Consider the following 55,369-nt stretch of genomic DNA (forward strand, 5'->3'; position numbering starts at 1 on the left):
GAAACTGCCAAAGCCAACGGGCAAGAGCCTTACGCCTGGTTGCGCCACATCCTTGAACGCCTGTCAGCGGCGAGCCGCGTCGAGGATTACGAAGCGCTGCTGCCGTGGAACTGCTCGCCAGCTTCTGCCTCTGCTTCCTGAAAAAACCGTCCGCCAGGACGGGGTTTATGGAGCGGTTACGTCGTACCTAGGTTCAGAGGCAGATTATTTCACTGGCAAAACGGGAGGAGTCCATATACGGATGCAATCCGGGGCAGTGAAGGTTCCCGGATTGCATCCGGGCTGCGCATCGTCATATTCGCGGTCTCCATGAAAGACGCCGGGCGAGCCCGGCGTCATTGCAGCTAGCGTAAGCGAGCCGGCCTGGCTCAGCCTTCGAGCTTCTTCTTCAGCAGTTCGTTCACTTGCCCCGGATTGGCCTTGCCCTTGGAGGCTTTCATGGCCTGGCCGACGAAGAAACCGAACATCTTGCCGCGCTTGGCTTCGTCGCTGGCGCGGTACTGCTCGACCTGCTCGGCGTTGGCCGCCAGCACTTCATCGAGCATGGCCTCGATGGCGCCGCTGTCGGTGACCTGCTTGAGACCTTTCTTCTCGATGATCTCGTCGGCGCTGGCGCCTTCGCCGGCAGCCAGGGCCTCGAACACCATCTTGGCGATCTTGCCGCTGATGGTGTTGTCCTTGATGCGCAGGATCATGCCGCCCAGTTGTTCGGCAGACACTGGCGACTGCTCGATCTCCAGGCCTTCCTTGTTGAGCAGGCTGGACAGCTCGCCCATCACCCAGTTGGCCGACAGCTTGGCATCGCCGCAGGTCTTTTCGACCACTTCGAAGTAGTCGGCCAGCTCACGACTGGCGCTGAGCACACTGGCGTCGTAGCTGGACAGGCCGAACTGGCTTTCGAAGCGCTCGCGCTTCTGCGGCGGCAGCTCGGGCAGGGCCGCGCGCAATTCGTCGAGGAAGCTGCGCTCGATCACCACCGGCAGCAGGTCCGGGCAGGGGAAGTAACGGTAGTCGTTGGCTTCTTCCTTGCTGCGCATGGAGCGGGTCTGATCCTTGTTGGGATCGTACAGGCGGGTTTCCTGCACCACCTTGCCGCCGTCCTCGATCAGCTCGATCTGGCGCTGCACCTCAAAGTTGATGGCCTTCTCGATAAAGCGGAAGGAGTTGACGTTCTTGATCTCGGCGCGGGTGCCGAACTCGGCCTGGCCCTTCGGCCGTACTGACACGTTGCAGTCACAGCGCAGCGAACCTTCGGCCATGTTGCCGTCGCAGATGCCCAGATAACGGACGAGTGCGTGAATGGCCTTCACGTAGGCCACGGCTTCCTTGGCCGAGCGAATGTCCGGCTCGGAAACGATCTCCAGCAGCGGCGTGCCGGCGCGGTTCAGGTCGATACCACTCATGCCGTGGAAGTCTTCGTGCAGGCTCTTGCCGGCGTCCTCTTCCAGGTGCGCACGGGTGATGCCGATGCGCTTGACGGTGCCGTCTTCCAGGGTGATGTCGAGGAAGCCCTTGCCGACGATGGGGTGATCCATCTGGCTGGTCTGATAGCCCTTGGGCAGGTCCGGGTAGAAGTAGTTCTTGCGCGCGAAGACGTTACGTTCGGGGATCTCGGCGTCGATCGCCAGGCCGAACTGGCAGGCCATGCGCACGGCTTCGGCGTTCAGTACCGGCAGGGTGCCGGGCATGCCGAGGTCGACCAGGCTGGCCTGGGTGTTGGGCTCGGCGCCAAAGGTGGTGGCGCTGGCCGAGAAGATCTTCGACTGGGTGCTGAGCTGAGCGTGAATCTCGAGCCCGATCACGGTTTCCCATTGCATCTTTAGTGTTCCTCAATCCTGTATGGCGTGCGGTCTGTGCGGTGCGGCCCTCACCCGGCGCTTCGCGCCACCCTCTCCCGGCGGGAGAGGGGAATGGGGCGCATGGCTACGCCATGGCTCAGAAGTCTTTGGGTGCGTGTTTATGCCAGTCGCTGACCTGCTGGTACTGGTGCGCGACGTTGAGCAGACGACCTTCCTCGAAGTAGTTGCCGAGTAACTGCACACCCACCGGCAGGCCATCGACGAAGCCAGCCGGCATCGACAGGCCGGGGATGCCGGCCAGGTTGGCGGTGATGGTGTAGATGTCTTCCAGGTAGGCGGACACCGGGTCGGCGTTCTTCTCGCCGAGTTTCCAGGCCAGGTTCGGCGTGGTCGGGCCGAGGATCACATCGACCTCCTTGAAGGCGGCGACGAAGTCGTTCTTGATCAGCCGGCGAATCTGCTGGGCCTTGATGTAGTAGGCGTCGTAGTAGCCGGCGGACAGCGCGTAGGTGCCGACCATGATGCGCCGTTTGACCTCGGCACCGAAGCCTTCGCCGCGCGAGCGCTTGTAAAGGTCTTGCAGGTCTTTCGGGTTCTCGCAACGATAGCCGAAACGCACGCCGTCGAAACGTGACAGGTTGGAGCTGGCCTCGGCCGGAGCGATCACGTAGTAGGCGGGGATCGCGTGCTGCATGTTTGGCAGCGAGATGTCTTTGACGGTGGCGCCGAGCTTTTTCAGCTCTTCGACTACGGCCATGACTTTCTCACCGATGCGTGCATCGAGGCCGGCGCCGAAGTATTCCTTCGGCAGGCCGATGCGCAGGCCGGCCAGCGGCTGGGCCAGCGCCGCGAGGTAGTCATCGACCGGCTGGTCGACGCTGGTCGAATCCTTGGCATCGAAACCGGCCATGGCGCCGAGCAGCAGGGCGCAATCCTCGGCGGTACGGGCCAGCGGACCGCCCTGATCGAGGCTGGAGGCGTAGGCGATCATGCCCCAGCGCGAGACGCGGCCGTAGGTCGGCTTGATCCCGGTGAGGTTGGTCAGCGCAGCCGGCTGACGGATCGAGCCGCCGGTGTCGGTGCCGGTGGCGGCCGGCAGCAGGCGGGCGGCAACGGCGGCTGCCGAGCCGCCCGAGGAGCCGCCCGGTACGCGGGTCAGATCCCAGGGATTTTTCACCGGGCCGTAGTGGCTGGATTCGTTGGCCGAGCCCATGGCGAATTCGTCCATGTTCAGCTTGCCCAGAGTGACGGTGCCGGCGGCCTTGAGTTTTTCCACCACGGTGGCGTCGTAGGGCGCCTTGAAGCCGGTGAGGATCTTCGAGCCGCAGGACGTCAGCACGCCGTTGGTGCAGAACAGATCCTTGTGGGCGATCGGTGCGCCGAGCAGCGGGCTGTTTTCGCCGGCAGCGCGACGGGCGTCAGCGGCCCTGGCCTGTTCGATGGCCAGATCCTCGGTGACGGTGATGAAGCTGTTGAGCTGCGGGTCGAGCTGCGCGATGCGCGCCAGCAGGCTGCGGCTCAGTTCTTCGGCGGAGAATTGTTTGTCGGCGAGGCCACGGACGATCTCGGCCAGGGTCAGTTGGTGCATGTCGAGCCCTTTCCTTTATTCGATGACTTTCGGCACGAGGTACAGGCCGCTTTCCACGGCCGGGGCGATGGCCTGGTAGGCGTCGCGCTGGTTGCGCTCGGTGACCACGTCGGCACGCAGGCGCTGGGTGGCTTCCAGCGGGTGGGCCAGGGGTTCGATGCCCTGGGTATCGACCGCCTGCATCTGATCGATCAGGCCGAGGATGTTGTTCAGGGTCTCGGTGGTTTGCGGAATATCGCCGTCATTCAGACCCAGGCGGGCCAGGTGGGCGATTTTTTCCACCTCGGAGCGTTCAAGCGCCATCGGGGGTTCTCCAGTGGAAGTGTGACAGAAAGGCTGCAGGGAACGGATGTCGCGAGCCAGCGGTCAAAGGCCGCGATGTGCAGCTACAAGGCCCGGAAAAACAGGCAATCTACCATATTGCCGCCTTGCTCAAAATCCCTGCCGTTGTTAGAGTTTGCCGCACTTTTTACCTGCGCGTTTTGCGCGCCTGGCCTTCACCCACGCGTTGCCTAGGGTCCCTTCCTAATGTTCAAGAAACTGCGTGGCATGTTTTCCAGCGATCTGTCGATCGACTTGGGCACTGCCAATACCCTTATTTATGTGCGCGAGCGCGGTATCGTCCTGAATGAGCCGTCGGTGGTCGCGATCCGTACCCACGGCAACCAGAAGAGCGTCGTGGCCGTCGGCACCGAGGCCAAACGCATGCTCGGCCGTACGCCTGGCAACATCTCCGCGATCCGCCCGATGAAGGACGGCGTGATCGCCGACTTCAGCGTCTGCGAGAAGATGCTGCAGTACTTCATCAACAAGGTTCACGAGAACAGCTTCCTGCAGCCGTCGCCGCGCGTGCTGATCTGCGTGCCGTGCAAATCGACCCAGGTGGAGCGCCGCGCCATTCGTGAATCGGCCCTCGGCGCCGGTGCCCGTGAAGTGTTCCTGATCGAAGAGCCGATGGCCGCTGCTATCGGTGCCGGCCTGCCGGTCGAAGAGGCGCGCGGTTCGATGGTCGTCGACATCGGCGGTGGTACCACCGAGATTGCCCTGATTTCCCTGAATGGTGTGGTTTACGCCGAATCCGTCCGTGTCGGCGGCGACCGTTTCGACGAGGCCATCATCACCTACGTGCGCCGCAACTACGGTTCGCTGATCGGTGAAGGCACCGCTGAACGTATCAAGCAGGAAATCGGCACCGCCTATCCGGGCGGCGAGATCCGTGAAGTCGACGTACGCGGCCGCAACCTGGCTGAAGGCGTACCGCGCAGCTTCACCCTCAACTCCAACGAAGTGCTCGAAGCGCTGCAGGAGTCCTTGGCGACCATCGTCCAGGCGGTCAAGAGCGCGCTGGAGCAATCGCCGCCCGAGCTGGCCTCGGACATCGCCGAGCGCGGCCTGGTGCTGACCGGTGGTGGCGCGCTGCTGCGTGACCTGGACAAGCTGCTCTCCCAGGAAACCGGCCTGCCGGTGATCGTTGCCGAAGACCCGCTGACCTGCGTCGCCCGTGGCGGCGGCAAGGCCCTGGAAATGATGGATCGCCACGCCATGGACCTGCTCTCCACCGAGTAAGGGGTTCGCTAGTGGCTCGCCGTCGTGCCGCCTTCGGGCGGCACGCGCATATTCGAGCATTGCAGTACACTCGGCCCAACCTTCGCCTGACCGGTTTGCCTTTCGCATGAATTCGCGCGCTTTTCGCCCCTGTGGCGCACGAGGAGCAGGTCATTAAGCCGCTCTTCGCCAAAGGTCCCTCGCTGGGCATTCGTCTGCTGGTATTTGCCGTACTGTCGGCGGTGCTGATGGTGGTCGATGCCCGCTTCGAGACGCTCAAGCCGCTGCGCAGTCAGATGGGCCTGGTGCTCACGCCTTTCTATTGGCTGGCCGATGTGCCCGTACGCGTCTGGGATGGGGCAACTCAGCAGATTTCCTCGCGCAGCGAACTGATGGCCGAGAACGAGAAGCTCAAGGCCGAGGCTCTGCTGCTGCAGCGTCGCCTGCAGAAGCTGGCAGCGCTGACCGAGCAGAACGTGCGTCTGCGCGAACTGCTCAACTCCGCGGCGCTGGTGGATGAAGAAGTGCTGGTTGCTGAGCTGATCGGCGTCGATCCCAATCCCTATACCCACCGCATCCTGATCGACAAGGGCGAGAAGGATGGCGTGTTCCTCGGGCAGCCGGTGCTCGATGCGCGCGGGCTGATGGGCCAGGTGGTCGAGATCATGCCCTACACCTCGCGCGTGCTGTTGCTCACCGATAACACCCACAGCATCCCGGTACAGGTCAACCGCAACGGTCTGCGTGCCATCGCCGTCGGCACCGGCAACCCGGAGCGCCTGGAGCTGCGTCACGTCGCCGATACCGCCGATATCAAGGAGGGCGATCTGCTGGTCAGTTCCGGCATGGGCCAGCGCTTCCCGGCCGGCTACCCGGTGGCCACGGTCAAGGAAGTGATTCATGACTCCGGCCAGCCTTTCGCTATCGTTCGTGCCGTACCGACCGCTGCGCTCAATCGCAGTCGTTATCTGCTGCTGGTGTTCTCCGACCGGCGCACGCCCGAGGAGCGCGCCAACGATTCCGCCGAGGCCCAGGAAGCCGCCGACCGCGAAGCCGAGCAGGCGCGCAATGGCGAGCCGGCAGCTGACGCACCGGCCGCTGACACACCGGCCGCTGACGCCCCCGCACAGGAGAGCAACTGATGGCTGGCGTACAGCCCCGTAACGGCTGGGTGATCTGGCTGAGCCTGGCGCTCGGTTTGTTGCTCAGTGTTTCGCCGTTGCCCGAGTTCATGCAGATCGGTCGCCCGCTGTGGGTCGCCTTGATTCTCACCTATTGGGTACTGGCTCTGCCGCATCGTGTCGGCATGACCACCGCCTGGATTCTTGGCCTGGCGCAGGACGTGCTGTTCGGCACCCTGCTCGGGCAGAACGCCTTGATCCTCACCCTGATCACCTTTCTGGTGCTGAGTCTGCACCAGCGCCTGCGCATGTTCCCCATGTGGCAGCAGAGCATGGTGCTGATGGTGGTGTTCGGTCTCGCCCAGCTGGTTCAGCTGTGGCTCAACGCCCTGACCGGTAGTCGTCCTCCAACCCTGGCCTTCGTCCTGCCGGCACTGGTCAGCGCTCTGCTGTGGCCCTGGATCTGCGCCATCCTGCGCGGTCTGCACCTGCGCCTCAACGTCAACTGAACGCGGCCTGCCGCACGGCTGGCCGAGGTTCGCAAGGGAGATACCCGCATGGCCGAGCTGTTTCTGGCCTCCGCCTCGCCCCGTCGCCGTGAATTGCTGGCTCAGATCGCCGTGCCCTGCGTCACGCAAATCGCCTCGATAGATGAAACGCCCTTGCCAGACGAGCCTGCGACAGCCTATGTAGAGCGTCTGGCGCGGGAAAAGGCGCGTGCTGTGCTGCTCGCGTTGGGCGATTCTGCCGACGCCGTGGTGCTGGGTGCGGATACCGCCGTGGTGCTCGAGGGTCAGATACTCGGCAAACCGCAGGATTTCGCCGACTGCAGTCGCATGTTGCGCGGGCTCTCGGGGCGCACTCATCAGGTGATGACGGCCGTAGCCCTGGTCAGCGCGCAGCGTGAAGCGGCGCAGGTGGTGTGCAGCGAAGTGACCTTTCGTCACCTCGGCGATGCCGAAATTGCTGCCTATTGGGCCAGTGGCGAGCCCGCCGACAAAGCGGGCGGTTATGGTATTCAGGGATTGGCGGCAGTATTCGTCAGTCGTCTCGAAGGCAGCTATTCGGCCGTGGTCGGGCTGCCATTGTGTGAGACGGCGCAGTTACTCGGTGATTTCGGTATCGCCTGCTGGCAACAAAAGGCTGCGAAATAAACTATCTGCCCTGCTGAGCGGGCATTGAATCCAGCGGGATGGATGCATGAGCGAAGAGATTCTGATCAATATCACGCCGATGGAGTCGCGCGTGGCGGTGGTGGAAAACGGCGTGCTGCAGGAAGTGCACGTCGAGCGCACGCAGAAGCGCGGCATCGTCGGCAATATCTACAAAGGTAAGGTGGTGCGTGTGCTGCCCGGCATGCAGGCGGCCTTCGTCGATATTGGCCTGGAGCGTGCTGCCTTCATTCATGCTTCCGAGATTTCCACCCGCGAGGGCACTGCGGTGGAGCCGATCAGCGCCCTGGTCCACGAAGGGCAGAGCCTGGTGGTGCAGGTCACCAAGGACCCTATCGGCAGCAAGGGGGCGCGTCTGACCACTCAGTTGTCGATCCCTTCGCGTTATCTGGTGTACATGCCACGCACCAGTCATGTCGGAATTTCGCTGAAGATCGAAGACGAAGCAGAGCGCGAGCGCCTCAAGCAGGTGGTCGCCGATTGCGTCGCCGCCGAAGGCATTGAGGAGGCCGGCGGCTTCATCCTGCGCACCGCTGCCGAGGGCGCAGGTGCTGATGAAATCCTGATCGACATCCGTTATCTGCGCCGCCTCTGGGACCAGATTGGTGCGCAGATTCAGAACTGCAAGGCGCCCACGGTGATCTACGAGGATCTGTCTCTGGCGCTGCGCACCCTGCGCGACCTGGTCAGCCCGCGGACCGAGAAGATTCGCGTGGACTCGCGGGAAACCTTCCAGAAAATCACGCAGTTCGTCGCCGAATTGATGCCGGAGATCGCTGATCGTCTCGAGCATTATCCAGGCGAACGGCCCATCTTCGACCTGTACGGTGTCGAGGACGAAATCCAGCGCGCACTGGAGCGCAAGGTGCCGCTGAAGTCCGGCGGTTACCTGGTGGTCGACCCCGCCGAGGCGATGAGCACCATCGACGTCAACACCGGCGCCTTCGTCGGCCATCGCACCCTCGAAGAAACCATCTTCAAGACCAATCTCGAGGCAGCCACCGCCATTGCCCGTCAGCTGCGTCTGCGCAACCTGGGCGGCATCATCATCATCGACTTCATCGACATGGAAGACGAAGAGCATCAGCGCCAGGTACTGCGCACCCTGGAGAAGCAGCTCGAGCGTGATCATGCCAAGACCAACATCATTGGCATCACCGAGCTCGGCCTGGTGCAGATGACCCGCAAGCGCACGCGTGAAAGCCTCGAGCAGATTCTCTGCGAGCCCTGCAGTGCCTGCCAGGGGCGCGGCAAGTTGAAGACGCCGGAGACCATTTGCTACGAGATCTTCCGTGAAATTCTGCGTGAAGCCCGCGCCTACCAGGCGGAAAGCTATCGCGTGCTGGCCAATCAGAAGGTGGTCGATCGCCTGCTCGATGAAGAGTCGGGCAACGTCGCCGATCTGGAAGCCTTCATTGGACGTACCATCAAGTTCCAGGTGGAAACCATGTATTCCCAGGAACAGTACGACGTGGTGCTGCTCTGAGCACGGGGACTGTCGAGGTGAACGCTCTGGCGCGCCTGTTTGCGGCGCTGCTGCGCTGGGGGCTGGGTCTTTGCGCCGCCGTGCTGGTGCTGGCCGCGCTGTACGTCAGCCTGGGCCGTGAGCTGGTGCCGCTGGTGGCCGAATACCGGCTCGAACTGGAAGATCGTGTCACGGCGCAGCTGGGTGTGCCGGTACGTATCGGTCGCCTCGAAGGTCGTTGGCAGGGCTTTGCCCCGGTGCTGGAGGCGCATGACGTGCGCCTGGGCAGCGAAGAGGAAGGCCTGAGCCTGGAGCGCGTACGACTGGTACCGGATGTGGGCGGCAGCCTGTTGGCACGCCAGCCGCGCATCGCCCACCTGCAGTTCGAAGGGCTGCAGCTGAACGTGCAGCAGAACGCCGATGGTGGCTGGCGGGTGCAAGGGATGCCACAGCGCAGCGGTCCCGAGCTGGATGTCGAACAGCTGCTGGAACAGTTGCAGATCGTGCACCGCATCAGTCTGCTCGACAGTCGCGTGGTGCTGCAGCCGCTCGATCAGGCACCGCTGCTGCTCAGCTACGTTAGCTTGAGCCTGCGCTATGGCAACAACAGCCAGCGCCTCGATGGGCGCCTGTTGCTGCCCGATGGTCAGCCGGTGGCGCTGCGACTGCGCACGCGCATGCAGCCCAAAACCTGGCGTGAGGCGCAGTCCGAGCTTTATCTGAGCCTGCCGCAGAGCGACTGGGCCGCCTGGCTGCCGAAATCGCTACTTGGCGACTGGCAGCTACAGCGCCTGCAGGCTGGCGGCGAGCTGTGGCTGGAGGGCCGTGGTCTGGTCCTGGACAGGGGCGCCTTGCGTCTGCACGCCCCCGAGCTGGCCGGCGGCCAGGCCAAGCATGAAGCAGTGACGCTCAAGGACCTGGCCTTCAACGCCTTCTTCACTCAAGACAAGCAGGGTGTGCGGGCGCAGATCGACTCCCTGGCTTTGACCCATGGTGAGCAGCGCATCGGCGAGCTACACCTGAACCTGAATCAGAAGGACGTGGGCGAGGTTGACGAGCGTTGGGCGCTAAGCGCCGATCGCCTCGATCTGGCGGCCTGGGCGCCGCTGGTGCAGGCGTTGGTGCCGATGCCTGATGCAGCCCGCGATGTCCTGGTCGCGCTGGCGCCGGTGGGCGCGGTCAACAACCTGCTGCTCGACTATTACCCGCAACGTGAAGGCGCCGAGCGCCTGCAGTTCGCCGCCAATCTGGACAGGGTGGGCATCCAGGCCTACCACGGTGCGCCGGCTGCCGAGAACGTCAGTGGCAGTGCCTCGGGCAATATGTTCCAGGGCGAGCTGCGCCTGAACAGCGAAAATTTCGCCCTGCATCTGGATCAACTGTTCCCCAAACCCTGGCGCTATCGTCATGCCCAGGCGCGCTTGAGCTGGGACTGGAATGAAACCGGCCTGACCCTGTACAGCCCCTATATGCGCGTGGATGGCGAGGAGGGGCAGGTCGCCGGTGACATGCTGATCCGCCTGCTGCGCGACCCAGAGGCCGAGGACTACATGGACCTGCGTGTCGGCATGCGCGACGGCGATGCGGCCTACACCGAGAAGTACCTGCCGAGTCGCGCGCCGGGTATGAGCGCCGAGCTCGACCAATGGCTGAAGACTGCCATTCGTGCTGGCCATGTCGAAGAAGGTTACTTCCAGTATCAGGGCTCGCTGAACAAGGGCGCACGGTTGGGGGCACGCAGCCTCAGCCTGTTCTTCAAGGTCAAGGATGCCGAGCTGGCCTTCCAGCCCGGTTGGCCGTCGCTGCGCGAGGGCGTGGGTGAGGTGCTTATCGAGGATGATGCAGTGCGCGTGCGTCTGCAGAGCGGGCGCTTGCAGGAAAGTACGGTCAGTAATGTCGTGGCCAATATTCCACTGTTGCACGACGGCAAGCCGCCGCGCCTGCAGCTCGATGGTGAGGTGCAGGGCAGCCTGAGTGATGCCATCAAGCTGATGCATGAGGCACCACTGGGAACAGCGGAAATCTTCGACGGCTGGCAGGGCGAGGGGCCTCTGGCCGGGCGCCTGCAACTGGATATTCCGCTGCAAAAAGGGGTGCCACCTGTTGTGGTGGTGGACTTCGCCACCGAGGGGGCGCGCCTCAAGCTGACCAATCCTGATTTGCAGCTGAGCAACCTGCAGGGGGCGTTTCGCTTCAATAGTGCCGCTGGCTTGAGCGCGCCGGATGTGCGTGCCGAGGTCTTCGGTCGCCCGGTACGCGGCAAGATCAGCGCCGAGGGTGCGCGTGGCAAGGCGCTTACACGTTTCGATCTGCGTGGACAGGTGCAGGTCGAAACTCTCAGCCAATGGCTGGGCGGGCCGCAGAAGCTGCCGGTCAGCGGCGTGCTGCCGTATCGCCTGCGCCTGACCCTGGATGGCGATGACAGTCAATTACGCGTCGACTCCAACCTGCGTGGTGTGGCGGTCGAGCTACCAGCCCCGTTCGGCAAGACGGCGCAGCAGACGCGTGATACCAGCTGGCGCATGACCCTGGCCGGTCGTGAGCGCCGCTACTGGGCCGAGTATGGCGATCTGGCCAGCCTGAATCTGGCCGCACCTCCAGGCGCGCTGGCTGAGGGGCGGGGTGAGCTGGTGCTCGGTGGTGCCCCGGCGGGGTTGCCGCCTGGCCAGGGGCTGCGCGTGCGCGGGCGCTTGGACGAACTGGATCTCGATGCCTGGAAGCAACTCGGCAGCAATCATCCGGTCAGGTTGGATGCTGATAGCCAGCGCCTGCTACGCAGTGCACGGCTGGATGTCGGACGCTTCCGTGGTTTTGGTCAGGAGATCGAGCAACTGACGCTTGGCCTGGCGCGAGAAGGCCAGGCCTGGGCCTTGCAGATCGACAGTGAGTTGGCCGCCGGGCGTGTGCTGTTGGCCGATCGTGCGGACACGCCGATTGCCATCGACCTGCAGTATGTACGCCTGCCGGCGCCTGACGCCGAAGCGGCGAAGGTCGTCGATGCGCCTGATCCCCTGGCCGATTTCGATCCCGGCACGCTGCCGGCCATGGATATCCGTATTCAGCGTGTACAGCGTGGCGACAAGGTGCTGGGCGCCTGGTCGCTCAAGGTCAGGCCCGAGGCGCAGGGCGTGCGTTTCGATGAACTCGACCTCGATCTGCAGGGGCTGAAGATTGGTGGTAGTGGTGGCTGGCGAGGCACGCCTGGCAACACCCAAAGCTGGTACAAGGGGCGTCTGCAGGGCAAGGATCTCGGCGACATTCTGCAAGCCTGGGATTATGCCCCCAGCGTTACCAGCGAAAGTTTCCGGGTAGACGCCGATGCTACCTGGCCCGGTTCTCCGGCGTGGTTCTCGCTCAGGCGTTTCTCCGGCAATCTCGATCCTTCGCTACGCAAGGGCCAGTTCGTCGAAGTACAGGGCTCGGCCCAGGCGCTGCGGGTATTCGGCCTGCTCAACTTCAACTCGATTGGCCGGCGTCTGCGCCTGGACTTCTCCGACCTGCTGGGCAAGGGGCTGAGTTACGACCGGGTCAAGGGCAACCTGCAGGCCACCAATGGTCTGTTCGTCACCCGGGAGCCGATCACCCTGGCGGGGCCGTCGAGCTACCTGGAGCTCAATGGCAATCTGGACATGCGCGATGAGCGCATCGACGCCAAGCTGCTGGTGACCCTGCCGGTGACCAACAACTTGCCACTGGCAGCACTTATTGTCGGCGCGCCGGCCATTGGCGGGGCGTTGTTCGTGGCCGACAAGTTGCTCGGTGACAAGGTTGCGCGTTTCGCCAGCGTCCAGTACGACGTCAAGGGCCCGCTGCAGGATCCGCAGATCAGCTTCGACAAACCCTTCGAAAAACCGCAATGAAGTCGCTTCTTGGCGTAGGCTGTTGCATCAAGCCCTGAAGAGTGTCGCCATGAATCTCGCTGTAATCCAGATGGTCAGCCAGGATGACGTGCAAACCAATCTGCGCCTGGCGCGGCGCATGCTGGAGCGTGCAGCCCAGGGCGGTGCGCGCCTTGTCGTGCTGCCGGAGAATTTCGCGGCCATGGGCCGCCGCGACCTGGCTGCCATCGGGCGGGCCGAGGCGTTGGGCGAGGGGCCGATCCTGCCCTGGTTGAAACGCGCTGCTCGTGACCTCAGTTTATGGATAGTGGCCGGCACCTTGCCGCTACCGCCGGATGATGATGCCGACGGCAAACCGCACGCCTGCTCATTGTTGATCGACGATCAGGGCGAGCGTGTGGCCCGTTACGACAAGCTGCATCTGTTCGATGTCGAGGTGGCCGACAACCGTGGCCGTTATCGCGAGTCCGATGATTTCGCCCATGGCCAACGCGTCGTGGTGGCGGATACGCCGGTCGAGCGTCTGGGCCTGAGCGTATGTTATGACTTGCGCTTCCCCGAGCTGTTCACTGCGCTGCGTGAAGCCGGCGCCGAGCTGATCAGCGTGCCGGCGGCGTTCACCGCCGTGACTGGCGCGGCGCATTGGCAGGTGCTGACCCGCGCCCGTGCCATCGAAACCCAGTGCTATGTGCTGGCCGCCGGGCAGGGCGGCGAGCACCCGGGGCAGCGCATGACCTTTGGCCATTCGGCGATCATCGACCCCTGGGGTAAGGTAGTGGTCGAGCAGGATCAGGGCGACGGTGCTCTGCTGGCTGCCCGTGATGCCGCCGAGCAGGCGAACATTCGCCAACGCATGCCGGTGCAGCAGCACCGCCGATTCTTTTCATCGGACGTACCGCGTCCGATCGTTGTGGAGTGACCATGAATACGATGTTGCAATCCGTCAGCGAGCACCTGCTTGCGCCCGGTAACCTGACGTTCGACAGGCTCAGCAGCGTGCTGGGTGACGTCGCAGGCCCAGGTATCGATGCCGCCGACCTGTACTTTCAAAGCCAGGTTTCGGAAACCTGGGTATTGGAGGATGGCATCGTCAAGGAAGGCAGTTTCAATCTCGATCAGGGGGTCGGTGTGCGCGCCCAGTCGAGCGAGAAGACCGGTTTTGCCTACAGCAACGCCATCAGCCTCGATGCCCTGACGCAAGCTGCCCGGGCCGCACGTTCGATCTCGCGCGCCGGCCAACAGGGCCGCGTGCAGGCGTTCGTCAGCCCGCAGGTGACCCAGTTGTATGCCGAAGACAACCCACTGAACGTCATGGACCGCGCCGAGAAGGTTGAATTGCTGCAGCGTATCGACCGTGCCACGCGCGCGCTGGATCCGCGCATCAAGCAGGTTACCGTGAGCCTGGCCGGGGTTTGGGATCGCATTCTGGTGGCGGCCCACGACGGCAGCCTCAGCGCTGATATCCGCCCGCTGGTGCGCTTCAATGTCAGTGTCATCGTCGAGCAGAACGGGCGCCGCGAGCGCGGTGGCCATGGCGGCGGCGGACGTACCGACTACCGCTATTTTCTGGAAGAAGACCGCGCCATGGGCTATGCCCGCGAGGCGCTGCGCCAGGCGCTGGTCAACCTTGAAGCCATCGCAGCACCCGCCGGCAGCATGCCGGTGGTGATGGGCGCCGGCTGGTCCGGCGTGCTGCTGCACGAAGCAGTCGGCCACGGCCTGGAAGGCGACTTCAACCGCAAAGGCAGTTCAGCCTACAGCGGCCAGGTCGGGCAGAAGGTCGCGTCCAGCTTGTGCACCATCGTCGACGACGGCACCCTGGCCGGGCGGCGTGGTTCGCTCAGCGTCGACGACGAAGGCACGCCGACCCAGTGCACCACGCTGATCGAGAATGGCGTACTCAAGGGCTACATGCAGGACAAGCTCAACGCGCGCCTGATGGGTGTGGCCGCTACCGGCAACGGTCGTCGTGAATCCTATGCGCACCTGCCGATGCCGCGCATGACCAACACCTACATGCTGGCGGGCGAGAGCGACCCGGAAGAAATCATCCGTTCGGTGAAGAAGGGCATCTACTGCGCCAACCTTGGCGGCGGCCAGGTGGACATCACCAGCGGCAAGTTCGTCTTTTCCACCAGTGAGGCCTACCTGATCGAGGACGGCAAGATCACTGCGCCGGTCAAGGGCGCCACCCTGATCGGCAATGGCCCGGAGGCCATGAGCCGGGTGTCCATGGTCGGCAATGACCTGGCGCTGGACAGCGGCGTCGGCACCTGTGGCAAAGACGGTCAGTCGGTGCCGGTGGGCGTCGGCCAGCCGACGCTGAAGATCGACGCGATCACAGTTGGCGGCACCGGTGCGTAAAGCGAAGCAGGTTCAGCGCAGGCCGCGGTGGATTTCGTCGAGCTCGCGGATGTACTTGAACACCTTGCGCGCGGCGGCTGGCGGCTTGTTGCGCGCCGCTTCGTGCTGAGCATGACGGACCAGGCCGCGCAGGTGCTGGACGTCAGCCTCGGGGTAGAGCTCGACGAAGCTTTCCAGCGCGCTGTCGCCTTCGGCGATCAGGCGGTCGCGCCAGCGTTCGAGGGCATGGAAGCGTTCGTTGTACTCGCGGGTGGAGCTGTCCACCTGGTCGAGCATGGCGCCGATCGCGTCGACATCCTGTTCGCGCATCAGCTTGCCGATGAACTGGATGTGGCGTTTGCGCGCGGCATTGGCGGTATGTTTCGGCGCTTCGGCGAGCGCGCGGCGTAGGGCATCGGTCAGTGGCATCTTGGCCAGCAGATCCGCCTTGAGCGTGGTCAGTCGCTCGCCAAGGTCCTGCAGGGCATGCAGTTCGCGTTTGACCTGGGATTTGCTCTTCTCCAGGGAGAAGTCGTCGTAGGAATCAGACATGGGGTGGGTCCAGAGGGAAACGCCGCCATGATAGCAGTAACCGTGACTGCCGGCCCGCGGACGGGCAGTCGAGAGCAGGCCTTGGGTTTCGTACAAAGAGTGCCTGCGCCAAGAGAATCGGGAGTGGTTATGAGTGAAGTAGAACGCATCGGGCCGCAGGCCTTGCCAGTGCTGCAAGAGCAGGTCGAGGCCATTCTCGCCGAAGCCAGGCGCCAGGGTGCCAGTGCCTGCGAGGTGACGGTATCGGCTGGTCAGGGTCTGTCCACCACGGTGCGCCAGGGCGAAGTGGAGACCGTCGAATTCAATCGCGACCAGGGTTTCGGCATCACCCTGTATGTGGGCCAGCGCAAGGGCTCGGCCAGCACCTCGGCCACCGGTAGCGAGGCCATTCGCGAGACCGTGGCGGCAGCCCTGGCGATTGCCAAACATACCAGCGAGGACGAGTGCGCCGGCCTGGCCGATGCCGCGCTGATGGCCCGTGAACTGCCTGAACTCGATCTCTATCACCCCTGGTCGATCACCCCGGAACAGGCGGTGGAGCAGGCGCTGGCCTGCGAGGCCGCGGCTTTCGCCGCTGACACGCGGATCAAGAACGCCGATGGCACCAGCCTCAATACCCACCAAGGCTGTCGCGTATACGGCAACAGCCACGGCTTCGTCGGCGGTTACGCCAGCACCCGCCATAGCCTGAGCTGCGTGATGATCGCCGAAGGAGAAGGGCAGATGCAGCGCGACTACTGGTATGACGTCAACCGTCAGGGTGAACTACTGGCTGATGCTAAGGGTATCGGCCAGCGGGCTGCCGAGCGTGCGGTCAGCCGCCTTGGTGCACGACCGGTACCGACCTGTGAGGTGCCGGTGCTGTTCGCTGCCGAGCTTGCCGGCGGGTTGTTCAGTCACCTGCTGGCGGCAATCTCGGGCGGCAATCTCTATCGTCACTCCTCTTTCCTCGAAGGCGCACTCGGCCAGCGTCTTTTTCCCGAGTGGCTGACTCTAGACGAGCGTCCGCACCTGCCGCGCGCACTGGGCAGCGCGGCTTTCGATGGTGATGGCCTGGCCACTTATGCCAAGCCGTTCGTGGAGAAGGGAGAGCTGGTGTCCTACGTACTTAGCACCTATTCCGGGCGCAAGCTGGGTTTGCCGAGCACTGCCAACTCAGGAGGTGTGCACAACCTGTTCATCACCCATGGCGATGAGGATCAGCAGGCGCTGATTCGGCGCATGGGGCGCGGTTTGCTGGTTACCGAGCTGATGGGCCAGGGGCTGAATCTGGTGACGGGTGATTACTCGCGCGGCGCGGCGGGCTTCTGGGTGGAGAACGGCGAGATCCAGTTCCCGGTGCAGGAGGTAACCATCGCCGGCAATCTGCGCGACATGTTCCGCCAGGTCGTTGCAGTCGGTTGTGACCTGGAGCGGCGTGGCAATATCTGCACCGGCTCGGTGCTGATCGAGAAGATGACCGTCGCCGGCAGTTGAAGTCGGCAGTAACGACAAGGCCACCCGTGGGTGGCCTTCGTTTTGGCTGGAGGTATTACTCGCCTTCGTCGAAGTAGTTCTCTATCAGGCCTACCAGGGCGGCCATCGCTTCTTCGTCCTGCTCGCCTTCGGTCAGCAGGTGCACATTGGTGCCCTTGCCGGCAGCCAGCATCATCACCGCCATGATGCTCTTGCCGTCTACCAGGCTGTCGGCGCTGCGGCCGATGCGCACTTGGCAGGGGTAGGTGCTCGCTACACCGACGAACTTCGCCGCGGCGCGGGCATGCAGACCAAGTTTGTTGATGATGGTGATTTCACGTGCTGGCATCGCGGCAGGATTCCTTAGCTGAGGTCGCGGTGACGCACCTGGACGTTCTTCAGCGAGTCTTTGAGTGCCTGGCTCAGGCGGTTGGCCAGGTACACCGAGCGGTGGTGACCACCGGTGCAGCCAATGGCGATGGTGACATAGGCGCGGTTGCTGGCGGCGAAGCGTGGCAGCCATTTTTCCAGATAGGCGAGGATGTCCTGATACATCTCCTCGACCTCCGGCTGCGCAGCCAGGTAGTCGATCACCGGTTGATCCAGGCCGGAGTAGTCGCGCAGTTCCGGCTTCCAGTAGGGATTGGGCAGGCAGCGCGCATCGAACACCAGATCGGCGTCCACCGGCATGCCGCGCTTGAAGCCGAAGGACTCGACGAGAAAGGCGGTTCCGGTCTGTGTCTGGCCGAGCAGGCGCAGTTTGAGCGTATCGCGCAGCTGGTAGAGATTCAGGCGGGTGGTGTCGATCTTCAGATCGGCACGATCGGTGATCGGCGCCAACAGCAGACTTTCGTACGCAATGGCTTCGGCCAGCGAGCGCTTATCGTTGGTCAGCGGGTGGCGTCTGCGGGTTTCGGAAAAGCGCTTGAGCAGGGTTTCGTCTTCGGCATCGAGATACAGCACATCGCAGCGGATATTACGTTTGCGTACTTCTTCGAGCAGCTCCGGGAAGCGCTTGAGCTGGCTCAGCAGATTGCGTGCATCAATGGAAACGGCCACTTGCGGCAGCAGCATGTCGCTGTGCGGCAGGAAGCGCTCGGCGAGGTCCGGCAGCAGACCGGCCGGCAGGTTGTCGATGCAGTAGAAACCGTTGTCCTCAAGTACATCGAGGGCGGTGCTCTTGCCCGAGCCCGAGCGACCGCTGACGATGATCAGGCGCATGTTTATTGACCGTTCTGAATGTCCACGACGACCTGATAGAGATCTTCGCCGCTCTTGGCCTGGCGCAGGCGTTCACGTACATCCTGGCGATCGAGCATACTGGCGATCTGACGCAGCAGTTCGAGGTGGGCATCGGTGGCCGCCTCCGGCACCAGCAGCACGAACAGCAGATCGACCGGCGCGCCGTCGATGGCGTCGAAGTCGACTGCCGTCTCCAGGTGCAGGACTGCACTGATCGGGGCACTGCAGCCAGCCAGGCGGCAGTGGGGAATGGCAATGCCGTTGCCGAAGCCGGTAGAACCGAGCTTCTCGCGGGCGATGAGGCTTTCGAATATGTCCTGAGCATCCAGGTCGGGTAGATCGCGCGCAACCAGGTTGGCGATCTGTTCTAGCACGCGTTTCTTGCTGCCGCCCGGCACGTTCACCAGGGAACGGCCGGGGGTCAGGATATTTTCAAGTCGGATCATGGATAGGGAATGTTAGCGGGCCGTGGCGCCTTGCAGGCGTTCGAGCTGCTTTTCCTTGTGCTTGATGAGTTGACGGTCGAGTTTATCGGCCAACAGGTCGATGGCAGCGTACATATCCTGGTGTTCGGCGTTGGCGACGACTTCGCCGCCGGCGATGTGCAGGGTGGCTTCGATCTTCTGTTTGAGTTTCTCGACCTCCATGGTCACCTGTACGTTGGTGATCTTGTCGAAGTGGCGTTCCAGTCGGCCCAGTTTCTCGCCGATATAGTCACGCAGGGCGTCGGTCACATCCAGCTGATGTCCACTGATGTTGACTTGCATACCGCTTTCTCCTTGTTGCCTTGTGTAAGAGACGGGTCTGGTTCGACCCGCCGCCGGAACACTTTGGCCTGAAGGCCTGAGGCCTTCAGTCAATCTGGCCTACATCAGTCGCTTGCGCTCACTCGAGGGCGCTATGCCGAGGGACTCGCGATACTTGGCGACCGTCCGACGGGCGACTTGGATGCCTTGTGCCTCCAGTAAACCAGCGATCTTGCTGTCGCTCAACGGCTTTTTCGCGTTTTCTGCTGCAACCAGTTTTTTGATGATCGCGCGGATCGCGGTGGACGAGCATTCGCCGCCTTCGGAGGTGCTGACGTGGCTGGAGAAGAAATATTTCAGTTCGTAAATGCCACGCGGGGTGTGCATGAATTTCTGCGTGGTAACGCGTGAAATCGTCGACTCGTGCATACCCACGGCTTCGGCGATGTCGTGCAGCACCAGAGGCTTCATCGCCTCGTCGCCGTAGTCGAGGAAGCCACGCTGGTGCTCGACGATCTGCGTGGCCACCTTCATCAGCGTTTCGTTGCGGCTCTGCAGGCTCTTGATGAACCAGCGGGCCTCCTGCAACTGGTTGCGCATGAAGGTGTTATCGGCGCTGGAATCGGCGCGTTTGACGAAGCCGGCATACTGCGGGTTGACCCTCAGGCGCGGCATGGCTTCCTGGTTCAGCTCCACCAGCCAGCGTTCGTTGTGCTTGCGCACGATAACGTCGGGCACGACGTATTCCGGTTCGCTGGACTCGATCTGCGAACCCGGACGCGGATTCAGGCGCTGGATCAGGTCGATGACCTGGCGCAGTTCGTCTTCCTTGAGCTTGGTGCGGCGCATCAGCTGGGCGTAATCGCGGCTGCCGAGCAGTTCCAGATAGTCGCCGACCACGCGCTGGGTTTCGTTCAGCCAGGGGGTGTTGGCAGGCAACTGACGCAGTTGCAGCAGCAGGCACTCGCGCAGGTCGCGGGCGCCGATACCGGCCGGTTCGAACTGCTGGATGCGGTGCAGCACCACCTCCACTTCGTCCAGTTCGACATCCAGCTCGGGGTCGAAGGATTCGGTCACTTCCTCGAGGGTTTCTTCGAGGTAGCCGTCGTTGTTGATGCAGTCGATCAGGGTCGCTGCGATCAGGCGGTCCTTGTCCGACATGGGGGCCAGATTCAGTTGCCAGAGCAGATGGCTGTGCAGGCTCTCGCCGCTGGAGGTGCGAGTGGTGAAATCCCACTCGTCATCATCGTTGCTGGGCAGGCTGCTGGCGCTGGTCTGGTAGATGTCTTCCCAGGCCGTATCGACTGGCAACTCGTTGGGAATGCGCTCGCCCCACTCGCCCTCTTCCAGGTTGTCCACCGTGGGGGTGGTTTCCTGGTAGCTGTCTTCCTTGCTCGGGGCTGGGGTGGCGCTTTCGGCGCCATCAGCCATCGGATCGCTGTTGTCGAAGTCGTCGCCGTCTTCCTGGCGCTCGAGCATGGGATTGGATTCCAGTGCCTCCTGGATTTCCTGTTGCAGGTCCAGGGTAGACAGTTGGAGGAGGCGGATAGCCTGTTGCAGCTGCGGGGTCATCGTCAGCTGCTGGCCCATCTTGAGGACTAGCGATGGTTTCATTGCAGACCTTAATTTACTGGCGAGTTACGCCTTCCACATCAGGGCGCCGAAGCGCCGCCAGGAAGCAAATTATATGCCTGAATTTCTCGTTTTTGCCTAGGGGTTGCAATATTTCTGTAGCGAAATAGTGAGCGACCTACAGGTTGTGTGAAAGCGTAGCGAGCGAAGGTGAGGCAATACCGATGGCGGCCCCGCAAAAACAGGCGAGAAAGCGCAGTTTACGACTGTAAATGAGCATTTTGAGCCTGTTTTTAACGCAGCATCACCGAGTGCAGTAGTTTTCACGCAGCCTGCTACAGGCGGAATTCGTGGCCCAGGTAAACCTCTTTCACCGTCTGGTTGGCGAGGATGGTCTCGGCGTCACCTTCGGCGATCAGCTGTCCATCGTTGACGATGTAGGCGGTCTCGCAGATGTCCAGGGTTTCGCGCACGTTGTGATCGGTGATCAGGATGCCGATGCCCTTGGTCTTGAGGTGATGGATGATCTGCTTGATATCGCCCACCGAGATCGGGTCGACCCCGGCAAAGGGTTCGTCGAGCAGGATGAACTTGGGGTTGGTGGCCAGCGCGCGAGCAATCTCCACGCGGCGTCGCTCACCGCCGGACAGGCTCATACCGAGGCTGTCGGCGATATGGTGGATATGGAATTCCTGCAGCAGGCTTTCCAGTTCTGCCTGACGCCCGGCGCGGTCCAGGTCCTTGCGCGTTTCGAGGATGGCCATGATGTTGTCGGTCACCGACAGCTTGCGGAAGATCGAGGCTTCCTGCGGCAGGTAGCCGATGCCGGCGCGCGCGCGACCATGCATGGGCTGGTGACTGACGTCGAGGTCGTCGATCAGCACGCGGCCCTGGTCGGCGCGTACCAGGCCGACGATCATGTAGAAGCAGGTGGTCTTGCCTGCGCCGTTGGGGCCGAGCAGACCGACGATCTGACCGCTTTCGATGCTCAGGCTGACGTCACGCACGACCTGGCGGCTCTTGTAGCTTTTCGCCAGGTGTTGGGCTTTGAGAATGGCCATTACTGCTGCTGATCCGCGGGTTTGTTCTTCGGTTGGATGACCATGTCGATACGCGGGCGCGGCGTGCTGACGTTGCCGCCTGTTGCGCGGCCGGCGTTGACGATCTGGCGGCGGGTGTCATAGACGATCTTCTCGCCTTCGAAGGTATTGCCTTCCTGAATCACCTTGGCCTGGTCGATCAGTACGATGCGCTCATTGCTGGCGAAGTACTGGATGGTCTTGCCGTAGGCCTTGACGATGTCCTTGTCCACGGCTGGCTTCTGCTCGTAGTACGCCAGGTTGCCCACCGAGGTGAAGACGTCGATATCGCCGCTGGCGGTCTGGGTGATGGTGACGGTGTCACCCGTGATCTTCAGGGTGCCCTGAGTGATGATCACATCGCCGCGGTAGACGGCTACACCTTGTCGGTCATCCAGTTCTGCGCTGTCGGCCTGGATGCGAATCGGTTGATCACGATCCGATGGCAGTGCCCAGGCAGCCGCGCTTCCCAATGCGGCGCCGAGGCTGAGAATCAGGGGGAGGGTATTAACGAACCTCATGCTGGCCTCTTACGTTGGACTGCAGGAGCATCCTGCCGTCATTCAAGTACGCTTTCATTCCTTGTGCCGTGGTTACCCCGTTGGCCGCGACGATTCTAACGGCTTGCTCGGTCTGCGCATATTCCTTGTCAGGAATAACGGTCATGCGGCTGCTGGTGATGATGGTTGGACGGTTCTTGGCGTCGGTGCGGGCGATGCGCACGTCGTCGATCAGTTCTACCTCGACGCCGCCAGGCGAGACTTCGGCGCGCTGGCTGGTGACTTCCCAGGGCAGCTCGGTGCCGCGATAGAGCTCCAGCTTGGGGGCGTCGATCAGGGTGATGTCGGTGCTTTTGATGTGCTCGAGCTTGTCCGCGGTCATGCGGTAGTGCAGTTTGCCGTCATCCTGGAACTGCACGGTGCGCGCGCCCACTGCATAGAAGTCAACGACGTTGTTGTCGCTGGCCCGCTGGGCTTGGCGTGCGCTGTCCGGGGCAAGGTTCCAGTAGCCGAGTGCGGCCACGACGACTGCAATCAGAGCAAAGATCAGAGTGTTGAGGATTTTACGCGGCATGCTGTTCTCTACAGGTAGGCGGCCTGGGCCGCATCCAGTGTGCCCTGGGCACGCATGATCAGTTCGCAGAATTCCCGTGCCGCACCGTCGCCGCCGCGTGCCTGGGTTACGCCATGGGCGTGCTGGCGCACGAAGCTGTCGGCGCTGGCTACGGCCATGCCCAATCCGACACGGCGAATGACTGGAAGGTCCGGCAAGTCGTCGCCAAGATAAGCAACCTGTTCATAGCTTAGGCCGAGTTCGGCGAGCAGGCCGTCGAGTACCACGAGTTTGTCTTCACGACCCTGGAACAGGTGCTGGATACCCAGGTTATTGGCGCGGCGCTCGACCACCGGGGTTTTGCGCCCGCTGATGATGGCGGTGCGCACACCCGAGTTGATCAGCATTTTGATGCCGTGACCGTCGAGTGTGTTGAAGGTCTTGAACTCGCTGCCGTCTTCGAGAAAGTACAGGCGGCCGTCGGTCAACACACCATCGACGTCGAAGATCGCCAGTTTCACGGCGCGTGCGCGTTGCAGCAGTTCGTTCATCACATCACTCCCGCACGCAGCAGATCGCCGAGGTTGAACGCGCCGATCGGGCGATCATTGCCGTCGACTACCACCAGGGCGCTGATCTTGTTGTCTTCCATGATCTTCAGGGCTTCGGCGGCGAGCATCTCGGCGCGAATGGTCTTGCCGTGCGGCGTCATCACGTCGTCGATCCGGGCATCGCGTACATCGATGCCCTTGTCCAGTGCGCGGCGCAGGTCGCCATCGGTGAAGATCCCGGCCAGATGGCCATCAGCCTCCAGGACGGTGGTCATGCCCAGGCCCTTCTGGGTCATTTCCAGCAGGGCGTCACGCAGGCTGGTGCCGCGGGTGACTTGAGGCAGGCTCTCGCCGCTGTGCATCACGTTCTCTACCTTGAGCAGCAGGCGCCGGCCAAGGGCGCCGCCCGGATGGGAAAACGCGAAGTCTTCGGCGGTGAAGCCGCGCGCTTCCAGCAGGGCGATGGCCAGTGCGTCGCCCAGTACCAGGCTGGCGGTGGTCGAGGAGGTCGGCGCCAGGTTGAGTGGGCAGGCTTCCTGCGAGACGCGCGCATCGAGATTGACATCGGCGGCCTTGGCCAATGGAGAATCCGGGTTGCCGGTCATGCTGATCAGGCGGATGCCGAGGCGTTTGATCAGCGGCAGCAGGGTGATGATCTCGGCGGTCGAGCCCGAGTTCGACAGCGCCAGGACGATGTCGTCCTTGGTGATCATGCCCATGTCGCCATGGCTGGCTTCTGCCGGGTGGACGAAGAAAGAGGGGGTGCCGGTGCTGGCCAGGGTCGCAGCGATTTTGTTGCCGATATGCCCGGACTTGCCCATGCCGACTACTACCACGCGTCCCTTGCAACTGAGAATCAGCTCGCAGGCCTTGATGAAATCGGCATTGATGCGGGGCAATAGCTCCTGTACCGCTTCAAGTTCGAGGCGGATGGTGCGCTGCGCGGAATCAATCAGGTCACGGGTCTGGTTCATGCTGGGCAAGGCTGTCGGGCGAAAAAAGACGAGGATTATAACGGGAAAAGCTTGTCGTGCTCACCTTTGCCGTATGCAGGGCAGTGCCGAAGCTGTCGCAAGTCTGAACGCTGCGCCGTGGTGCTATTGGGCGAGATGTTCGGCAAATGCTATAGTTCGCGGCCATTTTGGCCCGATAGGGTCTGTTCCCGTTTCGCTCGCGGCTCGCGATGAAGCGGGAGCAGACCCTAACTGGCGCGTGTCCTCGCTTCTGGAGGCGGCGTCTGCCAGGAAGGCCTGATTTTCAAGGAGTTCAGATGAGCGCCGAGCACGAGTACGCGATCGAGTTGCAGGGCGTGAGCTTTCAGCGCGGCGCGCGGTCGATTTTCGACCAGGTCGATATCCGCATACCGCGCGGCAAGGTGACCGGCATCATGGGGCCGTCCGGCTGCGGCAAGACCACGCTGCTGCGTCTGATCGCTGCCGAGCTGCGTCCTTCGGCCGGTGATGTTCGTGTAGCGGGCGTCAGCCTGCCGAAGCTGTCGCGCGACGAGCTGTTCGACATGCGCAAGCAGATGGGCGTGCTGTTTCAGAGCGGTGCACTGTTCACCGACCTCGATGTGTTCGAGAACGTGGCCTTTCCCCTGCGTGTGCATACCCAACTGCCGGAAGAAATGATCCGCGACATCGTCCTGATGAAGTTGCAGGCCGTTGGCCTGCGCGGAGCGCTGGAGCTGATGCCGGACGAGTTGTCTGGCGGCATGAAGCGCCGTGTCGCGCTGGCCCGAGCCATTGCGCTCGATCCGCAGATTCTGCTGTATGACGAGCCTTTCGTCGGTCAGGACCCCATCGCCATGGGCGTCCTGGTGCGCCTGATCCGCCTGCTCAACGATGCGCTGGGGATCACCAGTGTGGTGGTTTCTCACGATCTTGCAGAAACCGCCAGTATCGCCGACTACATCTATGTCGTCGGTGATGCACAGGTGCTGGGGCAGGGCACACCGGCCGAGTTGATGGAGTCGGATAACCCGCGCATTCGCCAGTTCATGAAGGGCATTCCGGATGGGCCGGTGCCGTTTCATTTTCCGGCGCCGGACTACCGCGAAGATCTGTTGGGGAGAGGTTGATGCGCAGAATTTCACCGCTCGAACGGCTGCGCCTGTTCGGTCGTGCGGGTATCGATGTGGTCGCGACCCTGGGGCGCTCTGTCCTGTTTCTGGTCAACGCTCTGTTCGGGCGCAGCCGTGCCGGCAAGCCTTTGCAGCTGTTGATCAAGCAACTGTTCGCGGTTGGCGTGATGTCGCTGGCGATCATCGTCGTGTCCGGCATCTTCATAGGCATGGTGTTGGCCCTGCAGGGCTACAACATTCTGGTCAGCTATGGCTCCGAACAGGCTGTTGGGCAGATGGTCGCCCTGACCCTGCTGCGTGAACTTGGCCCGGTGGTGACCGCGCTGCTGTTCGCCGGTCGCGCCGGCTCGGCGCTGACTGCCGAGATCGGCAACATGAAGTCCACCGAGCAGCTCTCCAGCCTGGAGATGATTGGCGTCGACCCGCTCAAGTACATCGTCGCGCCGCGGCTGTGGGCCGGCTTCATCTCCATGCCGCTGCTGGCGATGATCTTCTGCGTGGTCGGTATCTGGGGTGCGGCGATGGTCGCCGTGGATTGGCTGGGCGTCTACGAGGGCTCGTTCTGGGCCAACATGCAGAACAGTGTTTCCTTTTATGACGATGTGCTCAATGGCGTGATCAAGAGCATCGTCTTCGCCTTCGTGGTGACCTGGATCGCCGTGTTCCAGGGCTACGACTGTGAGCCCACTTCCGAAGGCATCAGCCGTGCGACCACGCGCACCGTGGTGTACGCCTCGCTGGCCGTGCTTGGCCTGGATTTCATTCTGACCGCTTTGATGTTTGGAGATTTCTGATGCAAAACCGCACGCTGGAGATTGGTGTCGGCCTGTTCCTCATGGCCGGTGTGCTGGCCCTGCTGTTGCTGGCCCTGCGCGTCAGCGGCCTGAGCGTCGGCAGTGCTGGCGATACCTACAAGGTCTACGCCTATTTCGACAACATCGCCGGGCTGACCGTGCGCGCCAAGGTCACCATGGCCGGCGTGAGCATCGGCAAGGTCACTGCGATCGATCTGGATCGTGACAGCTACATGGGCCGGGTGACCCTGGAGCTCGATGGCGGCGTCAATAACCTGCCTGAGGATTCCACTGCGTCGATCCTGACTGCGGGGCTGCTCGGTGAGAAATACATCGGCATCAGCGTTGGTGGTGACGAGGAGGTGCTCAAGGACGGCAGCACCATCCACGACACGCAGTCCTCGCTGGTGCTGGAAGACCTGATTGGCAAATTCCTGCTCAATTCGGTCAATAAAGATGAGGCCAATTGATGAGGGCTCCTGACATGTTCAAAACCGTGCGTAATTCCCTGCTGGTGTTGCTGGCTGCCATGCCGCTGCTGGCCATCGCTGCACCAAGCGCCCATGAAGTGGTGCAGCAAACCACCGAAACCCTGCTGGCGGACCTCAAGGCCAATAAGGAGCGGTACCGCAACAATCCCAATGCCTTCTACGACTCGCTCAACGAGATTCTCGGCCCGGTGGTGGATGTCGAGGGCATCGCCCGTGGCGTGATGACCGTGCGCTATTCGCGTCAGGCTTCGCCTGAGCAGATGAGCCGCTTTCAGGAGAACTTCAAGCGCAGCCTGATGCAGTTCTATGGCAACGCCCTGCTCGAGTACAACAACCAGGACATTCGTGTGCTGCCAGCCAGCGGCGGGGCCGAGGGCGAGCGCACCTCGGTCGGCATGGAAATTCGTGATGGCAAGGGCGTGGTCTACCCGCTGTCCTACACCATGGTGTTGATCGATGGTCGCTGGAAGTTGCGTAACGTGGTGATCAACGGCATCAACGTCGGCAAGCTGTTCCGCGATCAGTTCGCCCAGTCGATGCAGAACAACCGCAACGATCTCGACAAGGTCATCGACACCTGGGCTGACACAGTCGCCAGGGCGCGTCAGGCTCGAGGCGAATCGTGAGTCAGGCGAGCATCGGCGAGCGCGCTGCTGGGCAATTGCAGCTCAGCGGTGTGCTCGATTACAGCACCGGTCCGCTGCTGCGTGAGCAGGGCGCGCGCCTGATCGCCGCCAGCAGCGCGACGCGTCTGACGCTCGACTGCAGCGCGGTGGAAAAGTCCAGCAGCGTCGGCCTGGCGCTGTTGCTGGCGTTCATGCGCGATGCGCGCAAGGCCGGGCGTGAGCTGACCATCAGCGCGCTGCCCGACGACATGCGCGAGATCGCTCAGGTCAGCGGCTTGCTGGAGTTGCTGCCGCTGCAAGCGTGAAGTGTTTCCCGTCGTTGTGTCTGTGCCGGTGCTGGCGGGGTTCGCAGGCGGGAGGCTTTTTTGTATGATGGCCGACCCGCGGGCGCTGGTAGCCCGAATGCGTCAGTCGAGGTCGAGCATGCAGGCTGCAGAAGTAAAAAGCCTCCTAGAGGAAAAACTCCCGAATACCCAGGTGGAAGTCGAAGGCGAAGGCTGTAACTTCCAGCTCAACCTGATCAGCGACGAACTGGCCGCCCTCAGTCCGGTCAAGCGTCAGCAGCAGATCTATGCTCACCTCAATGCCTGGATCGCCGATGGCAGCATCCATGCGGTGACCATGAAATTCTTCAGCCAGGCCGATTGGGCCGCGCGTTCCTGAGCCTGCGGGCGACGAGATTCCTATGGATAAACTGATCATTACCGGCGGCGTTCGCCTCGATGGCGAAATCCGCATTTCCGGTGCGAAGAACTCTGCGCTGCCGATTCTGGCGGCCACTTTGCTGGGCGACGAGCCCGTCACCATCTGCAACCTGCCGCACCTGCACGACATCACCACCATGATCGAACTGTTCGGTCGCATGGGCATCGAGCCGGTGATCGACGAGAAGCTGGCAGTCGAGGTCGACGCGCGCGCCATCAAGACCCTGGTCGCGCCTTACGAGCTGGTAAAAACCATGCGCGCCTCGATTCTGGTGCTTGGCCCCATGGTTGCGCGTTTCGGTGAGGCCGAGGTGGCGCTGCCGGGCGGCTGCGCCATTGGTTCGCGTCCGGTCGATCTGCACATCCGTGGCCTCGAGGCCATGGGGGCGATCATCGATGTCGAGGGTGGTTACATCAAGGCCAAGGCGCCGGAAGGTGGCCTGCGTGGCGCGCATTTCTTCTTCGATGTGGTCAGCGTGACCGGCACCGAGAACATCATGATGGCCGCGACCCTGGCCAAGGGCCGCAGCGTGCTGGAAAACGCCGCGCGTGAGCCTGAGGTGGTCGACCTGGCCAACTGCCTGATCGCCATGGGCGCGAAGATCCAGGGTGCCGGTACCGACACCATCATCATCGACGGCGTCGAGCGCCTGCATGGCGCGCGTTTCAACGTCATGCCCGACCGTATCGAGACCGGCACCTACCTGGTGGCCGCTGCCGTTACCGGTGGTCGAGTCAAGGTCAAGGACGCCGATCCTTCGACTTTGGAGGCCGTGCTGGCCAAGCTGCAGGAAGCAGGCGCCGAAATCACCACCGGTCCGGACTGGATCGAGTTGGACATGAAGGGCAAGCGCCCCAAGGCTGTCAACCTGCGTACCGCTCCCTATCCGGCGTTCCCCACCGATATGCAGGCGCAGTTCATCGCCCTGAACGCGGTAGCTGAAGGCACCGGCACCATCATTGAAACCGTGTTCGAAAACCGTTTCATGCATGTCTACGAGATGCTGCGCATGGGCGCCAACATCCTGGTCGAAGGCAATACGGCCGTGGTTACCGGGGTCGACAAGCTCAAGGGCGCACCGGTGATGGCGACTGACCTGCGCGCCTCGGCGAGCCTGGTGCTGGCTGCGCTGGTGGCTGACGGCGATACGCTGATCGACCGCATCTACCACATCGACCGTGGTTACGAGTGCATCGAAGAGAAGCTGCAACTGCTCGGTGCCAAGATCCGCCGCGTTCCGGGTTGATGGCGATCTGCTGCGCGTCGGTTCTGCTGCGTTAAAAACAGTCTGGAACGCCAGCCCGGTCGAATGCTCATTTGCAACTTGTAAACTCCGCTTCCTCGCCTGTTTTTGCCTTGCATGACTCTAGCTCGCGAGATCGCAGATAGTGTGGCCAACCTTCTCGGGAGGCCGCTACCGCTCAAGGAAACCGTTCCATGCTGACCATCGCCCTGTCCAAAGGCCGCATTCTCGATGACACCCTGCCATTGCTGGCGGCGGCGGGCATCGAGCCGACCGAGAACCCGGACAAGAGCCGCAAGCTGATCATCCCGACCACTCAGGATGACGTGTGCCTGCTGATCGTACGTGCCACCGACGTGCCCACTTACGTCGAGCATGGCGCAGCCGACCTCGGCGTGGCGGGCAAGGACGTGCTGATGGAGTACGGTGGCCAGGGCATCTATGAGCCGCTGGATCTGCAGATCGCCAAATGCAAGCTGATGACGGCTGGCAAGGTCGGTGCGCCGGAGCCGAAAGGCCGCCTGCGCGTGGCCACCAAGTTCGTCAACGTCGCCAAGCGCTACTACGCCGAGCAGGGCCGTCAGGTCGATATCATCAAGCTCTACGGCTCGATGGAACTGGCGCCGCTGGTGGGCCTGGCGGACAGGATCATCGATGTGGTCGACACCGGCAACACCCTGCGCGCCAACGGTCTGGAACCGCAGGAGCTGATCGCCACCATCAGCTCGCGCCTGATCGTCAACAAGGCTTCGATGAAGATGCAGCACGCGCGCATCCAGTCCCTGATCGACACCCTGCGTAGCGCCATCGAGGCGCGACATCCGCACTGATCTCTTTCGAGGAAGCGCTGAAGTAGTCGTCATTCCCGCGAAGGCGGAAACCCAGAACATGCAGCACCTGGGCTCCCGCCTTCGCGGGAGTGACTGTTCAGAGTTTTCTCCAGCCTATCCGTGTCATAGCCAAATTCTCAGGTGCCCGCACGGTGGGCTTGCTACTCTAGCGGCGCCTGAAATTTGCCATCACACGAGGCTTAGCCATGACTGCTCCAATCGCCATTCGCCGACTCAATGCCGCTGACCAGGATTTCGCCCGACACCTGGATCATCTGCTGAGCTGGGAGAGCGTGTCCGACGATGGCGTCAACCAGCGCGTGCTGGAAATCATCCAGGCCGTGCGCGAGTGTGGCGACGCTGCTCTTGTCGAATACACCCAGCGTTTCGATGGCCTGCAGGTCGCCTCCATGGCCGACCTGATTCTGCCGCGCGAGCGCCTGGAACTGGCCCTGACCCGAATCAGTGCCGAGCAGCGCCAGGCGCTGGAAGTGGCTGCCGAGCGGGTGCGCAGCTACCACGAGAAGCAGAAGCAGGACTCCTGGCGCTACACCGAAACCGACGGCACCGTGCTGGGGCAGAAGGTCACCCCGCTGGATCGCGCCGGCCTGTACGTGCCGGGCGGCAAGGCGTCCTACCCGTCCTCGGTGCTGATGAACGCCATTCCGGCCAAGGTCGCCGGTGTGCCGGAAGTGGTAATGGTGGTGCCGACCCCGCGCGGTGAGATCAACGAGATCGTTCTCGCTGCTGCCGCCATCGCCGGTGTCGATCGTGTGTTCACCATCGGTGGCGCCCAGGCCGTGGCCGCGCTGGCCTATGGCACCGAGAGCGTGCCGCCAGTCGATAAAATCGTAGGACCTGGCAACATCTACGTGGCCACCGCCAAGCGTCATGTGTTCGGCAAGGTCGGCATCGACATGATCGCCGGCCCCTCCGAGATTCTTGTGGTCTGTGACGGCCAGACCGATCCGGACTGGATCGCCATGGACCTGTTCTCCCAGGCCGAGCACGACGAAGATGCTCAGTCGATCCTGGTCAGCCCGGATGCCGCCTTCCTCGGCCGCGTCGCCGAGAGCATCGCCAAGTTGCTGCCGACCATGGAGCGTGCCGAGATCATCCGCACCTCGCTGGAAGGCCGTGGCGCGCTGATCCAGGTGGCCGACATGGCGCAGGCCATCGAGGTGGCCAACCACATCGCGCCGGAGCACCTGGAGCTGTCGGTCGCCGATCCGGAAGCCTGGCTGCCCGAGATTCGCCACGCCGGTGCGATCTTCATGGGCCGCTACACAGCAGAAGCCCTGGGCGACTACGTGGCAGGCCCGAATCACGTGCTGCCCACTTCCGGCACCGCGCGGTTCTCCTCGCCGCTGGGGGTGTACGACTTCCAGAAGCGCTCGTCGATCATCTTCTGCTCGCCGGATGGCGCGTCGGAGCTGGGCAAGAGCGCCTCGGTGCTGGCCCGTGGCGAATCGCTGACCGCGCATGCGCGTAGCGCCGAGTACCGTATCAAGCCATAGGCCAGTCCGAACCTGTAGGAGCCAGCTCGCTGGCGAGCCGTGCCTGAAAGTATCGCCGGCAAGCCGGCTCCTACATCAAACAGATCGAACCATTTCGAGGAGAGAAGGGCAGATGAGCAAATTCTGGAGCCCCTTTGTCAAAGACCTGGTGCCCTATGTGCCAGGTGAGCAGCCCAAGCTGAGCAAGCTGGTCAAGCTCAATACCAACGAGAACCCTTATGGTCCTTCGCCCAAGGCCATTGCGGCGATGCAGGCCGAGGTCAACGACAACCTGCGCCTGTACCCGGACCCCAACAGCGATCGCCTGAAGCAGGCAGTGGCTGACTACTATGGCGTGCAGACCAACCAGGTGTTCGTCGGCAACGGCTCTGACGAGGTGCTGGCGCATGCGTTCCATGGCCTGTTCAAGCATGACGCGCCTTTGCTGTTCCCGGATATCAGTTACAGCTTCTATCCGGTTTATTGCGGCCTGTACGGTATAGAGCAGCAGCAGGTGCCGCTGGACGAGCAGTTTCAGATCCGCGTGGAGGATTATGCTCGGCCCAATGGCGGCATCATCTTCCCCAACCCCAATGCGCCGACCGGCTGTCTGCTGCCGCTCGAGGCCATCGAGCGCCTGCTGCAGAACAGCCCGGACAGCGTGGTGCTGGTAGACGAGGCGTATATCGACTTCGGCGGCCAGACGGCCATCGCTCTGGTCGACAAGTATCCGAACCTGCTGGTCACCCAGACCCTGTCCAAGTCGCGCTCTCTGGCGGGCTTGCGCGTAGGCATCGCGGTCGGTCATCCGGATCTGATCGAGGCGCTGGAACGGATCAAGAACAGCTTCAACTCCTATCCGCTCGATCGCATGGCCATCGCGGGTGCTGCGGCGGCGTTCGAGGATCGCGCTTATTTCGAGAAAACCTGCCAGCAGGTGATCGACAGTCGTGAGGTAGTTGTCGCCGGTCTACAGGGGCTGGGCTTCGAGGTGCTGCCTTCGGCGGCGAACTTCGTCTTCGCCCGTCATCCGGACAAGGATGCCGCGACTCTGGCAGCCGGGCTGCGTGAGCAGGGGGTGATCGTGCGTCACTTCAAGCAACAGCGCATCGCCCAGTTCCTGCGTATCAGCATTGGTACGCCGGAGCAGAATCAGGCGCTGCTGGACGTGTTGCGGGGGCTCTGAAGGCGCCCGACTGTTAGCTGCAGTGCACGAAAAAGCCGGCGTGATGCCTAGGGTCTGTTGCCGTTTCGACGCGGCCGTGCGCGAAACGGCAACAGACCCTGATGTCGATCAGATAAGGTTTTTGGCTTTTGTAGGGTGGCCCGGGCGGCGCTCCGCTTCAGTCCTCCAACGGCGGCCAATGTGGGCTGAAGCCCACCCTGCAAATCGAACCGCCGGGCAACAGTTAAATTCGTTCCTATACGATTGCAGCGCCCGTAAACCAAGCGTTTAGGCACTTAACTGACTGGCACTAGGCGTGATGCCGACTATTTCGTTGCGTAGAACTCAGTTGTCGTTGACTGGCGGGCGGATGCCGATTTCGGCGGTCAGCTGCAGTGGTTTGCCGTTGCGCAACACGTCGATGCGAATCTTGTCGCCTGGCTTGGTACGTGCAACCTGATTCATCGAACGGCGACCGTCGCTGGCCGCTTCGCCATCGATGCTGAGGATCAGATCGCCCGGCTGCAGGCCGGCTTTCTGCGCCGGACCATCGCGATAGACACCCGCCACGACGATGCCGGGGCGTCCATCGAGACCGAAGGATTCGGCCAGCTCCGGCGTCAGCGGCTGCACCTCGACACCGAGGTAACCGCGGATCACCTTGCCGTGTTCGATGATCGCCTGCATCACTTCCATGGCCAGTTTCACCGGGATGGCGAAGCCGATGCCCTGCGAGCCGCCGGACTTGGAAAAGATCGCCGTGTTGATGCCCACCAGGTTGCCGTGCGCATCGACCAGTGCGCCGCCAGAGTTGCCTGGGTTGATCGCCGCATCGGTCTGGATGAAGTCTTCGTAGGTATTGAGGCCCAACTGGTTGCGCCCGGTGGCGCTGATGATGCCCATGGTCACGGTCTGGCCGACGCCGAAGGGGTTGCCGATGGCCAGGGTCACATCGCCGATGCGAATGCTGTCGGAGCGCCCCAAGGTGATCGCCGGGAGATTGGGCAGGTCGATCTTCAATACGGCCAGGTCGGTTTCCGGGTCGCTGCCGATCACCCGTGCCAGGGTTTCGCGGCCGTCCTTGAGGGCGACGATGATCTGGTCAGCGCCGCTGACCACGTGGTTGTTGGTCAGCAGGTAGCCTTCACGGCTCATCAGCACCGCCGAGCCGAGGCTCGACTCCATACGTTGCTGGCGGGGCAGGTTGTCGCCGAAGAAGCGGCGGAAGGTTGGGTCTTCGAACAGCGGATGGGCGGGTTTGCTCACCAGCTTGGTGGTGTATAAGTTGGCGACGGCTGGCGATGCGGTATCGACTGCCTTGGAGTAGGACACTGGGCCTTCCTGCAGGCGGCTGTAGAGCGGTGCCTGTACCAGCTGCACTTCCTGGCGGGGCAAGCCGACCCACTCCGGGTAGCGCTGGATCAGCAGCAGTGCGAATAACACACCGACCAGCAGGGGCCAACCGAGAAAACGCAGTGCCTGGGGCATCGAGACAATCCTGAGGGTTGCGGGGGCCAAATCCGGCCCTTAAGGTGGCGCATTATAGTGAGGCGCTCGCCAATTAGGCAGCGGCCCGCAACAGCTTGTGAGGAATCTTCATGGCCATTGCCCTGACCACGCTCGTGGAAGAAGCTGACGCTTTTCTTAATGCGTCGCGAATCAGTGATTACTGCCCCAATGGCCTGCAGGTCGAGGGGCGCCCGCAGGTCAGCCGTATCGTCAGCGGCGTTACCGCGAGCCAGACATTGATCGAGGCCGCCATCGACGCCAAGGCCGATGTGCTGCTGGTGCATCACGGCTACTTCTGGAAGGGCGAAAACCCCTGCGTCACCGGCATGAAGCAGCGTCGCCTGAAAGCGCTGCTGGCGCACGACATCAGCCTGCTGGCCTATCACCTGCCGCTGGATGTGCACCCCGAGGTGGGCAACAACGTGCAGCTTGCACGTCAACTCGGCATCGTCGTCGAAGGCCCGCTGGAGCCGGAAAACCCGCGTACCGTTGGCCTTGTCGGCTCACTGGCCGAGCCGATGAGCGCCGCCGATTTTGCCCGGCACATCCAGCAGGTGCTCGGGCGCGAGCCGCTGCTGGTTGCGGGCGACGGGCTGATCCGCCGCGTTGGCTGGTGCACGGGCGGCGGCCAGGGCTATATCGACCAGGCGATTGCCGCCGGGGTCGACCTGTACCTGACCGGCGAAGCCTCCGAGCAGACCTTCCACAGCGCGCGTGAGAATGGCGTGAGCTTCATCGCTGCCGGTCATCACGCCACCGAGCGCTACGGCGTGCAAGCGCTGGGTGAGTATCTGGCACGGCGTTTCGCCCTCGAACACCTGTTCATCGACTGCCCGAATCCGATCTGAGCGCAGCGCATTTGGCGCTGAGCAGATTGCTCTAGGGCGAGCTACAAGTCGGCGTCATGCCACGCCGTGCGCGCCATGCATCCGTCCAACCGTTGTAGTGATCGAGGCCGGCAAGCTGCTCGATCTCGATGCACGATGAGTCGCCCAGGTATTGCTGCCAGCGCTCGGCCAGATTGGCCGGAACGTTGCGGTCCTGCATGCCGACCAAATGGCGCTGCGGCAGCTTTTGCAGGCGTTGCCTGTAATCGAGTGGCTCAAGTGAGCCGTGCAAGGGGCTGAATCGCTGTTGAGCCGCCCAGAGTCTTGGCGAAAGGTTGCCAGCCAGGCTTTGCACCGCCGATACGTCATCGCGCCGTGCGGCCAGTAGCAAGGCCAGCGCGGCGCCGCCAGAGTAGCCGATCAACTCCAACTGCTCGCTGCCGTATCGTTGTTTGAGCATGTCGAGCGCTTGATCGAGTGCGACGAGGACCTCGGGGGAGAAGCGCGCATCCGTCCATAATCCGATATGGCAACTTGCATTGCGGACGTACTGGCAGGGGCGCGCCAGCCAGGCGGCAGGTTGCGGGTCGCTGAGGGCCAGTAAAGCGAACCAGTCACCGCTGGGCGTGGGGTCGAGGCTGGGCTGGCCAGGGGTGATCCAGGCGCGACCATCGCCTTCGATGTAGACCCTTAAATGGGGACTGGCCTTGGGGTTGCGAGCCACCGCGGCCAGCAGCGGGAAGGGCTGGCTGTCTAGCACGAGTAGCTGGTGTCTGACCGAAAGTTGTTCTTCCAGGCGTTGTTTGGCTGGCGCGGCGCAACCGGCCATTGTGAGTATGAGCGACAGCGTCATGAGCGGGTAAAGTCTGCTAGTTGTTTTCATGGCTGCTCGTCATTCGAGAAAATCTTCATGCAAAAGCGAACGCCCGGCTCAGGCCGGGCGTTCGGGTACAGCGGACAGGCTGGGCGGCTTAGAAGTCGTAGCGCACCTTGGCCTGGAACACGTCGGCATCGAAGTCCGACTTGCCGATGCGATCATAGCTGCCGCCCAGGGTTAATGCCCCGATACGGTAGTTCAGAGCGATACCTGCCTCGTAGCTATCGCGCGAGGGCTTGGCGCCACTGGTCACGAAGGGCGTACCGCCCAGTACGTAGGAGGAGGTGCTGCGTGCCTGGTCGGCGGCGAAATCATGATAGGCCATCAGGCGCAGTTCCGGCTCCAGGGAGCCCTGACCGACGCGAATCTGGCTTGCCAGGCGAGCGCCTGCTCCCAGTTCGATGACTTCGTAACGCTGATCTTCCGTACGCAGGGCGGCGGACGAGCCCTTCTCCCGGTAGCCATCGATGTCGACGCGACTGTAGCGGCCGGCGACGCGTGGCTCCAGAGTGATGTTGCCTGCGTGCAGGCCGTAACCGGCCGTGACATTCAGACCAAGCAGCGAGCTGTCGTAGTTGCCTTTGGCCTGAGTGCCGGCGATGTAGCGTTTGCTGCTGTTGTCGTTGATGCCGTAGCTCAGGCTGGCATCGACGAACAGATTACCCTGCTCGAAGCCCGAATACAGGGTCAGCAACTGGCTGTCGACATCGGTCTTGTTACCAGTGTCGCTTTTCACGTCGGTGCGTAGGTTGCTGTACGCGACGCCGAGGGTCAGGTTGTCGCTCAGCTTGCCGTCGATACCAATGGAAATCCCCTTGCTGTCCGCATCGTAGCCGGCGATGCCGTCGCGACGGCCCTGGTCGGCGCTGCTGCTCAGCCCCTGCACCCAGACGCCAGCCTGGCTGAACGACGAGCCCGAGGAGCCGCCGCGCAGGGACGAGGTGCGGGAGCCGACCGCGCTGCTGGTCAGGCCCTGAGCGCCAGTGGCTGCCTGGCTGGCAGCACCATCGACTTGCGGGGTGAGTTGCTGGGCAAGTTTGGCCAGCTCGGCTTCACCGGCATTGGCGAAGGCCTGGGCGACGGCATCGTTGCTGTCGATGTTGCCCTGCTTCAACACGCCGCTATAGAACGGCGCGAAAGCGGCCTGGGCGTTACCGCTGGCACCGGCACCAGCAAGGATGTCCTCGGCCTGACTTGCGGCCTTGCCGCTGACGGTGGCCACTATCTGATTGTCGCCCACATTGAATTGATCGACATTGAGCAGCGCGGAGCTGCTGCTGACCTGCAGGCCCTGGTTGTCGATGGCTTCTGCGGCGAGCAGCAGATATTGCTTGCCGTCGGCGCTGAAGTCGCTGCCTACCGGTGTCAGCAGAAGCCGGCTGCCGTTGGCGAAGTAGGCGGTGCCGTTGACATCGAGAATTGCCTGGTTGGCGTTGGTGGCCTGGCTCAGGCTCAGCTCCACAGTGGCGCCAGTATTGACTTCCAGTTCACCGTTGAGCGTGGTGTGCGGACGTAGCAGAACCAGGTGGCCGGCTGTACCGTTGGGGCTGTCGCTGCTGTTGTACAGGTCGACCCAGCCCTTGCCTGCTTCACCGGTGCTAGGTGCGACCGTGCTGATGCTGTCGCCATCGAAGATACCCTTGCCGGTTACATCCAGCTTGAAAATACCCGCCAGGTTGCCGCCTATGGTGCCGCCGGCCAGCTCGACGCTGACCTGATTGCCGCTGCCGCCTTGAACGGCGTACTGGCCGCCCTGGAGCAGGCCGGCGCTTTGGGTTACGTGCACCGGTGCGACGCTGTTGTCGCCGATCCAGATGCCGAAATCGTCACCTTTGATCGTACCGCTGTTGTGGATACCGCCGGCGATGCTGGCTTGTTCCAGGCGGATGGCGCGAGCGTCATTGCCGATGGCGATGATCGAGCCACTGTTGTTCAGGCTACCGCTGGCTTCGACGCGGTCGAGATAGAGGCCATGGCTGCGCTCGCTGGCGCTCACGGCAATGGTGCCGCTGTTGGTGATCGATTGCACCGTGGCGGGTTTAACGCCCGATAGGTCGAGACCGAAAGCGATCTTGCCGTCTGCCTCAATCTTTCCGGTGTTGACGATGTCGGCCTCGGCCAGATCGCTATTGAGGATCTGGATACCCGCAACCTTGTTGCCGGATACCTTGATCGAACCGTCGTTGCGCACTTCGCCATCGGCATCGGAGCCGAACAGCAGGATGCCTCGGGTATCAGCCTCGCTGCTCGCAGTGACAGCGGCATTGCTGGTGTTGGTGACGGTGATGCTGCCTTCGTTGGTCAGACCGTCGACATTGCTGTTGAACAGCTCTATGCCAATGGCTTCATCGCCGCTCTGCACATCGATGCTGCCGAGATTGACCAGGCTGCCCTCGATATCGCTATCGTCGATCTGAATGCCGACGGCTTCGCCGGCAGGAGCGGAAGCGCTGATGGTGCCTGTGTTGCTCAGGCTGGCCAGCTCGCTATCGTCGACCTTGATACCTGTCGCATCACTGCCTGCCTGGGTGGTCGCTGTAATGTCGCCCGAGTTGCTGACCGCGCCCGCAGTGACGTCCTCCAGCCAGATACCCAGAGCCTCGGTAAGGGCGGTAGCCTTTATGCTGCCTGCATTGAGCAGCGATTGGATGCTGACCTGAGAAATATCGTATCCGCGCGCTTCTTCACCGCTGACTTCGATGCTGCCGGTGGCGCTATTGATGATGTCCGCTTCGGCCAGGTCGCTGTCGAGAATCTGGATACCGGTGGCGTCCGCTTCATCGTTGCCATTGACCTTGATCTGGCCATTGTTGCGCACATGACCGTCGATATTGGCGTACTGGACGAAGATGCCGGAGGGGTTGCCTTCGGTGATGGCGTCGTTGACGTCGATACCGTCGGTGATGGTAATGCTGCCGTCGTTGACCAGCCCGCCCTCGATATCCGCGTATTCGATGGTCATGCCCTGAGCCATCAGGCCGGACGCGTTCAGGCTGCCCTTGTTGATGACTTGGCCGTCGATCTGTACCGCGTCGCCCCAGCCGTCGCCGCTGATATCCAGCGCGCTGGCGTAGTTGCCGACCTCTGCCTGCGGGCCGGTCACGGTAATCTGCGCATCGAGGATCAAATCCCCCTGCAGATCGGTGCCGTCAGCCAGTTCCACGGCATCTTCTTCAGTCGTTAGGTTGCCGGTAATGGTCAGGGATTCGGTAAAGGTTTTACCTTCGAACTCTATTGGGCCGTTGCTGACGTCATAAATGACCGCATGTGCCTGCAGGCTGCTGGTGGCGATGGCCAGTGCCAGCAGAGACTTTGCGAGGTTCGGGTAAGGCATTGGGAGCTCTCCTTGAGCAGCATATAGTCAATAGCCGCAGTCTGGCGGCGGACGGATGGTAATAAGGATGATAGCTATAAGCCACCCTTGAGGTCATGCCTTTTGAGATGCGCGGGAGAATATAAGGTGCTTGAGTCGGACAAGGTCGCAGGCACTCAACGCTCGTGCTGCGGCTTAGGGGCAAGTGCTGCGAAATTTAGGCGAGAGCCTCTGAGAGGCCTTTTTCGGATATAAAACTAGATCGTTTCGATCTAACTGGCGCCCTGAGTATAAGCAGGTGCTGTGGTAGAGTGCGCGCTCGTCCACGGCCCGCCGGCCCCATAACAGCAAACCGTGAGTAGCCATGCTCGACAAATTGACCCATCTGAAGCAGCTGGAGGCGGAAAGCATCCACATCATTCGTGAAGTGGCCGCCGAATTCGACAACCCGGTGATGCTCTATTCCATCGGCAAGGACTCCGCCGTGATGCTGCATCTGGCGCGCAAGGCCTTCTTCCCTGGCAAGCTGCCGTTCCCGGTGCTGCACGTCGATACCCGCTGGAAGTTCCAGGAGATGTATCGCTTCCGCGAGAAGATGGTCAGTGAGTATGGCCTGGAGTTGCTGACCCACATCAACCCCGACGGTGTGGCGCAGGACATGAACCCCTTCACCTACGGCAGTGCCAAGCACACCGACGTGATGAAGACCGAAGGTCTCAAACAGGCACTGGACAAGTACGGCTTCGATGCCGCCTTCGGTGGTGCCCGTCGTGATGAAGAAAAATCCCGCGCCAAGGAGCGCGTGTATTCCTTCCGTGACAGCAAGCACCGGTGGGATCCGAAGAACCAGCGTCCCGAGCTGTGGAGCGTGTACAACGGCAAGGTGAAGAAGGGCGAGTCGATCCGCGTCTTCCCGCTGTCGAACTGGACCGAGCTGGATATCTGGCAATACATCTATCTGGAGCAGATCCCGATCGTGCCGCTGTACTTCGCTGCCGAGCGCGAAGTCATCGAGAAGAACGGCACGCTGATCATGATCGACGACGAGCGCATCCTCGAGCACCTGTCCGATGAAGAGAAGGCGCGCATCACCAAGAAGATGGTGCGTTTCCGTACCCTTGGCTGCTACCCGTTGACCGGCGCGGTGGAGTCCACCGCGACCACGCTGCCGGAAATCATCCAGGAAATGCTCCTGACCAAGACCAGCGAACGGCAAGGGCGGGTCATCGATCACGACGCCGCCGGTTCGATGGAAGAGAAAAAACGCCAGGGCTACTTCTAAGGATTCCTCATCATGAGTCATCAGTCTGATTTGATCAGCGAGGATATCCTCGCCTATCTGGCCCAGCACGAACGCAAGGAGCTGCTGCGCTTTCTTACCTGCGGCAACGTCGATGACGGCAAGAGCACGCTGATCGGCCGCCTGCTGCACGACTCCAAGATGATCTACGAGGATCATCTGGAAGCCATCACCAAGGATTCGAAGAAGGTCGGCACTACCGGCGATGACATCGACCTGGCACTGCTGGTCGACGGCCTGCAGGCCGAGCGCGAGCAGGGCATCACCATCGATGTGGCATACCGCTACTTCTCCACCGCCAAGCGCAAGTTCATCATCGCCGACACCCCCGGCCATGAGCAGTACACGCGCAACATGGCCACCGGCGCTTCGACCTGCGACCTGGCGATCATCCTGATCGACGCCCGTTACGGCGTGCAGACCCAGACCCGCCGGCACAGCTTTATCGCCTCGTTGCTGGGCATCAAGCACATCGTTGTCGCCGTCAACAAGATGGACCTGAAGGACTTCGATCAGGGCGTGTTCGAGCAGATCAAGGCCGACTACCTGGCCTTCGCCGAGAAGATCGGCCTGCGCCCGACCACCCTCGAGTTCGTGCCGATGTCGGCGCTCAAGGGCGACAACGTGGTCAACAGATCCGAGCGCTCGCCCTGGTACACCGGCCAGTCGCTGATGGAGATTCTCGAGAGCGTTGAGGTCGCTGGCGACCGCAACTTCGATGACCTGCGCTTCCCGGTGCAGTACGTCAACCGCCCGAACCTGAACTTCCGCGGTTTCGCCGGCACCCTGGCCAGTGGCATCGTGCGCAAGGGCGATGAAGTCATGGCGCTGCCTTCGGGCAAGACCAGCAAGGTCAAGTCCATCGTCACCTTCGAGGGCGAGCTGGAGCACGCCGGCCCGGGCCAGGCTATTACCCTGACCCTGGAAGACGAGATCGACGTGTCGCGTGGCGACATGCTGGTGCACGCCGACAACCGTCCGCAGGTCAGCGATAGCTTCGAGGCCATGCTGGTGTGGATGGGCGAAGAGCCGATGCTGCCGGGCAAGAAATACGACATCAAACGCGCCACCAGCTACGTGCCGGGCTCGATCCCGAGCATCGTCCATCGCGTCGACGTGAACACCTTGGAGCAGGGCGCTGCCAGCGAGCTGAAGCTCAACGAGATTGGCCGGGTCAAGGTCGCCCTGGATGCGCCGATTGCTCTGGATGGCTACGAGTACAACCGCACCACTGGCGCCTTTATCGTCATCGACCGCCTGACCAATGGCACCGTCGGCGCCGGTATGATCATCGCCGATCCGGTTAGCCATGGCGGCGGTCAGCATGGCCGTCTGGCGCACGTATCGACCGAGGAGCGTGCCTCGCGCTTCGGCCAGCAGCCGGCCACCGTGCTGTTCAGCGGCCTGTCCGGCGCCGGCAAGAGCACCCTGGCCTATGCGGTCGAGCGCAAGCTGTTTGACATGGGGCGTGCGGTTTACGTGCTCGATGGCCAGAATCTGCGCCACGACCTGAACAAGGGCCTGCCGCAGGATCGTGCCGGCCGCGCCGAGAACTGGCGTCGTGCCGCGCACGTCGCGCGTCAGTTCAACGAGGCCGGGCTGATCGCCCTGGCGGCCTTCGTCGCCCCGGATGCCGAAGGTCGCGAGCAGGCCAAGGCGCTGATCGGCAGCGAGCGTCTGGTAACCGTCTACGTTCAGGCTTCGCCGCAGATTTGCGCCGAGCGTGATCCGCAGGGGCTGTATGCCGCAGGGGGGGACAATATCCCGGGCGAAAGCTTCCCCTACGACGTGCCGCTGGATGCCGATCTGGTGATCGATACCCAGGCGCAGTCGGTCGAGGAGGGCGTCAAGGCAGTGCTGGATCTGCTGCGTAGCCGCGGCGCGATCTAAGCACGTGCACTGCAACGAGCCCCGCCTAGTAGCGGGGCTCGTCGTTTGTGGGGTGCCTGTTGTAGGAGCGAATTCATTCGCGATTAAGTGCTAGCTGTCGATGACTTGGCACTCTCCATTAGCGCGCCGCTTGGCCTGATGGGTTTCGCCCCTCACGGGCGAGTCACTTTCTCTTGCTTGCCCAAGAGAAAGTAACCAAAGAGAAGGGCACCCCGCCATCCGGCCCCGGCTGCGCCGGGGTTCCCTCATTCCATCACCACTCCAGGGGCCCGCCACGAAGGGCCATCCCTGGCCCATCGTGGCTCTCGCGACATCCATGTCGCTCAACCCCTTACGCGGCGATTCCATTCGGCCTCCTGAAGGGGACTTGGGCGTCGCCTGCGTGATCGCTGCCTGAAAGCAAAAACAGACACCGTCGAGCTTGAGCTCGAGGAAATCTTGCAAGCTCGCGACCTGGCCCCCTTCAGGAGGCCGAGTGGAGGTATTGCGTAGGAGAGCGAGCCGCATGGATGCGGCGAGATACCGATGGCGGCCCCGCTTAATGGGCCAAGGATGGCCCATGTAAGCCAGCCCCCGGAGCGGCACCGGAGCGAGGGAAGTTTCGCGTAGCGAAACCCGGATGTCGGGGCGCCCTTCTTTGGTACACCTTTCTTGGGCAAGCAACGAAACGTAGCGGAGCGTAGTAACAGCCACAGGCTGGCCCGCAGGGTGAGCTCAGCGAATCAAGGTGTGGCGCCCGTAAGGGGCGCAACCCAAACGTTCAGGCGACGCGGTAATGGATAGTGCTAGGTCAGTAAGTGATACGCACACAAACTTGCCAGTCCTGTGTGTCAACCCGCACTTTCTCCAAACTATCCGAAGAACCATAAAAAAGCCCCGCAATCGCGGGGCTCGGTATTTCTGGCTGGCGGATTACTTCTTCAGCCCGTAGCTCTCGTCGAGCATGCCGGGGCCGTCGCTTTTCGGCGCGTAGTCCTTGGGCATCTCGTGGTTCTTCGGCGGAGTCAGGCGCTCGCGCTTTTCGCCGGCTTCTGTGCTGTTCAGGGTGGCCAGCAGGCGCTGACGGGTCAGCTCATCCAGGGCCAGGCGGTTGGCACCGTCGGACAGGTGCTCCTGCACGTCCTGGTAGCTCTGGGTGAGTTTCTTCACCAGGCTGGCGGTGGTGTTGAAGTGGGTCACCACTTCGTTCTGGTAGGCCTCGAAGCGTGCCTGCATTTCATCCATCTGCCGCTGCGTACGGCCCGGTGCAGCATTGGGGGCCAGGCGGGCTAGCAGAAAGCCCACGGCGATGCCGACCACCAGGGTCAGGGCGGGTATCAACCAGGCTGTAACGGTCTGTTCCACGAGTCCTTCCTCTCAAAACGGCTTTGCTTTACGTTAGCGGCTCGAACCTGCGCTGTATACGTTTACCTCGCAGGCAGTTTGCTAGACGAGTCGACCCGTTGCGGGGTCACGGAGTTCAGTGTTGCTCAGTCGCGAAACCCCTCTTTTCATTCAAGGCCCGGTGGGTCAACTCGAAGCCCTTCTGCTGGAAGTAGCGGACGCCCGAGGCGTGGCGCTGGTTTGTCATCCCAACCCGGTACAGGGCGGCACCATGCTCAACAAGGTGGTGAGCACCTTGCAGCGCACCGCGCGTGACTGTGGTTATCACACATTGCGTTTCAATTATCGCGGTGTTGGCGCCAGTGCCGGCAGCCACGATATGGGTACCGGCGAGGTGGACGACGCCGAAGCGGTGGCCGCTTGGCTCAAGGAGGAGTACCCGAATCTGCCCATCACCTTGCTGGGCTTTTCTTTTGGCGGCTTCGTCGCTGCTGCGCTGGGTGCCCGCCTGGAAGCGCAGGGGCAGGTGCCGAGCAAGCTGTTCATGGTGGCGCCGGCGGTGCATCGCCTGACCGCCGAGACGCCGCCGGCCAGCCAGTGCCCGCTGGTGGTGATCCAGCCTGATGCCGACGAGGTGGTCGAGCCACAGGCCGTGTACGACTGGTCGGCCAATCTCGGGCGTGCCCACGAGCTGCTGAAAGTGGCAGAATGCGGTCACTTTTTTCACGGCAAGCTGACGGACTTGAAGGACATCCTTCTGCCGCGTTTATAAAAAACCGTCATTCCCGCGCAGGCGGGAACCCAGAAGGCCGCAGCACCTAGGCTCCCGCCTTCGCGGGAGTGACGGCAAATGAAGGCCTACCAAGTCATTGCAGCAAGACAAGCGAATTACTATGACCACCCGTATCCTTACCGGTATTACCACCACCGGCACACCGCACCTGGGTAACTACGCTGGCGCCATCCGCCCTGCCATCGTTGCCAGTCGCGATCCGCAGATGGACTCCTTCTACTTCCTTGCCGACTACCACGCGCTGATCAAGTGCGATGATCCGGCGCGCATCCAGCGCTCGCGCCTGGAAATCGCAGCCACCTGGCTGGCGCTGGGCCTGGATACCGACAAGGCGACCTTCTACCGCCAGTCCGACATCCCCGAGATTCCCGAGCTGTGCTGGCTGCTGACCTGCGTCGCCGGCAAGGGCCTGCTCAACCGCGCCCACGCCTACAAGGCCTCGGTGGACAAGAACGTCGAAGCCGGTGAAGACCCGGATGCCGGCGTGACCATGGGCCTGTTCAGCTACCCGGTGCTGATGGCCGCGGACATCCTGATGTTCAACGCGCAGAAGGTGCCGGTCGGCCGCGACCAGATCCAGCACGTGGAAATGGCCCGCGACATCGGCCAGCGCTTCAACCACCTGTTCGGCAAGGGCAAGGATCTGTTCGTCCTGCCCGAGGTGGTGATCGAGGAAGAGGTGGCTACGCTGCCCGGCCTCGACGGGCGCAAGATGAGCAAGAGTTATGACAACACCATCCCGCTGTTCGGCAGCGCCAAGCAACTCAAGGATGCCGTGGCGCGTATCGTCACCGACTCCAAGTTGCCGGGTGAGCCCAAGGATGCCGAGGGCTCGCACCTGTTCACCCTGTACCAGGCCTTCGCCAGCCAGTCGCAGCAGGCTGAGTTCCGCGCCGAGCTGGAAGGCGGCCTGGCCTGGGGCGAGGCGAAGAATCGCCTGTACCAACTGCTTGAAGACACCCTGGGCGAGGCGCGCGAACGCTACAACGCGCTGATCGCTCGGCCCGCTGATCTTGAGGACATCCTCCTGGCTGGTGCCGTCAAGGCACGCAAGATCGCCACGCCGTTCCTCGGCGAGCTGCGTGAGGCGGTGGGCCTGCGCTCGTTCCGCGAGCAGGTGCAGGTCGCTACCAGCGAGAAGAAGAAAGCCGCCAAGAGCGCACGCTTCGTCAGCTTTCGCGACGACGACGGCAGCTTCCGCTTCCGCCTGCTCGACGCCGATGGCGAGCAATTGCTGCTGTCGAAATCCTTCGCCGATGGCAAGTCGGCCGGTATGGCCAACAAGCGTCTGCAATCCGGCGAGCCGCTGGATGTGCGCGTCGAAGGCCGGGTATTCTCGGTCTGGGTCGACGGTGAAAGCGTGGCGAGCAGTCCCGAGTTCACTGATGGTCAGGCGCTGGAAGATGCCATCGCCCGTCTGCGTGAGGCGCTGGCGCCGCAGGAATGAAGAGGCTTTTGCTCCCCTCTCCCGCTTGCGGGAGAGGGGCTGGGGGAGAGGGTTGTCCGGTGCACCGCGTCGTCGGCCTGCCCTCTCCCCGACCCTCTCCCATAAATGGGAGAGGGAGTGTGCCTAGCTTGCACCGATTGCCAATCAACGGGGGCGTCGCTAAAGTGACGCCCCCGTTTTTACTTGCCCGGCTAACGAATCATGACCCCCTTAGAGCGTTATCAGGCCGATCTCAAGCGGCCCGACTTCTTCCATGATGCGGCCCAGGAAAATGCCGTCCGCCATCTGCAGCGTCTGTACGACGATCTGATCGCGCGTGAGCAGGGCAAATCCGGGCTGATGGGCAAGCTGTTCGGCAAGAAGCCGCAGGGGCCGGTCAAGGGCCTGTATTTCTGGGGTGGTGTCGGGCGCGGCAAGACCTATCTGGTCGACACTTTCTTCGATGCGCTGCCGTTCGAGCAGAAGATGCGTACGCACTTTCACCGCTTCATGAAACGTGTGCACGAGGAGATGAAGACCCTCAAGGGTGAGAAGAACCCGCTGACCATCATCGGCAAGCGTTTCGCCGACGAGGCGCGGGTGATCTGCTTCGACGAGTTCTTCGTCAGTGACATCACCGACGCGATGATCCTCGCCACCCTGCTGGAGGAGCTGTTCAAGAACGGCGTGTCGCTCGTCGCGACTTCCAACATCGTGCCGGACGGCCTGTACAAGGATGGCCTGCAGCGTGCACGTTTCCTGCCGGCCATCGCCCTGCTCAAGGAGCACACCGATATCGTCAACGTCGACAGCGGCGTCGACTATCGTCTACGTGCGCTGGAGCAGGCTGAGCTGTTCCACTTCCCGCTCGGCCTCGAGGCCGACGAGAGCCTGCGCAAGAGCTTCCAGAGCCTGCTGCCGGACTGCACCCATATGGTGGAGAACGAGGCGCTGATGATCGAGAACCGCGCAATCAATGCCGTGCGCGTGTGCGAAGACGTGGCCTGGTTCGAGTTCCGCGAGCTGTGCGATGGGCCGCGCAGCCAGAACGACTACATCGAACTGGGCAAGATCTTCCACGCGGTGATCCTGGCCAATGTCGAGCAGATGAGCGTGGCCAAGGACGACATGGCGCGGCGCTTCATCAATCTGGTGGACGAGTTCTACGACCGTAACGTCAAGCTGATCATCTCTGCCGAAGTGGAGCTCAAGGATCTGTATACCGGCGGTCGTCTGAGTTTCGAGTTCCAGCGTACGCTGAGCCGCCTGCTGGAGATGCAGTCACACGAGTTCCTCTCGCGCCCGCACCGGCCTTGACGGTGCAGTGATACGCACAAGGCGACCTGCGAGGTCGCCTTGTGCATTTCCGGGGGGGGGCAGTCAGCCCGGCGCGTTGCGCTCAGTCCTGGTAATCCTTCTGCTGGAACTGCCGGCGATACTGGTTCGGCGACAGCTCGGTGTGCTGGCGGAACAGGCGGGCGAAGAAGCTGGCGTCGTCGTAACCGACTTCGTAGCTGATGGTCTTGATGCTCTTGCGCGTTGAGGAGAGCAGGCTCTTTGCCGTCTCGATGCGCAGGCGTTGCAGGTAGTGCAGCGGTTTGTCGCCGGTCGCCCCCTGGAAACGGCGCATGAAATTGCGAATGCTCATGCCATGTTCGCGCGCCACGTCCTCGAGGCGGAACTTGTCGGCATAGTGCTCCTCCAGCCAATGCTGGATCTGCAGCACGGTGACGTCCTGATGCAGCTTCTGGCCGCCGAAGCCAATTCGCCCGGGCGTGTAGCTGCGCTGCACTTCGTAGAGAATGTCGCGCGCCACGCCCTGGGCCACGCCGGCGCCGCAGTAACGCTCGATCAGGTAGATATACAGGTCGCAGGCCGACGTGACGCCCCCCGCGCAATACAGGTTGTCGGCATCGGACAGGTGCTTGTCCTGATTGAGCAGTACCTTGGGAAAGCGCTCGGCAAACTCGCGGAAGAAGCGCCAGTAGGTGGTCGCTTCCTTGCCGTCGAGCAGGCCGGCTTCGGCCATCCAGAATACGCCGCTGGCCTCGCCGCAGATCGCCGCACCGCTGGCGTGCTGGCGCCTGAGCCAGTCCAGTACCTGTGGATAACGGCGGCTGAGGGCATCGAAGTCGCCCCAGAAGGCCGGCAGGATGATTACATCGCAGCTATCCAGCCCGCCGTCTACCGGCAGGCGTACATTGCTGAAGCTGTTGACTGGCTGGCCATCGGGGCTGACCAGGTGGATCTCGAACGGCGGCTCAAGGCCCAGCCCCTGCTGTTTGGCATGGCGAATGCCGGCCATGTGGAAGAAGTCCTTGGCCTGCAGCAGGGTGGAGGCGAACACGCCATCGGTGGCGAGAATACTGACGCGGCGCAAAGTCGTACGCGGCTGTGGGATAACCATAAGTAATTATTCTTGTTCAAGGCGTAGTGGTCATGCAGCGGCTGGATCGTCTTATTTTTTGGCGCTTGTGTCCAGTGTGACCAAGCGTTTGCTTGGCTAAAGTCGAAGTCTGCTTTTTCGACCATCAGACACAGGTAGCGCCATGATTCCCAGAACCCTATTCAGCTCCGATCACGAACTGTTCCGCGATAGCGTGCGCAAGTTTCTCGAGCAGGAGGCCGTGCCTTATCACCAGCGGTGGGAGAAGGACGGTCATGTCGACCGTGCGCTGTGGAACAAGGCGGGCGAGGCCGGCATGCTCTGTTCGCATATTCCCGAGGCGTATGGCGGTATGGCGGCTGATTTCCTCTACAGCACCGTGGTGATCGAGGAGATCGGCCGCCTGGGTCTGACCGGCATTGGATTTTCCCTGCACTCGGATATCGTTGCGCCCTACATCCTGCATTACGGCAGCGAGGCGCAGAAGCAACATTACCTGCCCAAGTTGGTGAGCGGCGAGATGGTCACCGCCATCGCCATGACCGAACCGGGTGCCGGTTCCGACCTGCAGGGCGTGAAGACCACTGCGGTGCTCGATGGCGACGAATACGTGATCAATGGCTCGAAGACGTTCATCACCAACGACTGGCTGGCCGATCTGGTGATCGTCGTGGCCAAGACCGATCCCAAGGCTGGCGCCAAAGGCACCAGCCTGTTCCTGGTCGAGGCCAATACCCCCGGATTTTCCAAGGGCAAGCGCCTGGAAAAGGTCGGCATGAAGGCGCAGGACACCTCCGAGCTGTTTTTCCAGGACGTGCGCGTGCCCAAAGAAAATCTGCTGGGGCAGCCCGGGATGGGCTTCGCCTACCTGATGCAGGAGTTGCCGCAGGAGCGTCTGACCGTGGGCATCGGTGCCCTGGCTTCGGCCGAAGCGGCGCTGCAGTGGACGCTCGACTACACCCGTGAGCGCAAGGCTTTCAGCAAGGCCGTGGCGGACTTCCAGAACACCCGCTTCAAGCTCGCCGAGATGGCGACGGAGATTCAGGTCGGTCGGGTGTTCATCGACCGCTGCCTGGCGCTGCACCTGCAAGGCAAGCTGGATGTGCCGACGGCGGCGATGCTCAAGTACTGGAGCACCGATCTGCAGTGCAGGGTGCTCGACGAGTGCGTGCAGCTGCATGGCGGCTACGGCTACATGTGGGAATATCCGGTGGCGCGGGCCTGGGCTGATGCGCGGGTGCAACGCATCTACGCCGGCACCAACGAGATCATGAAGGAGATCATCGCTCGTTCGCTGGTCTGAGGGCGGCTGATGGCAAGAAAAAGCCCGGCATTGCCGTAATGCTGTTCACATAAGCAATGGTCGGACGCGATTAGTCCCCTCGCCCCTTTGGGGAGAGGGTTAGGGAGAGGGGAAAACTGGCAGTTTTGCGGTGTTTTCAGCCCTCTCCCCCAGCCCCTCTCCCATAAATGGGAGAGGGGAGCCAAGCGTGTGCAACCTTAAGTGAACAGCATTCCGGCAATGCCGGGCTTTCTCGTTGCGTGGCGGGTCAAGGGGCCGGGTTGGGCTGCCCCTTGTGGATCGCTTCGATACCCGCGAGCACTTCTTCGGAAAGCTTCAGCTCGGCGCTGGCCAGGTTGCTGTCCAGTTGCTCCAGGCTAGTGGCGCCGATGATGTTGCTGGTCACGAAAGGCTGCGCGGTGACGAAGGCCAGGGCCATCTGCGCGGGATCCAGGCCGTGTTCGCGGGCCAGGGCCACGTAGCGTGAACAGGCGGCTTCGGCTTGCGGATTGGTGTAGCGGGCGAAGCGGCTGAACAGGCTGATGCGCGCGCCGGCCGGGCGGGCACCACCTTCGTATTTGCCGCTGAGCATGCCGAAGGCCAGCGGTGAGTAGGCCAGCAGGCCACACTGCTCGCGAATCGCCACTTCCGCCAGGCCCACTTCGAAGCTGCGGTTGAGCAGGTTGTAAGGGTTCTGGATCGACACGGCGCGCGGCCAGCTACGGCTTTCGGCCAGCTGCAGGAATTTCATGGTGCCCCACGGGGTTTCGTTGGACAGGCCGATATGGCGGATCTTGCCGGCCTTGACCTGCTCGTCGAGCACTTCCAGGGTTTCTTCCAGCGGCGTGAACTCAACGTCCTGGTGCTTGTAGTCGAGCTGGCCAAAGAAGTTGGTCGGGCGTTCCGGCCAGTGCAGTTGGTACAGGTCGATCCAGTCGGTTTGCAGGCGTTTGAGGCTGGCATCCAGGGCGGCGACGATGTGCTGGCGATTGAATTTCAGCTGGCCGTCGCGGATGTGGCTGATGCCGTTGCCGGGGCCGGCGATCTTGCTGGCCAGAATCCAGTCGGCGCGGTCGCCGCGCTGCCTGAAGTAGCTGCCGATGATTTGCTCGGTCTTGCTGTAGGTCTCGGCGCGCGGCGGCACCGGGTACATTTCGGCGGTATCGATGAAGTTGACGCCGCAGGCCTTGGCCCGCTCGATCTGGGCATGGCCTTCGCGCTCGCTGTTCTGCTCACCCCAGGTCATGGTGCCCAGGCACAGGGCGCTGACATCGAGTCCGGTTCGGCCTAGCTTGCGGTATTCCATGAGGTACTCCTTTGGCAAAAGAGTCATACAAGCAGGTTGAAATTTTTTTCGCAATCCGGATAATCCGGCACCTCTTTCTGCGGTGGAAGTGATGCGCCGCCTGCCGAAGAATCTTGCCGTATTGTGGACGCGCTGACCCGAGCCCCCGATAGCGTCCGTATGCGGCTGCCTTTGACTTGTCAAAGTACGCACTATTCAGTAAGATCCGCCGTCTATTTTTGCTGGGCGGCCCCTGAGGCTATAAAGAATGAAAACTTTTACTGCTAAACCAGAAACAGTAAAGCGCGACTGGTTCGTCGTTGATGCTGCTGGTCAGACCCTGGGTCGTCTGGCCACTGAAATCGCGAGCCGCCTGCGTGGCAAGCACAAGCCTGAGTACACTCCTCACGTTGACACCGGTGACTATATCGTCGTGATCAATGCCGAGCAGGTGCGCGTGACCGGTGCCAAGACCAGCGACAAGATGTACTACTCCCACTCCGGTTTCCCGGGCGGCATCAAAGAAATCAGCTTCGAGAAGTTGATTGCTCGTGCGCCTGAGCGCGTGATCGAGACTGCGGTCAAAGGCATGCTGCCGAAGAACCCGCTGGGTCGCGACATGTACCGTAAGCTGAAGGTGTACAAGGGTGCCACTCACCCGCACACTGCTCAGCAGCCCCAAGAACTGAAGATTTAACGGAATAGTTCATTATGTCGGCGACTCAAAACTACGGCACTGGCCGTCGCAAGACCGCAACCGCGCGCGTTTTCCTGCGTCCGGGTACTGGTAACATTTCGATCAACAATCGCGCCCTGGATTCCTTCTTCGGTCGTGAAACTGCTCGCATGGTCGTGCGTCAGCCGCTGGAGCTGACCGAGACCACCGAGAAGTTCGACATCTTCGTCACCGTTGCCGGTGGTGGTGTCAGCGGTCAGGCCGGCGCTATTCGCCACGGCATCACCCGCGCTCTGATCGAGTATGACGAGACCCTGCGCAGCCCGCTGCGTAAAGCCGGTTACGTCACTCGTGATGCCCGTGAAGTCGAGCGTAAGAAAGTCGGTCTGCGCAAAGCGCGTAAGCGTCCGCAGTACTCGAAGCGTTAATCGCGACTACGCTTCCCAAAAGCGCCCAGTTTCCTTACGGAGCTGGGCGTTTTTTATGGGGCGGGCAAAGTGCTGCGACAACGTGCCGCATATATGCAAGCCGCGCGCGGCAAGGCCTTCGCGGCTTACCTGGCAGGTAATTACCTTGTCAGAAAAGGGGCTTTTCTTTACCATTTGGCGAATTTTTTGCGCGGCCCGATTTTTACTTAGTAGAGGCCTGAACAACAGGCCACAAAGCTGATGGGAGACGACTGAATGAGCAATGACGGCGTGAATGCAGGCCGGCGTCGCTTCCTGGTTGCAGCCACCTCCGTGGTGGGTGCAGCAGGGGCGGTAGGTGCTGCGACTCCGTTCGTGGGGTCATGGTTCCCCAGTGCCAGGGCCAAGGCGGCCGGTGCACCGGTGAAGGTGAACGTCAGCAAGATCGAAGCAGGTCAGCAGATGGTTGCTGAGTGGCGCGGTCAGCCGGTGTTCATCGTGCGCCGTACTGAGGAAATTCTTGCCAATCTGACCAAGATCGAAGGCAGTGTCGCCGATCCTGAGTCTGCTGCCTCCGTGCAGCCGGAATATGTGGACAAGAAAACTCGCTCGATCAAGCCCGAGCTGCTGGTGCTGGTAGGCCTGTGCACCCACCTGGGTTGTGCGCCGTCCTTCCGTCCGGAAGTGGCGCCTGCCGATCTGGGGCCGGACTGGGTAGGTGGTTACTTCTGCCCTTGCCACGGTTCGCGCTACGACATGGCTGGGCGTGTCTACAAGGCACAGCCGGCGCCGCTGAACCTGCCGGTGCCGCCGTACAGCTACGAGACGGATGACATCATCGTCGTCGGTGTGGACCAGGAGAACGCCTGATGAGCAAATTCATGGAATGGGTGGATGCGCGCTTCCCCGCCACCAAGATGTGGGAAGACCATCTCTCCAAATACTACGCTCCGAAGAACTTCAACTTCTTCTACTTCTTCGGCTCGCTGGCCTTGCTGGTGCTGGTCAACCAGATCGTTACCGGTATCTGGCTGACCATGAGCTTCGAGCCTTCGGCTGAAGGCGCATTTGCCTCCGTCGAATACATCATGCGCGATGTCGAGTACGGCTGGATCCTGCGCTACCTGCACTCCACTGGCGCCTCGGCGTTCTTCGTGGTGGTCTACCTGCACATGTTCCGTGGCCTGCTCTATGGCTCCTACCAGAAGCCGCGTGAGCTGGTGTGGATCTTCGGCATGCTGATCTACCTGGTGCTGATGGCTGAAGCCTTCATGGGCTACCTGCTGCCGTGGGGCCAGATGTCCTACTGGGGCGCCCAGGTGATCATCTCGCTGTTCGGTGCCATTCCGGTCATCGGTGATGACCTGACCCAGTGGATCCGTGGTGACTACCTGATCTCCGGGATCACCCTGAACCGCTTCTTCGCCCTGCACGTGATCGCCCTGCCGCTTGTTCTGCTCGGACTGGTCGTGCTGCACATCCTGGCACTGCATGAAGTCGGCTCGAACAACCCGGACGGCGTCGACATCAAGAAGTACAAGGACGAAAACGGCGTACCGCTGGACGGTATCGCATTCCATCCGTACTACACCGTGAAAGACATCGTCGGTGTCGTGGTCTTCCTGTTCGTATTCTGCTTCGTGGTGTTCTTCTTCCCGGAAATGGGCGGTTACTTCCTCGAGAAGCCGAACTTCGAAGCGGCCAACCCGTTCAAGACACCTGATCACATTGCCCCGGTATGGTACTTCACCCCGTTCTACGCGATTCTGCGTGCGGTGCCGGACAAGCTGCTGGGTGTCGTCGCCATGGGTGCTGCCATCGCCGTGCTGTTCGTGCTGCCGTGGCTCGACCGTAGCCCGGTCAGGTCGATGCGCTACAAGGGTTGGATGAGCAAGATCTGGCTGGTGATCTTCTGCATCTCCTTCGTCATTCTGGGCGTGCTGGGTGTGCTGGCGCCGACCCCGGGTCGTACCCTGCTGTCGCAGGTGTGCACCTTCCTGTACTTCGCGTACTTCATCCTGATGCCGTTCTACACCAGGATGGAGAAGACCAAACCGGTTCCGGAAAGGGTGACTGGCTGATGAAAAAGCTCTTTGCTGCATTTGTTTTCGCTGCGCTGCCGGCTCTGGCCATGGGCGCCGTGAGCAATTATCCGCTGGATAAAGTGGACATCGATCTGCGCGACAAGGCTGCCCTGCAGGACGGCGCGCGTACCTTCGCCAACTACTGCATGGGCTGCCATGCTGCCCAGTACCAGCGTTACGAGCGCGTTGCCGATGACCTCGGCATCCCGCACGAAATCATGCTGGACAACCTGGTGTTCAACGACGCCAAGATTGGCGATCACATGAAGATCGGCATGCGTCCTGATGACGCCAAGGCCTGGTTCGGTGCGGCGCCGCCCGATCTGACCCTGGTTGCTCGTGTGCGTGGCAACGACTGGCTGTATACCTATCTGCGTACCTTCTACGATGACCCTTCGCGTCCGCTGGGGGCCAACAACAAGGTCTTCCCCAACGTGGGTATGCCGAACGTGCTGGTCGCTCTGCAGGGTAAGCAGGTCATTGGTTGCAAGCAGGTTCAGGTGGTGGAGAACGGCAAGAAGCAGTTCGACCCGCTCACCGGCACGCCGATCACGCATGAAGCCTGTGATCAGCTGACCATCGAACCGAACACCGGCACGCTGAGCGAGGCCGAGTTCGACGAGAAGATCAAGAACCTGGTGACCTTCCTGGCCTACTCGGCCAACCCGGTCAAGCTGAAGTCCCAGCGCATCGGCACCTACGTGCTGCTGTACCTGGCGTTCTTCTTCGTGTTCGCCTACCTGCTCAAGCGTGAGTACTGGAAGGACGTTCACTAAGTCGTCAACGCTGCTGCAACCTGCGCGCCCTGAGGGGCGCGCAGGTGCTTCAGGCCTGCCATTTCCGGCGATTGCCCTGAGCGTCGTCGTCTGTGACGAAAGAATTGCTCCGGCAATTTTTCCTGTTTCCGGATAATCAAAAAAGCGAGGAGGATCGCCATGGCGGTGACCAACCGGTTGACCTGCTACTCCGACCCCGCCGACCACTATTCCCATCGCGTGCGTCTGGTGCTCGCCGAGAAAGGTGTCAGCGTCGAGATCGTCGATGTCGAGCAGGGGCGTTGTCCGCCCAAGCTGGCCGAAGCCAATCCCTATGGCAGCGTGCCGACGCTGGTTGATCGCGATCTGGCGTTGTACGAATCGACCGTGGTCATGGAGTACCTGGATGAGCGCTATCCGCATCCGCCCCTGTTGCCCGTGTATCCGGTGGCGCGTGCCAACAGCCGTCTGCTGATGCACCGTATTCAGCGTGACTGGTGCGCGCTGGTTGATCGCATACTCGACAAGCGCAGCAAGGAAGCCGAGCGTCAGCTGGCGCGCAAGGAGCTGCGCGAAAGCCTGACGGGTGTGTCGCCGCTGTTCGCTGACAAGGCGTTCTTTCTCAGCGATGAATTGAGCCTGGTCGATTGCTGTCTATTGCCCATACTCTGGCGTTTGCCG

Annotated in this window: 53 protein-coding genes (1 of these 53 cut by a window edge); 33 read left to right on the forward strand and 20 right to left on the reverse strand. The window is 62.1% G+C overall.

Annotation, left to right across the window (positions count from 1 at the left end; all coding sequences use genetic code 11):
- A partial coding sequence (locus DBO86_RS09180; RefSeq protein WP_146173178.1) for a transposase domain-containing protein occupies positions 1-141 on the forward strand: 141 nt, incomplete at its 5' end.
- A gap of 227 nt (positions 142-368) precedes the next feature.
- On the opposite strand, the gene gatB is transcribed toward DBO86_RS09180, so the two are convergent.
- From gatB to gatC, 3 genes are all read right to left on the reverse strand, one after another.
- Entirely contained in the window at positions 369-1,817 is a 1,449-nt protein-coding gene (gatB, locus tag DBO86_RS09185; protein WP_108233515.1) for an Asp-tRNA(Asn)/Glu-tRNA(Gln) amidotransferase subunit GatB, read from the reverse strand.
- A 118-nt stretch (positions 1,818-1,935) separates the two neighbouring features.
- Positions 1,936-3,387 carry an Asp-tRNA(Asn)/Glu-tRNA(Gln) amidotransferase subunit GatA gene (gene gatA / locus DBO86_RS09190; protein ID WP_108233516.1) on the reverse strand — a complete coding sequence of 484 codons (1,452 nt, stop codon included), beginning with the start codon at positions 3,385-3,387 and terminating at the stop codon, positions 1,936-1,938.
- Positions 3,388-3,402: 15 nt separating this feature from the next.
- Complete coding sequence (gene gatC, locus DBO86_RS09195) at positions 3,403-3,690, reverse strand: Asp-tRNA(Asn)/Glu-tRNA(Gln) amidotransferase subunit GatC (protein ID WP_004424815.1); 288 nt, start codon at positions 3,688-3,690, stop codon at positions 3,403-3,405.
- 225 nt (positions 3,691-3,915) lie between these two features.
- Here gatC and mreB point away from each other — a divergent pair, with 225 nt between their 5' ends.
- From mreB to tldD, 8 genes are all read left to right on the forward strand, one after another.
- A complete protein-coding gene (gene mreB, locus DBO86_RS09200; protein ID WP_013714086.1) occupies positions 3,916-4,953 on the forward strand; it encodes a rod shape-determining protein MreB in 1,038 nt (345 codons plus the stop codon).
- Positions 4,954-5,084: 131 nt separating this feature from the next.
- On the forward strand, positions 5,085-6,074 hold the full coding sequence (gene mreC, locus DBO86_RS09205; RefSeq protein WP_108233517.1) for a rod shape-determining protein MreC: 990 nt from the start codon (positions 5,085-5,087) through the stop codon (positions 6,072-6,074).
- Positions 6,074-6,562 carry a rod shape-determining protein MreD gene (mreD, locus tag DBO86_RS09210; RefSeq protein WP_004424808.1) on the forward strand — a complete coding sequence of 163 codons (489 nt, stop codon included), beginning with the start codon at positions 6,074-6,076 and terminating at the stop codon, positions 6,560-6,562. Before mreC ends, mreD begins: the two co-directional genes overlap by 1 nt.
- A 48-nt stretch (positions 6,563-6,610) precedes the next feature.
- Positions 6,611-7,207: a Maf family protein gene (locus DBO86_RS09215; RefSeq protein WP_108233518.1), complete on the forward strand. Its 597-nt coding sequence runs from the start codon at positions 6,611-6,613 to the stop codon at positions 7,205-7,207.
- A gap of 46 nt (positions 7,208-7,253) precedes the next feature.
- The gene (gene rng, locus DBO86_RS09220) at positions 7,254-8,711 is read left to right on the forward strand and encodes a ribonuclease G (protein ID WP_021488057.1); all 1,458 of its coding nucleotides are present in this window, start codon (positions 7,254-7,256) and stop codon (positions 8,709-8,711) included.
- 17 nt (positions 8,712-8,728) lie between these two features.
- Complete coding sequence (locus DBO86_RS09225; RefSeq protein ID WP_108233519.1) at positions 8,729-12,550, forward strand: YhdP family protein; 3,822 nt, start codon at positions 8,729-8,731, stop codon at positions 12,548-12,550.
- A 49-nt stretch (positions 12,551-12,599) separates the two neighbouring features.
- Complete coding sequence (locus DBO86_RS09230; protein WP_108233520.1) at positions 12,600-13,448, forward strand: carbon-nitrogen hydrolase family protein; 849 nt, start codon at positions 12,600-12,602, stop codon at positions 13,446-13,448.
- A gap of 2 nt (positions 13,449-13,450) precedes the next feature.
- On the forward strand, positions 13,451-14,893 hold the full coding sequence (tldD, locus tag DBO86_RS09235) for a metalloprotease TldD (RefSeq protein WP_108233521.1): 1,443 nt from the start codon (positions 13,451-13,453) through the stop codon (positions 14,891-14,893).
- A 12-nt stretch (positions 14,894-14,905) separates the two neighbouring features.
- Here the strand turns inward: tldD and yjgA are convergent, their stop codons facing one another.
- Entirely contained in the window at positions 14,906-15,424 is a 519-nt protein-coding gene (yjgA, locus tag DBO86_RS09240) for a ribosome biogenesis factor YjgA (protein WP_017678916.1), read from the reverse strand.
- A gap of 129 nt (positions 15,425-15,553) precedes the next feature.
- Here yjgA and pmbA point away from each other — a divergent pair, with 129 nt between their 5' ends.
- Positions 15,554-16,900 (forward strand): metalloprotease PmbA, encoded by a 1,347-nt coding sequence (pmbA, locus tag DBO86_RS09245; protein WP_074855438.1) that lies wholly within the window; start codon positions 15,554-15,556, stop codon positions 16,898-16,900.
- A 55-nt stretch (positions 16,901-16,955) separates the two neighbouring features.
- Here pmbA and DBO86_RS09250 read toward each other — a convergent pair whose 3' ends face one another.
- From DBO86_RS09250 to DBO86_RS09295, 10 genes are all read right to left on the reverse strand, one after another.
- Entirely contained in the window at positions 16,956-17,228 is a 273-nt protein-coding gene (locus DBO86_RS09250) for an HPr family phosphocarrier protein (RefSeq protein ID WP_003459230.1), read from the reverse strand.
- 14 nt (positions 17,229-17,242) lie between these two features.
- A complete protein-coding gene (gene rapZ, locus DBO86_RS09255) occupies positions 17,243-18,100 on the reverse strand; it encodes an RNase adapter RapZ (protein WP_003459231.1) in 858 nt (285 codons plus the stop codon).
- Between the two features lie 2 nt (positions 18,101-18,102).
- Positions 18,103-18,567: a PTS IIA-like nitrogen regulatory protein PtsN gene (ptsN, locus tag DBO86_RS09260; protein ID WP_108233522.1), complete on the reverse strand. Its 465-nt coding sequence runs from the start codon at positions 18,565-18,567 to the stop codon at positions 18,103-18,105.
- A gap of 12 nt (positions 18,568-18,579) precedes the next feature.
- A complete protein-coding gene (gene hpf / locus DBO86_RS09265) occupies positions 18,580-18,888 on the reverse strand; it encodes a ribosome hibernation-promoting factor, HPF/YfiA family (RefSeq protein WP_003459233.1) in 309 nt (102 codons plus the stop codon).
- A 99-nt stretch (positions 18,889-18,987) separates the two neighbouring features.
- Positions 18,988-20,481 carry an RNA polymerase factor sigma-54 gene (locus DBO86_RS09270; RefSeq protein WP_092380048.1) on the reverse strand — a complete coding sequence of 498 codons (1,494 nt, stop codon included), beginning with the start codon at positions 20,479-20,481 and terminating at the stop codon, positions 18,988-18,990.
- 293 nt (positions 20,482-20,774) lie between these two features.
- A complete protein-coding gene (lptB, locus tag DBO86_RS09275; protein WP_003459236.1) occupies positions 20,775-21,500 on the reverse strand; it encodes an LPS export ABC transporter ATP-binding protein in 726 nt (241 codons plus the stop codon).
- Positions 21,500-22,039 (reverse strand): lipopolysaccharide transport periplasmic protein LptA, encoded by a 540-nt coding sequence (gene lptA, locus DBO86_RS09280; protein WP_021488070.1) that lies wholly within the window; start codon positions 22,037-22,039, stop codon positions 21,500-21,502. Before lptA ends, lptB begins: the two co-directional genes overlap by 1 nt.
- Entirely contained in the window at positions 22,026-22,592 is a 567-nt protein-coding gene (gene lptC / locus DBO86_RS09285) for an LPS export ABC transporter periplasmic protein LptC (protein WP_003459241.1), read from the reverse strand. The genes lptA and lptC overlap by 14 nt, the downstream gene beginning before the upstream one ends.
- A gap of 8 nt (positions 22,593-22,600) precedes the next feature.
- Positions 22,601-23,122 carry a KdsC family phosphatase gene (locus DBO86_RS09290; RefSeq protein WP_003459242.1) on the reverse strand — a complete coding sequence of 174 codons (522 nt, stop codon included), beginning with the start codon at positions 23,120-23,122 and terminating at the stop codon, positions 22,601-22,603.
- Positions 23,122-24,096, reverse strand: coding sequence for a KpsF/GutQ family sugar-phosphate isomerase (locus DBO86_RS09295; RefSeq protein ID WP_003459250.1), 975 nt, complete (start codon positions 24,094-24,096; stop codon positions 23,122-23,124). Before DBO86_RS09295 ends, DBO86_RS09290 begins: the two co-directional genes overlap by 1 nt.
- Positions 24,097-24,392: 296 nt before the next feature.
- Here DBO86_RS09295 and DBO86_RS09300 point away from each other — a divergent pair, with 296 nt between their 5' ends.
- The 10 genes from DBO86_RS09300 to hisC all read left to right on the forward strand — a co-directional run bounded on the left by DBO86_RS09300 (position 24,393) and on the right by hisC (position 32,576).
- A complete protein-coding gene (locus DBO86_RS09300) occupies positions 24,393-25,202 on the forward strand; it encodes an ATP-binding cassette domain-containing protein (protein ID WP_003459253.1) in 810 nt (269 codons plus the stop codon).
- A complete protein-coding gene (gene mlaE / locus DBO86_RS09305) occupies positions 25,202-25,999 on the forward strand; it encodes a lipid asymmetry maintenance ABC transporter permease subunit MlaE (protein WP_104728226.1) in 798 nt (265 codons plus the stop codon). Before DBO86_RS09300 ends, mlaE begins: the two co-directional genes overlap by 1 nt.
- On the forward strand, positions 25,999-26,469 hold the full coding sequence (mlaD, locus tag DBO86_RS09310) for an outer membrane lipid asymmetry maintenance protein MlaD (protein WP_017678927.1): 471 nt from the start codon (positions 25,999-26,001) through the stop codon (positions 26,467-26,469). The genes mlaE and mlaD overlap by 1 nt, the downstream gene beginning before the upstream one ends.
- Positions 26,470-26,483: 14 nt before the next feature.
- Positions 26,484-27,116 carry an MlaC/ttg2D family ABC transporter substrate-binding protein gene (locus DBO86_RS09315; RefSeq protein WP_039964321.1) on the forward strand — a complete coding sequence of 211 codons (633 nt, stop codon included), beginning with the start codon at positions 26,484-26,486 and terminating at the stop codon, positions 27,114-27,116.
- Positions 27,113-27,421, forward strand: coding sequence for an STAS domain-containing protein (locus DBO86_RS09320; RefSeq protein ID WP_003459265.1), 309 nt, complete (start codon positions 27,113-27,115; stop codon positions 27,419-27,421). The genes DBO86_RS09315 and DBO86_RS09320 overlap by 4 nt, the downstream gene beginning before the upstream one ends.
- A gap of 118 nt (positions 27,422-27,539) precedes the next feature.
- Complete coding sequence (locus DBO86_RS09325) at positions 27,540-27,779, forward strand: BolA family protein (RefSeq protein WP_003459267.1); 240 nt, start codon at positions 27,540-27,542, stop codon at positions 27,777-27,779.
- A 22-nt stretch (positions 27,780-27,801) separates the two neighbouring features.
- Positions 27,802-29,067 (forward strand): UDP-N-acetylglucosamine 1-carboxyvinyltransferase, encoded by a 1,266-nt coding sequence (murA, locus tag DBO86_RS09330; RefSeq protein WP_003459269.1) that lies wholly within the window; start codon positions 27,802-27,804, stop codon positions 29,065-29,067.
- A gap of 191 nt (positions 29,068-29,258) precedes the next feature.
- A complete protein-coding gene (gene hisG / locus DBO86_RS09335; protein ID WP_108233523.1) occupies positions 29,259-29,894 on the forward strand; it encodes an ATP phosphoribosyltransferase in 636 nt (211 codons plus the stop codon).
- A 206-nt stretch (positions 29,895-30,100) separates the two neighbouring features.
- Entirely contained in the window at positions 30,101-31,411 is a 1,311-nt protein-coding gene (gene hisD / locus DBO86_RS09340) for a histidinol dehydrogenase (RefSeq protein WP_108233524.1), read from the forward strand.
- A gap of 112 nt (positions 31,412-31,523) precedes the next feature.
- On the forward strand, positions 31,524-32,576 hold the full coding sequence (gene hisC, locus DBO86_RS09345) for a histidinol-phosphate transaminase (protein ID WP_108233525.1): 1,053 nt from the start codon (positions 31,524-31,526) through the stop codon (positions 32,574-32,576).
- A gap of 324 nt (positions 32,577-32,900) precedes the next feature.
- On the opposite strand, the gene algW is transcribed toward hisC, so the two are convergent.
- Positions 32,901-34,043, reverse strand: coding sequence for a Do family serine endopeptidase AlgW (gene algW / locus DBO86_RS09350; protein WP_108233526.1), 1,143 nt, complete (start codon positions 34,041-34,043; stop codon positions 32,901-32,903).
- Positions 34,044-34,153: 110 nt separating this feature from the next.
- Here algW and DBO86_RS09355 point away from each other — a divergent pair, with 110 nt between their 5' ends.
- Complete coding sequence (locus DBO86_RS09355; RefSeq protein WP_108233527.1) at positions 34,154-34,912, forward strand: Nif3-like dinuclear metal center hexameric protein; 759 nt, start codon at positions 34,154-34,156, stop codon at positions 34,910-34,912.
- Between the two features lie 31 nt (positions 34,913-34,943).
- Here DBO86_RS09355 and DBO86_RS09360 read toward each other — a convergent pair whose 3' ends face one another.
- Together DBO86_RS09360 and DBO86_RS09365 are read right to left on the reverse strand one after the other, a co-directional pair.
- Positions 34,944-35,774, reverse strand: a complete 831-nt coding sequence (locus DBO86_RS09360) for an alpha/beta hydrolase (protein WP_244185529.1) — start codon at positions 35,772-35,774, stop codon at positions 34,944-34,946.
- Between the two features lie 88 nt (positions 35,775-35,862).
- The gene (locus tag DBO86_RS09365; RefSeq protein WP_108233529.1) at positions 35,863-39,102 is read right to left on the reverse strand and encodes an autotransporter family protein; all 3,240 of its coding nucleotides are present in this window, start codon (positions 39,100-39,102) and stop codon (positions 35,863-35,865) included.
- Positions 39,103-39,445: 343 nt separating this feature from the next.
- Here DBO86_RS09365 and cysD point away from each other — a divergent pair, with 343 nt between their 5' ends.
- Entirely contained in the window at positions 39,446-40,363 is a 918-nt protein-coding gene (gene cysD / locus DBO86_RS09370; protein ID WP_003459279.1) for a sulfate adenylyltransferase subunit CysD, read from the forward strand.
- A 12-nt stretch (positions 40,364-40,375) separates the two neighbouring features.
- Positions 40,376-42,271: a sulfate adenylyltransferase subunit CysN gene (gene cysN / locus DBO86_RS09375; protein WP_108233530.1), complete on the forward strand. Its 1,896-nt coding sequence runs from the start codon at positions 40,376-40,378 to the stop codon at positions 42,269-42,271.
- Between the two features lie 912 nt (positions 42,272-43,183).
- On the opposite strand, the gene DBO86_RS09380 is transcribed toward cysN, so the two are convergent.
- Positions 43,184-43,615, reverse strand: a complete 432-nt coding sequence (locus DBO86_RS09380; RefSeq protein WP_003459282.1) for a Z-ring associated ZapG family protein — start codon at positions 43,613-43,615, stop codon at positions 43,184-43,186.
- 121 nt (positions 43,616-43,736) lie between these two features.
- Here DBO86_RS09380 and DBO86_RS09385 point away from each other — a divergent pair, with 121 nt between their 5' ends.
- The 3 genes from DBO86_RS09385 (at position 43,737) to zapE (ending at position 47,130) form a co-directional block, all read left to right on the forward strand.
- On the forward strand, positions 43,737-44,366 hold the full coding sequence (locus DBO86_RS09385) for an alpha/beta hydrolase (protein WP_108233531.1): 630 nt from the start codon (positions 43,737-43,739) through the stop codon (positions 44,364-44,366).
- A gap of 121 nt (positions 44,367-44,487) precedes the next feature.
- Positions 44,488-45,834 (forward strand): tryptophan--tRNA ligase, encoded by a 1,347-nt coding sequence (locus tag DBO86_RS09390; protein WP_108233532.1) that lies wholly within the window; start codon positions 44,488-44,490, stop codon positions 45,832-45,834.
- Positions 45,835-46,035: 201 nt separating this feature from the next.
- A complete protein-coding gene (gene zapE, locus DBO86_RS09395) occupies positions 46,036-47,130 on the forward strand; it encodes a cell division protein ZapE (protein ID WP_108233533.1) in 1,095 nt (364 codons plus the stop codon).
- An 82-nt stretch (positions 47,131-47,212) separates the two neighbouring features.
- Here zapE and DBO86_RS09400 read toward each other — a convergent pair whose 3' ends face one another.
- On the reverse strand, positions 47,213-48,220 hold the full coding sequence (locus DBO86_RS09400) for a GlxA family transcriptional regulator (protein ID WP_108233534.1): 1,008 nt from the start codon (positions 48,218-48,220) through the stop codon (positions 47,213-47,215).
- A 142-nt stretch (positions 48,221-48,362) separates the two neighbouring features.
- Between DBO86_RS09400 and DBO86_RS09405 the strand changes: the two genes are divergently transcribed.
- Positions 48,363-49,502, forward strand: a complete 1,140-nt coding sequence (locus DBO86_RS09405; RefSeq protein WP_108233535.1) for an acyl-CoA dehydrogenase family protein — start codon at positions 48,363-48,365, stop codon at positions 49,500-49,502.
- A gap of 247 nt (positions 49,503-49,749) precedes the next feature.
- Here the strand turns inward: DBO86_RS09405 and DBO86_RS09410 are convergent, their stop codons facing one another.
- Complete coding sequence (locus DBO86_RS09410; RefSeq protein WP_108233536.1) at positions 49,750-50,787, reverse strand: NADP(H)-dependent aldo-keto reductase; 1,038 nt, start codon at positions 50,785-50,787, stop codon at positions 49,750-49,752.
- A gap of 247 nt (positions 50,788-51,034) precedes the next feature.
- On the opposite strand from DBO86_RS09410, the gene rplM reads away from it, so the two are divergent.
- From rplM to DBO86_RS09440, 6 genes are all read left to right on the forward strand, one after another.
- On the forward strand, positions 51,035-51,463 hold the full coding sequence (gene rplM / locus DBO86_RS09415) for a 50S ribosomal protein L13 (protein ID WP_108233537.1): 429 nt from the start codon (positions 51,035-51,037) through the stop codon (positions 51,461-51,463).
- A 14-nt stretch (positions 51,464-51,477) separates the two neighbouring features.
- A complete protein-coding gene (gene rpsI, locus DBO86_RS09420) occupies positions 51,478-51,870 on the forward strand; it encodes a 30S ribosomal protein S9 (RefSeq protein ID WP_108233538.1) in 393 nt (130 codons plus the stop codon).
- 255 nt (positions 51,871-52,125) lie between these two features.
- Positions 52,126-52,719 carry a ubiquinol-cytochrome c reductase iron-sulfur subunit gene (gene petA, locus DBO86_RS09425; protein WP_108233539.1) on the forward strand — a complete coding sequence of 198 codons (594 nt, stop codon included), beginning with the start codon at positions 52,126-52,128 and terminating at the stop codon, positions 52,717-52,719.
- Positions 52,719-53,930 carry a cytochrome b gene (locus tag DBO86_RS09430; protein ID WP_108233540.1) on the forward strand — a complete coding sequence of 404 codons (1,212 nt, stop codon included), beginning with the start codon at positions 52,719-52,721 and terminating at the stop codon, positions 53,928-53,930. Before petA ends, DBO86_RS09430 begins: the two co-directional genes overlap by 1 nt.
- Positions 53,930-54,709, forward strand: a complete 780-nt coding sequence (locus DBO86_RS09435; protein WP_003459299.1) for a cytochrome c1 — start codon at positions 53,930-53,932, stop codon at positions 54,707-54,709. Before DBO86_RS09430 ends, DBO86_RS09435 begins: the two co-directional genes overlap by 1 nt.
- Positions 54,710-54,868: 159 nt before the next feature.
- Positions 54,869-55,369, forward strand: partial view of a glutathione S-transferase N-terminal domain-containing protein gene (locus tag DBO86_RS09440; protein WP_003459301.1) — the 5' portion only. Its footprint extends 117 nt past the window's final position; only the first 501 of its 618 coding nucleotides appear in the window; the start codon lies at positions 54,869-54,871; its stop codon lies beyond the right edge, outside the window.

It is taken from the genome of Ectopseudomonas oleovorans, assembly GCF_003052605.1.
In the GTDB taxonomy this organism is placed as follows: Bacteria; Pseudomonadota; Gammaproteobacteria; order Pseudomonadales; family Pseudomonadaceae; genus Aquipseudomonas; species Aquipseudomonas oleovorans_A.

Excerpts from the sequence above, each read along its gene's own strand:
- gatB (WP_108233515.1), bottom strand. The coding sequence starts at position 1,817 with ATGCAATGGGAAACCGTGATCGGGCTCGAGATTCACGCTCAGCTCAGC.
- gatA (WP_108233516.1), bottom strand. The coding sequence starts at position 3,387 with ATGCACCAACTGACCCTGGCCGAGATCGTCCGTGGCCTCGCCGACAAA.
- gatC (WP_004424815.1), bottom strand. The coding sequence starts at position 3,690 with ATGGCGCTTGAACGCTCCGAGGTGGAAAAAATCGCCCACCTGGCCCGC.
- mreB (WP_013714086.1), top strand. The coding sequence starts at position 3,916 with ATGTTCAAGAAACTGCGTGGCATGTTTTCCAGCGATCTGTCGATCGAC.
- mreD (WP_004424808.1), top strand. The coding sequence starts at position 6,074 with ATGGCTGGCGTACAGCCCCGTAACGGCTGGGTGATCTGGCTGAGCCTG.
- DBO86_RS09215 (WP_108233518.1), top strand. The coding sequence starts at position 6,611 with ATGGCCGAGCTGTTTCTGGCCTCCGCCTCGCCCCGTCGCCGTGAATTG.
- rng (WP_021488057.1), top strand. The coding sequence starts at position 7,254 with ATGAGCGAAGAGATTCTGATCAATATCACGCCGATGGAGTCGCGCGTG.
- DBO86_RS09230 (WP_108233520.1), top strand. The coding sequence starts at position 12,600 with ATGAATCTCGCTGTAATCCAGATGGTCAGCCAGGATGACGTGCAAACC.
- tldD (WP_108233521.1), top strand. The coding sequence starts at position 13,451 with ATGAATACGATGTTGCAATCCGTCAGCGAGCACCTGCTTGCGCCCGGT.
- yjgA (WP_017678916.1), bottom strand. The coding sequence starts at position 15,424 with ATGTCTGATTCCTACGACGACTTCTCCCTGGAGAAGAGCAAATCCCAG.
- pmbA (WP_074855438.1), top strand. The coding sequence starts at position 15,554 with ATGAGTGAAGTAGAACGCATCGGGCCGCAGGCCTTGCCAGTGCTGCAA.
- DBO86_RS09250 (WP_003459230.1), bottom strand. The coding sequence starts at position 17,228 with ATGCCAGCACGTGAAATCACCATCATCAACAAACTTGGTCTGCATGCC.
- rapZ (WP_003459231.1), bottom strand. The coding sequence starts at position 18,100 with ATGCGCCTGATCATCGTCAGCGGTCGCTCGGGCTCGGGCAAGAGCACC.
- ptsN (WP_108233522.1), bottom strand. The coding sequence starts at position 18,567 with ATGATCCGACTTGAAAATATCCTGACCCCCGGCCGTTCCCTGGTGAAC.
- hpf (WP_003459233.1), bottom strand. The coding sequence starts at position 18,888 with ATGCAAGTCAACATCAGTGGACATCAGCTGGATGTGACCGACGCCCTG.
- DBO86_RS09270 (WP_092380048.1), bottom strand. The coding sequence starts at position 20,481 with ATGAAACCATCGCTAGTCCTCAAGATGGGCCAGCAGCTGACGATGACC.
- lptB (WP_003459236.1), bottom strand. The coding sequence starts at position 21,500 with ATGGCCATTCTCAAAGCCCAACACCTGGCGAAAAGCTACAAGAGCCGC.
- lptA (WP_021488070.1), bottom strand. The coding sequence starts at position 22,039 with ATGAGGTTCGTTAATACCCTCCCCCTGATTCTCAGCCTCGGCGCCGCA.
- lptC (WP_003459241.1), bottom strand. The coding sequence starts at position 22,592 with ATGCCGCGTAAAATCCTCAACACTCTGATCTTTGCTCTGATTGCAGTC.
- DBO86_RS09290 (WP_003459242.1), bottom strand. The coding sequence starts at position 23,122 with ATGAACGAACTGCTGCAACGCGCACGCGCCGTGAAACTGGCGATCTTC.
- DBO86_RS09295 (WP_003459250.1), bottom strand. The coding sequence starts at position 24,096 with ATGAACCAGACCCGTGACCTGATTGATTCCGCGCAGCGCACCATCCGC.
- DBO86_RS09300 (WP_003459253.1), top strand. The coding sequence starts at position 24,393 with ATGAGCGCCGAGCACGAGTACGCGATCGAGTTGCAGGGCGTGAGCTTT.
- mlaE (WP_104728226.1), top strand. The coding sequence starts at position 25,202 with ATGCGCAGAATTTCACCGCTCGAACGGCTGCGCCTGTTCGGTCGTGCG.
- mlaD (WP_017678927.1), top strand. The coding sequence starts at position 25,999 with ATGCAAAACCGCACGCTGGAGATTGGTGTCGGCCTGTTCCTCATGGCC.
- DBO86_RS09315 (WP_039964321.1), top strand. The coding sequence starts at position 26,484 with ATGTTCAAAACCGTGCGTAATTCCCTGCTGGTGTTGCTGGCTGCCATG.
- DBO86_RS09325 (WP_003459267.1), top strand. The coding sequence starts at position 27,540 with ATGCAGGCTGCAGAAGTAAAAAGCCTCCTAGAGGAAAAACTCCCGAAT.
- murA (WP_003459269.1), top strand. The coding sequence starts at position 27,802 with ATGGATAAACTGATCATTACCGGCGGCGTTCGCCTCGATGGCGAAATC.
- hisG (WP_108233523.1), top strand. The coding sequence starts at position 29,259 with ATGCTGACCATCGCCCTGTCCAAAGGCCGCATTCTCGATGACACCCTG.
- hisD (WP_108233524.1), top strand. The coding sequence starts at position 30,101 with ATGACTGCTCCAATCGCCATTCGCCGACTCAATGCCGCTGACCAGGAT.
- hisC (WP_108233525.1), top strand. The coding sequence starts at position 31,524 with ATGAGCAAATTCTGGAGCCCCTTTGTCAAAGACCTGGTGCCCTATGTG.
- algW (WP_108233526.1), bottom strand. The coding sequence starts at position 34,043 with ATGCCCCAGGCACTGCGTTTTCTCGGTTGGCCCCTGCTGGTCGGTGTG.
- DBO86_RS09355 (WP_108233527.1), top strand. The coding sequence starts at position 34,154 with ATGGCCATTGCCCTGACCACGCTCGTGGAAGAAGCTGACGCTTTTCTT.
- DBO86_RS09360 (WP_244185529.1), bottom strand. The coding sequence starts at position 35,774 with ATGAAAACAACTAGCAGACTTTACCCGCTCATGACGCTGTCGCTCATA.
- DBO86_RS09365 (WP_108233529.1), bottom strand. The coding sequence starts at position 39,102 with ATGCCTTACCCGAACCTCGCAAAGTCTCTGCTGGCACTGGCCATCGCC.
- cysD (WP_003459279.1), top strand. The coding sequence starts at position 39,446 with ATGCTCGACAAATTGACCCATCTGAAGCAGCTGGAGGCGGAAAGCATC.
- cysN (WP_108233530.1), top strand. The coding sequence starts at position 40,376 with ATGAGTCATCAGTCTGATTTGATCAGCGAGGATATCCTCGCCTATCTG.
- DBO86_RS09390 (WP_108233532.1), top strand. The coding sequence starts at position 44,488 with ATGACCACCCGTATCCTTACCGGTATTACCACCACCGGCACACCGCAC.
- zapE (WP_108233533.1), top strand. The coding sequence starts at position 46,036 with ATGACCCCCTTAGAGCGTTATCAGGCCGATCTCAAGCGGCCCGACTTC.
- DBO86_RS09400 (WP_108233534.1), bottom strand. The coding sequence starts at position 48,220 with ATGGTTATCCCACAGCCGCGTACGACTTTGCGCCGCGTCAGTATTCTC.
- DBO86_RS09405 (WP_108233535.1), top strand. The coding sequence starts at position 48,363 with ATGATTCCCAGAACCCTATTCAGCTCCGATCACGAACTGTTCCGCGAT.
- DBO86_RS09410 (WP_108233536.1), bottom strand. The coding sequence starts at position 50,787 with ATGGAATACCGCAAGCTAGGCCGAACCGGACTCGATGTCAGCGCCCTG.
- rplM (WP_108233537.1), top strand. The coding sequence starts at position 51,035 with ATGAAAACTTTTACTGCTAAACCAGAAACAGTAAAGCGCGACTGGTTC.
- rpsI (WP_108233538.1), top strand. The coding sequence starts at position 51,478 with ATGTCGGCGACTCAAAACTACGGCACTGGCCGTCGCAAGACCGCAACC.
- petA (WP_108233539.1), top strand. The coding sequence starts at position 52,126 with ATGAGCAATGACGGCGTGAATGCAGGCCGGCGTCGCTTCCTGGTTGCA.
- DBO86_RS09430 (WP_108233540.1), top strand. The coding sequence starts at position 52,719 with ATGAGCAAATTCATGGAATGGGTGGATGCGCGCTTCCCCGCCACCAAG.
- DBO86_RS09435 (WP_003459299.1), top strand. The coding sequence starts at position 53,930 with ATGAAAAAGCTCTTTGCTGCATTTGTTTTCGCTGCGCTGCCGGCTCTG.